Genomic DNA, 57,671 nt, shown 5'->3' on the forward strand with positions numbered 1-57,671 from the left:
AGCAGATACCGCCGTCGTAGGCCGCGCCGCGATAAGCGTTAACGTTCTGGCCAAGCAGGTTGACTTCACGCACGCCCTGTTCCGCCAGTTGGGCGATTTCAAACAGAATATCGTCACATGGGCGGCTGACTTCTTCCCCACGGGTGTAAGGCACCACGCAGTAGGTGCAGTACTTGTTGCAGCCTTCCATGATTGAGACATAGGCGGTCGGACCGTCGGCTTTTGGTTCTGGCAGGCGGTCAAATTTTTCAATTTCCGGGAAACTGACGTCAACGACCGGGCTACGAGTGCCGCGAACCTGATTGATCATCTCCGGCAGGCGGTGCAGGGTTTGCGGACCAAACACGATGTCCACATAGTGCGCGCGCTGGCGAATTTTTTTCCCTTCCTGAGAAGCAACGCAGCCGCCAACGCCGATGATAACGTCCGGTCTTTTAGCCTTGATATGCTTCCATCGCCCCAGCAGGTGAAACACCTTTTCCTGTGCTTTTTCGCGAATTGAGCAGGTGTTCAGCAGCAGAACATCCGCTTCATTCGCGTTATCGGTCAGCGTGAAGCCGTGGGTGCTGTCCAGCAGATCGGCCATCTTTGATGAATCGTATTCGTTCATCTGACAGCCCCAGGTTTTTATATGGAGTTTTTTTGTCATCGACTTGCCATTGCTCAAGGTGAAGTCAGGAATTAAGCCGGATAGTGTAATGCTTTGCTATGGATGTGACCAGCCTGGGAAAAGCCAGTAGAATTGGCACAGATGAATGAAGGAATGAGACTCATGGCAAATCAACCAATTGAAGTCGCCGTTGTCGGCGGTGGGATGGTCGGCGCGGCGGCAGCGCTGGGCCTGGCACAGCAGGGGATTCGGGTAGCCGTTATTGAGCATCAGGCGCCAGAGGTTTTTGTTCCGGAAAGCCAGCCGGATGTCCGAATTTCTGCAATCAGCAGCGCATCGGTTGGGCTGCTCAAGTCTCTTGGCGTGTGGGACAAAGTTTTAGCGATGCGGGCTCATGCCTATCGCCGCCTGGAAACCTGGGAGTGGGAGAGCGCGCACGTCAGTTTTGATGCTGCCGAGCTGGGCCTGCCTGAGCTTGGTTTTATGGTGGAGAATAACGTGCTGCAGCGCGTACTTTGGGAAGCGCTGGAAGCTCATCCGCAGGTCACTTTGCATTGCCCGGCCAGGCTGAAGCAAATCCATCGCCAGCAGGCGGGGTGGTCGCTTGAGTTTGAAGCAGGAAATTCACTTCATACTGAGATGGTGATTGGCGCGGATGGCGCGAATTCCCGGATCAGAAAATGGGCGGGGATAGGCGTGCATGCCTGGCAGTATCGCCAGTCCTGCATGCTGATTACCGTTAAATGCGAGACCGATCCCGGGGACAGCACCTGGCAGCACTTCACGCCGACCGGGCCGCATGCCTTCTTGCCGCTGTTCGACAACTGGGCCTCGCTCGTCTGGTACGATACGCCAGCACGCATCCGCCAGCTGCAGGGAATGACCCTGCCGCAGCTGCAAAAAGCGATTGCAGCCACTTTCCCTGAGCGGCTGGGGGCGGTCACGCCGATGGCCTGCGGCGCGTTTCCTCTGACTCGTCGGCATGCTTTGCAGTATGTACAGCAGGGGTTAGCACTGGTAGGTGATGCGGCGCATACGATTCATCCTTTGGCCGGGCAGGGTGTGAACCTGGGCTATCGCGATGTGGATGCTTTGCTTGATGTGATAATTAATGCCCGTAGCCACGCCGAGGACTGGAAGAGTGAGGCGATCCTGAAACGCTACCAGGCACGGCGTCAGGCGGACAACTTCCTGATGCAGAGCGGAATGGATCTGTTCTATGCCGGATTCAGTAACAACCTTGGGCCGCTGCGCGTGGTGCGTAATATTGGGCTGATGGCTGCGGAAAGAGCAGGCGGCCTGAAGCGTAAAGCGCTGAAATACGCCCTGGGACTCTAATTTTTATGCCCTCTCCGCCCGGGAGAGGGTAAGAGCATCAGGCTCGTTGTGCCTGAAATACAAAAGCAAAAAGCCCGCTTGCGCGGGCTTTTCATTGTGTGGCTGGGGTACGAGGATTCGAACCTCGGAATGCTGGTATCAGAAACCAGAGCCTTACCGCTTGGCGATACCCCAACAGGGTGCGCTCACAGAGTGAACGACTTTTTAAATTGGCTGGGGTACGAGGATTCGAACCTCGGAATGCTGGTATCAGAAACCAGAGCCTTACCGCTTGGCGATACCCCAACAATTTTTTAGGATTTATCGACGTTAATCAATAATTCCGTTGTATGGTGGCTACGACGGGATTCGAACCTGTGACCCCATCATTATGAGTGATGTGCTCTAACCAGCTGAGCTACGTAGCCGAACTTTATCATATTTTTCGATGGCTGGGGTACCTGGATTCGAACCAGGGAATGCCGGTATCAAAAACCGGTGCCTTACCGCTTGGCGATACCCCAATGACCGTCGCGGTGAACCGCATGTCTCGAAAAATAATGGCTGGGGTACCTGGATTCGAACCAGGGAATGCCGGTATCAAAAACCGGTGCCTTACCGCTTGGCGATACCCCATCCGTGCAACGCGAGAGATAAATGGTGCGGGAGGCGAGACTTGAACTCGCACACCTTGCGGCGCCAGAACCTAAATCTGGTGCGTCTACCAATTTCGCCACTCCCGCATAAAAAAGATGGTGGCTACGACGGGATTCGAACCTGTGACCCCATCATTATGAGTGATGTGCTCTAACCAGCTGAGCTACGTAGCCATCTTTTTACGCGCTACCTTATCGGCGTTGCGGGGCGCATTATGCTAACTTGACTCTACAGCGTCAACTAGTTTTTTCCCGAAAACCCGCTCGGAATGCTCGTTTGAATGACTTGCGAACAGCTTGCTTGAAATATCGACAATAACGAACGTTTTTGTTTTTAATTCCGGTTAAAAACAGGGATAAAGCTTCAGCGATAATACATAAAAACAAACGGACCCGAAGGTCCGTTTTGTCATAACTGAATCGAGATTAATAAGCGGCCTGGTGCACGCCAACCGCTCGTCCTGATGGATCGTTCATGGTTTTGAACGATTCATCCCACTCAATTGCCTTCGCGGAAGAACATGCGACAGACGGGCCGCCCGGCACGCATTCTGCTGCGCTCTGTAGCGGGAACAGCTCTTCGAAAATTTCACGGTACAAATAGGCCTCTTTGGAGCCCGGCGTGTTGTACGGGAAACGGTAGGCGGCGGTCGCCAGTTGCTGGTCGCTAATCTGCTCAGCCGCAACTTCTTTCAGGGTATCAATCCAGCTATAGCCTACGCCGTCAGAGAACTGTTCTTTCTGGCGCCATGCCACGCTTGCCGGCAGGTAGGACTCAAAGCACTCACGCAGCACATGCTTCTCCATTTTGCCGTTACCGCACATTTTATCCTGTGGGTTGATGCGCATTGCCACATCGAGGAATTTTTTATCCAGGAATGGCACGCGGGCTTCAACGCCCCAGGCAGACATCGCCTTGTTAGCGCGGGCACAGTCAAACATATGCAGCGCCTGAAGTTTACGTACGGTTTCTTCATGCAGCTCTTTGGCATTTGGCGCTTTATGGAAATAAAGGTAGCCGCCGAACACTTCATCAGAGCCTTCACCGGACAGCACCATTTTGATGCCCATCGCTTTGATTTTACGTGACATCAGGTACATCGGCGTAGAAGCGCGGATGGTGGTCACATCGTAAGTTTCAATGTGATAGATAACATCGCGGATCGCATCCAGGCCTTCCTGTACGGTGAAGTGGATTTCATGGTGGACCGTGCCCAGGTGATGGGCAACTTCCTGCGCGGCTTTCAGGTCCGGAGAGCCTTCCAGACCGACGGCGAAGGAGTGCAGCTGTGGCCACCAGGCTTCGCTGCGCTCTTCATCTTCTACGCGACGTGCCGCAAACTTTTTGGTAATGGCAGAGATAACCGAAGAGTCCAGCCCACCGGACAGCAGCACGCCGTAAGGCACGTCGGACATCAGGTGGCTTTTTACGGAATCTTCCAGCGCCTGACGCAGCGCGTTTTTGTCCGTTACGTTGTCTTTTACTTCTTCATAGCTGAACCAGTCGCGCTGATAGTAGCTGCGGATTTCGCCATCTTTGCTCCACAGGTAGCTTCCTGCCGGGAATTCTTTGATGCTGCGGCAAACGGGCACCAGCGCTTTCATTTCAGAAGCGACATAAAGGTTGCCGTGTTCATCGTGGCCCATATAAAGCGGGATGATACCGATGTGGTCACGGCCAATCAGGTAAGCGTCTTGTTCGCTGTCGTAAAGTGCGAAGGCAAACATACCCTGCAGATCGTCAAGGAATTCCGGGCCTTTTTCCTGATACAGCGCCAGGATGACTTCACAGTCTGAGCCAGTCTGGAAGGTGTAACGGTCGCCGTATTCGGCGCGCAGTGCCTGATGGTTGTAGATTTCACCGTTAACCGCCAGGGCGTGAGTTTTTTCGGTGTTGTACAGCGGCTGAGCGCCCGCGTTGACGTCAACGATGGACAGACGTTCGTGCACAAGAATCGCTTTATCGCTGGCGTAAACCCCTGACCAGTCCGGGCCACGGTGGCGCATCAGGCGTGATAATTCCAGCGCTTTTTTGCGTAATTCAACTGCATCGGTTTTGATATCCAGAACGCCAAAGATAGAACACATATAACTTCTCCGTACACTTGCCTGAGCGATTTGAGTTGTGGTGCTGCGTTGCCGATTTTTTACTTTTGCTGCGGCTTTGCTGCGTTGCTTAGTAATGAAAATGCTCAATCGCTGAAGGGAATGCAAGGGTTTTAGCTTTCAGCTAATAAATAGTGCAGTGGGGATTGCCGATTTCTGAAAAATGATGATGTTTTGGCCGTGAAAATTAGCGGATCGTCAATTTTTAACAATTATGGCTGAGGTTTGCTTTGCGGAAGTGCTACTTCTTTGCGGATACATAAAAAATGCCGGCTTAGCGCCGGCATTCTGAATTAGAAGATATCGATTTCCGCGACTGAGGGATAAATCCAGCTCGGCCGGAACGGCATATCATCGACGTTGTTGAGGCTGGAGACGCCGGAGAGAACAAGTATAGTTTCGAGACCAGCCTGGAAGCCTGCGAGAATATCCGTCCGCAGGTTGTCGCCAACGATGACTGTTTGCTCGGAATGCGCCTGCATTTTGTTGAGCGCCGCGCGGATAATCCACGGGCTCGGCTTGCCAACATAGAAGGGTTCGCGGCCGGAGATTTTCTCTATGCCGGCGCAGAGTGCACCGCAGGCCGGGCTAAAACCGTGTCCGTGGCTGTCAGGGTTGGTGGCAATAAAGCGTGCACCGTTTGCGACGAAGTAAGCGGCTTTATGCATCATTTCCCAGTTAAAGGAGCGGGTTTCACCGACGATGACAAAATCCGGATTAATGTCTGTAATGGTAAACCCTGCTTTGTAGAGCTCGTGAATCAGCGCGCCTTCACCGACGACGTAGGCTTTCTTACCTTCCTGGCGGCGCAGGAAATCCGCGGTGGCCATGGCGGAGGTGTAAAACACGCTCTCCGGCACGTCGATGCCCGCAGAGGCAAAGCGGTTGGCAAGGTCCTGGCTGGTCTGGGAAGGGTAGTTGGTCAGCAGCACCAGCGGCATTTCTTTTTCAAGAATACGTGCCAGAAATTCATTAGCGCCCGGCACGGCGACGTTGTCGTGCATCAGCACGCCGTCGATATCACAAATTACGTTCTGGATGGTGGTCATTAACAACTCTGGCTCACGGAATGAAGTCGGTAACTATAGCGTAAAATGCTGCCTGGGCAGCATTAACTTTCCAGCAGATGCTGAAGCAATATGCCGTTCAGCATTGAACGCTTAACCAGCGCAAACGCCCCAATGGCCGAACGGTCATCGAGCTTCGAACAGACGATAGGCAAGTTTTTACGGAAGGCATTCAATACCTGCGTATTAATGCAGCCTTCGATGGCCGGCAGCAGCACTTTTTCGGCTTCTATTATCTCACCGGCAAGCACGACTTTTTGCGGATTAAACAGGTTAATGGCGATGGCGATGGCTTTCCCCAAGTGGCGGCCCACGTGCTCCAGCACTTCACAGGCCAGCGCATCACCTTTATTGGCGGCTTTGCAGATAGCCTGAATGCCGCAGTCTTCAAGCGTCAGACGACTGTTGTAGCCTTGCTCCAGCAGATGACGAACACGTTTTTCGATCGCGGCATTTGCGGCGATGGTTTCCAGGCAGCCAAAGTTGCCGCAGTGGCAGCGCTCGCCCAATGGGTCTACCTGGATGTGGCCAATCTCACCGACGTTGCCGTTTCGGCCGATAAAAATCCGGCCGTTGGACAGGATGCCGGCCCCGGTGCCGCGGTGAACACGCACTAAAATGGAGTCTTCGCAGTCGTGAGTTGCACCGAAGTAGTGCTCGGCGAGCGCCAGGCTGCGAATATCGTGCCCGACAAAGCAGGTCACCTTAAAGCGTTTTTCGAGGCGATCAACCAGCGCCCAGTTGTTGACGGTGATGTGTGGCATGTAGCGAATCACGCCGCTTTCTGGGTCGACAAGGCCGGGCAGGATGACTGAAATAGCGATCAGCTCACGCGTCTTACGCTGCCAGGTCTCGATAAAGTGGCTAATGGCGTTGAGCAGCGCATGCTCGAGGGTTTCCTGCGTGCGTTCAGGCAGCGGATAGTGCTCTTCGGCAATTGATTTAGCGCTCAGGTCAAATAGCGTGATGGTGGCGTCATGGCGCCCAAGGCGCACGCCAATTGCGTGGAAGTTACGCGTTTCGGTGATAATTGAGATAGCGCGGCGGCCGCCGGTGGAGGCCTGCTGATCGACTTCTTTAATCAGGCCGCGCTCAATAAGCTGGCGAGTAATTTTTGTGACGCTGGCAGGTGCAAGCTGGCTTTGTTCGGCAATCTGGATGCGCGAGATGGGACCATGTTGGTCAATCAGGCGGTAGACCGCCGCGCTATTCAGCTGTTTTACCAGGTCAACGTTACCAATTTGGGCTTGTCCGCCAGTCGTCATGCTATTTACTCAGTTACGACCTCGTTACCATTAACGATGGTCTTGATAATTTTATAGTCGCGGGTAAACACGGTTAAGTTAGCCACTTTGCCGGTTTCGATTGCGCCCAGCTGTTTATCCACGCCCATTGCGCGAGCAGGGTAGAGCGTTGCCATACGCAGGACTTCATCCAGTGCAATGGCCGCGTGTTCTACCAGATTACGCACGCCCTGAATCATTGTCAGCGCAGAACCGCTGAGGGTTCCGTTCTCATCAACGCACAGACCGTCACGGTAGTATATTGTTTTACCAGCAAAAATGAACTGATCGATATCCGCGCCAGCCGGTGCGGTTGCGTCGGTTACCAGGCATAGTTTATCGCCTTTCACGCGTTTTGCGGTGCGGATGTTCGCATAATCGACATGCAGGCCATCGGCAATGATGCCACAGTAAACGTCAGCTTCATCAAAAATGGCGCCCGCAAGGCCCGGTTCACGGCCGGTAATATAAGGCATGGCGTTGAAAAGGTGTGTCGCGAAGGTGATCCCGGCGCGGAAGCCAATTTTGGCTTCTTTAAGGGTCGCATTGGAGTGACCTGCGGAAACGATAATGCCCGCCGCAACCAGTTTCTGAATCACTTCCGGCTCAACCATTTCTGGGGCGAGGGTGATTTTGGTGATGACGTCGGCATTCTGGCACAGGAAATCAACCAGCTTCGCGTCCGGTTTACGGACGAAGCCAGGATTGTGCGTGCCTTTTTTTACGATGTTGAGCCATGGACCTTCAAGATGTAAGCCCAGCGCCTGGTGGCGGTGTTTTGCCAGGTATTCACGCATGACTTTCACGCCCTGCATCATCAGCTCGTCGCTGGTAGTGATAAGCGTAGGCAGGTAGCTGGTGCAGCCGGAGCGTTCGTTCGCTTTCTGCATGATTTCCAGCGTTTCAACCGAAACGGCTTCTGCGGTGTCGTTAAACTGCACGCCGCCGCAGCCGTTCAGCTGAACATCAATAAAGCCGGGGGCAATGACGGCACCGCCCACATCGCGCGTTTCAACCCCTGCTGGCAGTGCATCAACAGGGCAAACGCGCTCAATCAGGCCATCGGTAATGACTACCGCGTGGTCATCCAGAATTTCATGGCCGGTATAAATCCGACCGTGGATTAATGCATACATATCCTACCCCCGGTAATAACGTCGTGCTTTAAGACTTTAAGATCGCTAATAAAGAGGGAAGATGGACATCCTTCCTCTTTATGACTGTCTGCTAAAAACCAGAAGCCTGGTTTCCTTCATTTATCTTTTGACGCCCTCGGGCGTTTTATCGTTGCCTGAGGCGCGCCAATGATCAACCGGGCCTTAAAGACCTTTGATATTCTCTGCTTCCAGCTCGTTGAAGTACTTCAACGTTTTCACTTTCAGCTCCATCGTGGATGGCTCATCACAAACAATGACCGCCTTCGGATGCAGCTGCAGGCAGGTGATGGTCCACATATGGTTAACGTTGCCTTCAACGGCCGCCTGAAGCGCCAGGGCTTTCACGCCGCCCAGTACCAGAATCATCACTTCTTCTGCGTCCAGCAGCGTACCCACGCCCACGGTCAGCGCATATTTTGGCACCTGAGTTACGTCGCCGCCGAAGAAGCGGGAGTTTGCCACGCGGGTGTCATGGGTCAGGGTTTTGATACGAGTACGGGAAGCCAGGGAAGAGGCTGGTTCGTTAAACGCGATGTGGCCATCGTTGCCCACGCCGCCCATGAACAGGTGGATTTTGCCGTAGGAGCGAATTTTTTCTTCGTAGCGGCGGCATTCTGCATCAACATCTTCCGCGTTGCCGTTCAGCAGGTTGATGTTTTCCGCAGGGATATCAACGTGATCAAAGAAGTTGCGGTGCATGAAAGTATAATAACTTTCCGGATGTTCCTTCGGCAGGCCGACGTATTCATCCATGTTGAACGTAACGACGTTCTTAAAGCTAACCTGGCCTGCTTTATGCATCTCAACCAGAGCTTTGTAAGCTTCCAGCGGCGTACCGCCGGTTGGCAGACCCAGAACGAAAGGACGATCTGCGGTCGGTTTGAATGCATTAATGCGGTTTACAATATGGCGAGCTGCCCATTTGCCGACTTGTGCCGGGGTAGCCAGGGGAATCAGTCTCATCATTCACCTCGTAGTTAAGAGTAAAAATAGGGTTAGCTGAATCGATCTCGATAAGCATAAGGGTAAACCACTTTTATACTGAACCGACAGGGATCAATCCGCCTTGATTTTTTGAATCATAAAATAAGTTTTCGGAGATAGCCAGTAAGAGGGGAGGGTTGAAGCGATATTTGGTGATAAATGTCACAAAAAAGGTGCGTTTAATTTGCGGTACGAATTAATTTTTTTCACACTTCAGCGTGTGATGTGAATCGTCGCCGTGTATTCAATGTAAGTAAGACAATAAAAACACTGCTTGAGCGAGCCTTAACGGGGTCTCATAGGGGGAATAAAGTGAGTATTCTAGGTTATCTACAACGCGTGGGCCGGGCACTTATGGTGCCGGTGGCTACACTGCCAGCAGCAGCAATACTAATGGGGGTTGGTTACTGGATTGACCCAGTCAGTTGGGGTGGAGACAACGCACTAGCGGCGCTCTTCATTAAATCCGGTTCCGCAATCATCGATCACATGTCCGTGCTTTTCGCCATCGGCGTCGCTTACGGTATGTCTAAAGACAAAGACGGCGCAGCAGCGCTGACCGGCTTTGTTGGCTTCCTGGTTCTGACCACCCTCTGCTCACCGGCAGCGGTTGCGATGATCCAGAAAATTCCGGTGGATCAGGTTCCGGCGGCATTTGGTAAAATTGAAAACCAGTTTGTGGGTATTCTGGTCGGTATTATCTCTGCGGAATTGTACAATCGCTTCAGCGGCGTTGAGCTGCCGAAAGCGCTGTCGTTCTTCAGCGGTCGCCGTCTGGTCCCTATCCTCACCTCCTTCCTGATGATCGTTGTTGCCTTCATCATGATGTACATCTGGCCGATGATCTTTGACGGTCTGGTGAACTTCGGTGAGCACATCCAGAAACTCGGTTCTGCAGGCGCAGGTATCTATGCGTTCTTCAACCGTCTGCTGATCCCGGTTGGTCTGCACCACGCCCTGAACTCCGTGTTCTGGTTTGACGTTGCCGGCATTAACGACATCCCTAACTTCCTGGGTGGCGCTCAGTCCATCGAAGCAGGTAAAGCGGTTGTCGGTATCACCGGCCGTTACCAGGCGGGCTTCTTCCCGATCATGATGTTCGGCCTGCCGGGTGCAGCGCTGGCTATTTACCACTGTGCACGTCCTGAAAACAAAGCAAAAGTTGCCGGTATTATGATGGCGGCCGCCTTCGCTGCGTTCTTCACCGGTATCACCGAACCGCTGGAATTCTCCTTCATGTTCGTTGCTCCGGTACTGTACCTGATCCACGCAGTGCTGACCGGTATCTCCGTGTTCATCGCGGCAAGCATGCACTGGATTGCTGGCTTCGGCTTCTCCGCGGGTCTGGTGGATATGGTGCTTTCGTCCCGTAACCCGCTGGCAACCCACTGGTGGATGCTGATTCCTCAGGGTCTGGTGTTCTTCGTTCTCTACTACGTGGTATTCCGTTTCACCATCACTAAATTCAACCTGCTGACCCCTGGCCGTGAACTGGCGGTAGCCGGTGATGAAGCTGATGGTCAGGACGTGAATGTGAGCGGCGATGCGAATCAGGACGTTTCCGGCCTGGCTCGTCAGTACATCTCTGCGGTCGGTGGCTCTGCTAACCTGACCGGTATTGATGCCTGTATCACTCGTCTGCGTCTGAACGTGAAAGACTCTTCCGTAGTAAACGAAGCGCTGGCTAAGCGTCTGGGTGCAACGGGCGTTATCCGCCTGAACAAAACCAGCGTGCAAATCATCGTTGGCTTTGCTGCAGAAAAAATTGCTAACGCAATGAAAACTGCAGGCACCGTAGAAGCAGCCGCGCCTGTTGCTGGCACAGCGCCAGCGCCTGCTGCTAAACCACAGGCGGTTCCAAACGCCACCAGTACGACCGTTGCGGCTCTGGTTTCTCCGGTCACTGGCGAAGTGGTTGAGCTTGATCAGGTTCCTGACGAAGCGTTTGCCAGCAAAGCAGTAGGGGATGGTGTGGCCGTTAAGCCAACCGACAAAACCGTGGTTTCTCCTGCTGCGGGTACGATTGTGAAAATCTTCAACACCAACCACGCTTTCTGCCTCGAAACAGAAAAAGGCGCTGAAATTGTGGTTCACATGGGCATCGATACCGTTGCTCTGGGTGGTAAAGGGTTCACTCGTCTGGTGGAAGAGGGTGCGGAAGTGGTTGCCGGCCAGCCGGTTCTGGAAATGGATCTTGATTTCCTGAACGCCAACGCTCGTTCCATGATTAGCCCGGTTGTTTGCAGCAACATCGACGACTTCAGCGGTCTGGTTATCCAGGCGAAAGGTCAGGTGGTTGCCGGTCAAACGCCACTGTATGAGATTAAAGGCAAGTAATCGCTCCTGAGTAAGCATTTGTGCCTTAAGCGGCTGGCGTAAATCGTCAGCCGCTTTTTTATTGCCTGCCGTTAACCGGGCATGAACAACCCTAATTTATGCAACTAAAGGTTGTTTCCCGGGGCCGCTTATTAGATCATGCACCGTTAACTAAGGTACACGCTTTGAGGAACCCGCGATGAGTGAGGCTGAAGCCCGCCCAACTAACTTTATTCGTCAGATTATTGATGAAGACCTGGCGAACGGTAAGCACACCAGTATTTGCACCCGTTTTCCGCCTGAGCCAAATGGCTATCTGCATATTGGTCACGCCAAGTCTATTTGCCTGAACTTTGGCATTGCCCAGGACTACCAGGGGCAGTGCAACCTGCGCTTCGATGACACAAACCCGGTAAAAGAAGACATCGAATACGTAGAGTCCATCAAGCATGACGTTGAATGGCTGGGCTTCCATTGGTCCGGTAACGTTCGTTATTCGTCTGACTATTTTGACCAGCTGTTTAACTATGCCGTTGAGCTTATTAATAAAGGTCTGGCCTATGTTGATGAGCTGAGCCCGGAACAAATTCGTGAATACCGTGGTTCCCTGACCGCGCCTGGCAAAAACAGCCCATTCCGCGATCGTAGGGTTGAGGAAAACCTCGCGCTGTTCGAGAAAATGCGCAACGGTGAGTTCGCCGAAGGTACCGCCTGCCTGCGTGCTAAAATCGATATGGCTTCGCCATTCATCGTGATGCGCGATCCGGTGCTGTACCGCATTAAGTTTGCCGACCACCACCAGACCGGCAGCAAGTGGTGCATCTACCCGATGTACGACTTCACCCACTGCATTTCTGATGCGCTGGAAGGGATCACCCACTCGCTGTGTACCCTGGAATTCCAGGATAACCGTCGTCTGTATGACTGGGTGCTGGATAACATCACTATTCCTGCTCACCCGCGCCAGTACGAGTTTTCTCGCCTTAACCTCGAATACGCCATCATGTCCAAGCGTAAGCTTAACCTGCTGGTGACCGAGAAGATTGTTGAAGGCTGGGATGACCCGCGCATGCCGACTATTTCGGGCCTACGCCGCCGTGGTTACACCGCAGCTTCTATTCGCGAATTCTGTAAGCGCATTGGTGTGACCAAGCAAGACAACACCGTGGAAATGGCTTCTCTGGAATCCTGCATCCGTGACGATCTGAACGAGAACGCGCCGCGTGCGATGGCCGTGCTGGATCCGGTGAAAGTTATCATCACTAACTATCCTCAGGGTGAAGAAGAGACGGTGACCATGCCTAATCATCCGAACAAACCTGAGATGGGCAGCCGTGAAGTGCCGTTCAGCGGTGAGGTTTATATCGACCGGGCTGACTTCCGTGAAGAAGCGAACAAGCAGTACAAGCGCCTGGTGCTGGGTAAAGAAGTTCGCCTGCGTAATGCGTATGTGATCAAAGCCGAGCGTGTTGAAAAAGATGCGGAAGGCAATATCACCGAGCTTTACTGCACCTACGACCCGGAAACCCTGAGCAAGGACCCGGCAGACGGTCGCAAAGTTAAAGGCGTAATTCACTGGGTGAGCGCCGCACATGCGTTGCCGGTTGAAATCCGCCTGTATGACCGCCTGTTCAGCGTTGCAAACCCAGGCGCTGCGGAGGACTTCCTGTCGACCATTAACGCTGACTCACTGGTTATTCGTCAGGGCTTCGTTGAGCCAAGCCTGCAGAACGCAGAAAAAGGTAAGGCTTATCAGTTCGAGCGTGAAGGTTACTTCTGCCTCGACAGCCGTTACACGACGGCCGAAAAATTGGTATTTAACCGCACCGTTGGCCTGCGCGATACCTGGGCTAAAATCGGCGAATAATTGCCGTTAATCGTCTGATAAAAACGCCGCTCAATGCGGCGTTTTTTCTTTCTGGTTACCTGACATTAACGAGCAGTACACATTCGCGATGCGAATTAATTCTCATTTACACTCTTCGGATCATTCCCTCGCACTCAGTCATGTCTTCTCCGTAATATCCTGATGCTTATAATGAAAGCGCTCTCAAAAGAATTTTATGTTGTTAATTGATAGGATTTCGGGCTAAGCGTCTGCTGCGCGATTTTGTTACAAATGCACATAGATTATGTGCTCTCTGTCATACTCCAGGAAATCTCTGATACAAAGTCATTGATAATTCGCGTCGCGAAAAATAGTCTATGAGCAGCGGTAATGCGGGTGTGTCAGGTAGAAACCGCTTTTAGCCTTTGGGCAATTTTACTTTTTTCGTCAATGGCGCTTTTCACGTCAGACGATGATTTTTACGTCAAAGAGGAATTTAACTATGCGTACGTTTAGTGGCAAACGTAGTGCGCTTGCTCTTGCTATTGCAAGCGTTACCGCTCTTTCAGGTTTTGTAGTGGCTCCGCAGGTTAGCGCTGCGGGCTTTGTTGATGACTCAACGCTGACCGGTGGCGTCTATTACTGGCAGCGCGAACGTGACCGTAAAGATGTGACCGACGGTAAGTACAAAACTAACCTGTCACACTCAACCTGGAACGCTAACCTGGACTTCCAGTCCGGCTACGCAGCCGACATGTTTGGCCTGGATATCGCCGCTTTCACCGCCATTGAGATGGCCGAAGACAGCGCCAGCGGCCACCCAAACGAAATCGCATTCTCCTCTAAAAACAAAGGCTACAGCGAAGACTACTCCGGCGATAAAGGCGGCATCAGCCTTTATAAAGCGGCCGCTAAATTTAAGTACGGCCCGGTCTGGGCTCGTGCGGGTTATATCCAGCCAACCGGCCAAACGCTGTTAGCGCCACACTGGAGCTTCATGCCTGGTACCTATCAGGGGGCTGAAGCTGGGGCGGCATTCGACTATGGCGATGCAGGTGCGCTGAGCTTCTCCTACATGTGGACCAACGAGTACAAGGCTCCATGGCATCTGGAAACGGACAAGTTCTACCAGAACGACAAAAAGACCAAAGTTGATTATCTGCACTCCATCGGCGCGAAATATGACTTCAAAAATGACCTGATTCTGGAAGGGGCATTTGGTCAGGCTGAAGGTTTTGTTGACCAGTACTTCGCGAAAGCGAGCTACAAATTTGACGTTGCAGGCAGCCCGCTGAGCACCAGCTACCAGTTCTACGGCACCCGTGATAAAGCCTCTAACAACACCATCAACGATATTTATGACGGTACCGCGTGGCTGCAGGCGCTGACCTTAGGCTACAAAATTGGCCAGGTTGACCTGCGTCTGGAAGGGACCATGGTGAAGGCAGAAGGCCAGCAGGGTTACTTCCTGCAGCGTATGACGCCAACCTATGCCTCTTCAAACGGCCGTCTCGATGTCTGGTGGGATAACCGCTCTGACTTCAACGCCAACGGCGAAAAAGCCGTGTTCTTCGGCGCGATGTATGACCTGAGCAACTGGAATCTGCCGGGTTGGGCTGTTGGGGGCTCCTATGTTTATGCATGGGATGCAAAACCAGCCACATGGGCGCTTGATGCTTCCGGTAACCGTCAGGATATCGCATCCAACAAGATCAAAGAGTCTTCATACAGCCTCGACGCAATGTACACCGTGCAGGAAGGCCGTGCGAAAGGTACGCTGTTCAAACTGCACTTCACTCAGTACGACAACCACTCCGATATCCCAAGCTGGGGCGGTGGTTACGGCAACATGTTCCAGGATGAGCGTGACGTGAAATTTATCGTTATTGCTCCGTTCACCATCTTCTAATGCTAAATCGGGCGCGCAAGCGCCCGTTTTTTATAAGGAACTGAACATGAAAAAAATCCTGCTGGTTACCGCCGTGGCTTTCACGCTCTCCGCCTGCGTTCAGCCCCCGGCTCCGCCGGAAGATTCACATCTGAAGCAGGCTTACAGCGCTTGTATCAATACCGCAGAAGGCAACCCGGATAAAATCGAAGCCTGCCAGAGCGTGCTGAACGTACTGCGTCAGGAAAAACAGCACAAAGCGTTTGTTGAAAAAGAGACCGTGAGCGTGCTGGATTATCAGAAATGCATTCAGGCAAGAAAGAGCGGGAATGATGAAGCCGCGAAGGTTCGCTGCGATAAAATCTGGCAAGAAATTCGCGCGAATAACAGCTGATTACGTTTTTTCAGTCAATAAAAAAACCGGCAAGGGAAACCTGCCGGTTTTTGCTTTTAAACGCCACCTGTTCGGCAGCGTTCGTTAATGCGGATTACTTATTTAGGATCGTGCGCGGTGTCGTCTTCGCGGCAGTCGCCTTCGGCACAGTGTCCGTACAGATAGAGACTGTGGTTAGTCAGGCGGATACCGTGGCGTGTGGCAATTTCACGCTGGCGCGATTCAATAGAATCATCGCTGAACTCGATTACTTTGCCGCAATCGAGGCAGATAAGGTGATCGTGGTGATGCTGCTGGGTCAGCTCGAAAACGGACTTGCCGCCTTCAAAATTATGGCGGGTCACGATCCCGGCATCGTCAAATTGGTTCAGCACGCGGTAGACCGTCGCCAGGCCTATTTCTTCGCCCATGTCGATCAGACGTTTATATAAGTCTTCCGCGCTGACGTGATGATTTACCGGCTCTTGCAGCACTTCGAGGATTTTCAATCGCGGAAGCGTGACTTTCAAGCCGGCCTTCTTTAATGCGGTATTGTTGTCAGTCATGCGGAAAGTGTCCTGTTGCTTAACGATTCGCTCAAACTGCAGTGAGCGTAAAGAGTAATGCGTCTCATTATAGAACTGCTGCTTCTAAATGGGAACCGCAAGTATGGTGCAAAATGAGGCTGAAAAATCGTGGCGGCGTCGCCATTTACAGTAATTATCAGCCAAGCTGTCAGGAAGACATTGTACAGGGATGTACGAGAAAGTTACAAACTTGTAGCAATTATTTTCATTGCTACAAGCTATCAAGATGGCGCAAACGCTGCATTTGCGCCAGACAAATCAGGCGTTAATAATATCGGCCAGATTCAGTTCTTCAGAAATCTGTTTGACCCACTTCTCAACGCGCTCGGCGGTCAGTTCCGGCTGGCGGTCTTCGTCGATGGCCAGACCGACAAAGTTGTCGTCGTCTGCCAGGCCTTTTGACGCTTCAAAGTGGTAGCCCGCGGTCGGCCAGTGGCCTACGATAGCGGCGCCGCGCGGTTCGATGATATCGCGAATGGTACCCAGCGCATCACAGAAGTATTCCGCGTAGTCTTCCTGGTCACCACAGCCGAACAGCGCAACCAGCTTACCGTTGAAATCGACTTCTTCGAGAGTAGGGAAGAAATCATCCCAGTCGCACTGCGCTTCGCCGTAGTACCAGGTTGGGATGCCGAGCAACAGAATGTCGAAACCTTCGAGATCTTCTTTGCTGCTTTTAGCAATGTCATGCACCTCAGCAACGTCTTTACCGAGCTGTTTTTGAATCATTTTTGCGATATTTTCGGTGTTACCGGTGTCGCTGCCGAAAAAAATGCCTACGATTGCCATGAGTAAAATAACCTCTTGAAACTTAATAGTATGCTGGCCGTTCAATGCCCACGTATAGGGCAATCATAGCAGAACAGCTCCACCAGCGGAAACAGCTATCACGCCGGGGTGCACAGTCTGCAACATGGTTTTGCTCACCCTTTTGAGATTTCAGATGACGGGCAGGGCAACAGAAAGCGCTATCCCAGCTTTTTAAGCTGCTCGAGCAACATCTCTTCGATCAGTTCGCTACGACTGATGCTGCGGGCGTCGGCAAGCTGGTTGAGGGCGTCGACCGCATCATTGTTCAGTTTTAGCTCAACTCGCTTCAAACCACGCACTTTGTCGCGCTTAAGCTGATTGCGTTTATTAATACGCAGCTGCTCATCGCGCGAGAGCGGATTGGTTTTAGGCCGCCCGGGGCGACGCTCGTCCGCGAACAGATCTAATGTAGTACGGTCCGTTTGTTCTTTTGCCATGATTAGGATACTGACAGGAAATTCTGGCTGCAGGGGCAGGGTGCCGGTGCAATTAAGCGCGCCATCATACATCAGCGCGCCATTCCCGCCAACGCGTTAGCGACTTCTGCTGGCCGGTCGTTCTGTTTTTAATCAGTTTTTCGCTTCCGCGTCGATAAATCGGTGAATTGCGCGTAAAACTGCGTCCGGTTTTTCAGCGTGAACCCAGTGGCCCGCGCCAGCGATGACGTGTGCGCGAGCCTGCGGGAACTGACTTAAAAGCGCCTCGCGGTGGCTTTCATCAACATACGGCGAGTTCCCGCCGCGGATGAATAAGGCGGGATGCTGCCAGGCGGGAACGGGTTGCCAGCCAACGATACTTTCGTATTGCTGCCAAAGCACCGGCACGTTGAACTTCCACTCGCCGTCGGCAAAAGACTTCAGCAGAAACTGAATGACGCCTTCTTCTTCTACGTGTTCGCGCATGATCTGCGCCGCCTGCTGGCGAGTCTCAACGCCTGCTTCAGTAACCGCACGAATCGCCGCAAAAATCTCGTCGTGACGGCGAACCTGATAGTTAACCGGAGCGATATCAATCATCACCAGTTTATCGATGCGCTGGGGGGCAAGAGCCGCCAGCGCCATCACCACTTTGCCGCCCATAGAGTGACCGATAAACGTGGCTTTCTCGATACCATAATCATCAAGCGTGTCCAGAACGTCGCCGGCCATTGCGGCATAGCTCATATCGTCGCTGCGCGGAGACAGCCCGTGGTTACGCAGATCTATTTGCAGCAAAGTATGATCTTTACCCAGATCCCGCGCCAGCACGCCGAGATTATCCAGGCTGCCAAACAGGCCGTGGATCAGTACGATAGGGGAATTGCTATTCGATTGTTGCGCAGTTTGCAGGCGAGCATTTAATTTCATGGCAAAGTTCTTTATTTTGGTTCGTTTGGTTAGGGTATCATGTTGGCATTCCTGCGGGCGTGCGGCAAATATTCAGTTTACTCTGACTTTGAGTCGCCCCTCCTGTTCGCTGTTGGGATTTGACCCTATACTCCCAACGACTTGTATTCAGAAAAGATATCGTACTGGATTAAGATGAAAACAATCGAAGTTGATGACGAGCTTTACCGCTACATTGCCAGTCAGACTAAGCACATTGGCGAGAGCGCGTCAGACATTTTACGGCGCATGCTTAAATTTACCGCCGGGCAAACACCAGCAGCCACTCCTACGCCAGCCGCGCCTGAGCGCGCTGCGGCTCCCGTTGTTGAAGAGAAGCCTGCGAACACCGCCCGCAACCGCGTGCGCGCCGTTCGTGAGCTGCTGCTTTCGGATGAATATGCCGCTCAGAATAAGGCCGTAAACCGCTTTATGATGGTGCTGTCCACGCTGTATCAGCTGGACGCGAAGACCTTCGGCGAAGCGACAGAATCCCTGCATGGCCGCACTCGCGTCTATTTTGCCGGTGATGAGCAAACGCTGCTGGCAAACGGCAATCAAACCAAGCCTAAACATGTTCCGGGCACCCCATACTGGGTGATCACCAATACGAATACTGGTCGTAAATGCAGCATGGTTGAACACATCATGCAGTCAATGCAGTTCCCTGCGGAGCTGATTGAAAAGGTTTGCGGCACTATTTAAAAACCTGGCGTCAGTAAGGAAGAGCCAATGGCTAACCACGATCGTGCGGGCCAGCCTGCACAACAGAGCGATTTGATTAACGTAGCCCAGCTTACGGCGCAGTATTACGTGCTGAAGTCTGTGGTGGGTAATAGTGAACACGCGGTGAAATTCGGGACTTCCGGCCACCGCGGCAGTGCGGCGCGTCATAGCTTTAACGAACCTCATATTCTGGCGATTGCGCAAGCTATTGCTGAAGAGCGTGCGAAGAATGGGATCACCGGTCCGTGCTATGTGGGCAAAGATACCCACGCACTGTCCGAACCTGCGTTTATCTCCGTGCTGGAAGTGCTGGCTGCCAACGGCGTGGACGTTATTGTGCAGCAGGATAACGGCTACACCCCAACGCCGGCGGTTTCTAACGCCATTCTGGTGCATAACCAAAAGGGCGGCGCTCAGGCGGACGGGATTGTTATCACGCCATCCCACAACCCACCGGACGACGGCGGTATTAAGTACAACCCGCCAAACGGTGGCCCGGCTGATACCAACGTCACCAAAGTCGTTGAAGATCGCGCTAACGCGCTGCTGGCCGACGGCCTGAAAGGCGTGAAGCGTATCTCTCTGGATAAAGCCTGGGAAAGTGGCCACGTTCAGGAGCAGGATCTGGTTCAGCCGTTCATCGAAGGCCTGGTGGATATCGTCGACATGGCCGCGATTCAAAAAGCAGGCCTGAAGCTGGGCGTTGACCCACTCGGCGGCTCCGGGATCGAATACTGGCACCGTATCGCGAAGCACTACAACCTGGATTTGACCATCGTTAACGATCAGGTCGATCAGACTTTCCGCTTTATGCATCTCGATAAAGACGGCGCAATCCGCATGGACTGCTCCTCCGAATGTGCGATGGCGGGCCTGCTGGCGCTGCGCGACAAATTCGATCTGGCGTTTGCTAATGACCCGGATTATGACCGCCACGGTATCGTTACGCCTGCTGGCCTGATGAACCCTAACCATTATCTGGCCGTGGCTATTAACTACCTGTTCCAGCATCGTCCGCAGTGGGGCAAAGATGTAGCGGTAGGCAAAACCCTGGTTTCTTCCGCGATGATCGACCGCGTGGTGGAAGACCTGGGCCGCAAGCTGGTGGAAGTCCCGGTTGGCTTTAAGTGGTTCGTCGACGGCCTGTTCGACGGCAGCTTCGGCTTCGGTGGTGAAGAAAGCGCCGGGGCATCGTTCCTGCGTTTTAACGGCACGCCATGGTCGACCGACAAAGACGGCATCATCATGTGCCTGTTGGCGGCAGAAATCACCGCCGTAACGGGCAAAAACCCGCAGCAGCATTACGACGAGCTGGCGGCACGCTTTGGCGCACCAAGCTACAACCGTATTCAGGCTCCGGCGACCTCCGCACAGAAAGCCGCGCTGTCTAAGCTGTCGCCAGAAATGGTCAGTGCAGACACGCTGGCAGGTGACCCGATCACCGCCCGCCTTACGGCAGCACCGGGCAACGGCGCTTCCATCGGTGGTCTGAAGGTGATGACCGGGAACGGCTGGTTCGCCGCTCGTCCGTCCGGCACCGAAGACGCCTACAAAATTTACTGTGAAAGCTTCCTGGGCGCAGAGCACCGCGAGCAGATTGAGAAAGAAGCGGTAGAGATTGTCAGCGAAGTGCTGAAGAACGCGAAGTAAAAGTACTGTGAAGAAAGGGAGCGAATTACCGCTCCCTTTTTTATCAGATGTGCCTGTCGGTTAATTCAAAACGCGGTGACACCAGGCCATACAACGTCCAGCCTAAAAACGTCACCATCGCACCATAGAGCATTGCCTCCTCCCCGGAAGAGTACAGCGCGTAGAAGCTGTAAATCGCGCCAATAAGGGCAATTATGTTCGCCATCCTCGCTTTACCTGCCTCTACCTTCGCCAGTTTCTGAATAATTACCAGCGCCGCCATCGACAGAATATAAGGGATGATGTTGGTGACCACCGCCAGGTTAACCAGCACGTTGAACTGTTTGTTCAGCGAAGGGCTGATGGTCATCAGCGACAGCAAACTCTGGAACATAACAATGATCAGCATGCCTTTGACCGGGGCGTCAGCCTTTGACAAGCGGGAGAAGATTTTCGGAAAGTAGCCTTCATCGGCGGATGATTTAAACACCTGCGCGATGGTGAACTGCCAGCCGAGCAGCGAGCCGCAGCACGACATCACCATCAGACCCATGATCACCTTGCCGACCGTCGGATTAAACATCTGGGCAAAAGCCACGCCAAACGGTGCCGTAGAGTTGGCGATATCGACGTTAGGTACAATCCCGGCTATTACGTTGGTTGAGATAATATAAATCACCGCCGCGCCCAGCGTGCCGCCCATCACGGCAATTGGCACGTTGCGCTCCGGGTTTTCCACTACATCGGTATTGGCGCAGGCGGACTCCAGCCCAAGGAAGGCCCACAGCGTCATCGCGATAGAAGAACCAACGGCCTCAAAGAACGGAACATGGTGCGGGTTCCACGATTCGGCATACAGGGAAGGGCTGAACCAGAACCAGCCGATTATCGACAGCCCAAGCACAGGGATTATCACGCCCCAGACGGTAATGCTGCTCAACTGCCCGGTTATGCGCGCTCCGCCGAAGTTGGCGACGGTACAAATCCACAGTACGCAGATAGTGGCGATAGCAATTTGCACCGGCGACAGTATCGCGCCGAACAGTTCGCTGCCGTAGCCCACAGCCGAAATAGCAATCGCAACGTTCGCAATCAGCAGCGATACCCCGTAGGTGTAGTTGGCCATAAAGTTGCCGGATTTGCCGAAAGCGTATTCGGCATACCCTCCCATACCGCCGGATTTGCGGCTGAACATCCCGCATTTGGCAAAGGCGTAGGCCAGCGCCATCGAGCCGACGGCGGTAACCAGCCAGGAGATAATCGAGATAGTCCCGACTTCTGCCAGCTTGGTGGGCAGCATAATAATGCCCGAGCCCATCATGTTCACCGTGGTGAGGATAGTCAGCTGCACCACGCCCATCTTGTTGCTTTTTTGCGTTGCCATAATCAAAGTCTCAACGTGAAAGTGGTGGGAAATTAGCGTTTCAGCACATAGCTCCAGACGCGTTTACGTCCGTCGCACTCTTCGATGTACACGCCCTGCAATTCCGGCGCGAAGCCGGGAAGCTGGTTAATGCCGTCCTCCAGCGCCTGGAAATAGTGCTGTACGGAACCCCCCCAAATTTCTCCCGGCACTACGCACAGCACTCCCGGTGGGTAAGGCAAGGCGCCTTCTGCAGCAATACGGCCTTCCACCTCGCTGAGCGGCACCAGCTCAACTTCGCCGCGAACAAACGCAAGGTTTGCCTGCTGAGGATTCATCGCAACGCGTGGGAAATGGTCGTGGCGGAACATCTCTTTTTGCAGCTGTTTCACGTCGAGGCTGGCGTAAAGATCGTGCATTTCCTGGCATAGCTGGCGCAGGGTGTAGCCTTCGTAGCGTTCCTGATACTGGTGGTATAAAGAAGGGAGAACTTCGGCGAGCGGGGCATCGGTTTCCAGCAAATGCTCAAAGCGTACCAGGTGGGCGACCAGATGCTGCATTTTTGCCATGTCTTCAGCCGGGGTGAGCAGGAACAGAATAGAGTTCAGGTCGCATTTCTCAGGCACGATGCTGTTTTCACGCAGGTAATTAGCGAGGATGGTAGCGGGCACGCCAAAGGCTTCGTATTTGCCGGTGGTTGCATTAATGCCCGGCGTCGTGAGAAGCAGCTTGCAGGGGTCGACAAAATATTGATGTTCGGCGTAGCCTTCGAAGGCATGCCAGCGCTCGCCGGGTACGAAGTGGAAGAAACGCAGATCGTTGGCAATTTCCTCGGTTTCGAACGATTCCCACGGTTTACCGTCTACCAGCACCGGTACAAACGGGCGCAGGTGTTTACAGCTTTTCAGCAGCAGTTTGCGTGTATCGATTCCGGTTTCCACGCAGTTCATCCACATACGTTTGCCACTTTCGCCTTCGTGCATTCTGGCGTTGACGTCCAGCGCGGCAAACAGAGGATAAAACGGGCTGGTTGAAGCGTGCATCATAAAGGCGTTATTCATGCGTTTATGGTTAACGTAGCGCGCCTGTCCTTTGATATGGCTATCTTTTTTGTGGATCTGGGAGGTTTGTGAGAAACCAGCCTGCTGCTTATGCACCGACTGCGTAACCAAAATTCCCGGATCGTTTTCATCCAGCTCGAGCAGCAGCGGCGAACAGGCTTCCATCATCGGAATAAACTGTTCATAGCCCACCCAGGCCGAGTCAAACAGGATGTAGTCGCAAAGATGCCCGATTTTATCAACCACCTGGCGCGCGTTATACACCGTGCCGTCATAGGTGCCGAGCTGGATAACCGCCAGGCGGAAGGGGCGTTGTTCGCGGGCGCGGTTTGGCGCTACCGCTTCGATTTGCTCACGCAGGTAACGCTCTTCAAAGCAGTGCGCGTCAATGCCGCCGATAAAGCCATACGGGTTGCGGGCAGTTTCCAGATAAACCGGCGTCGCTCCGGCCTGAATTAATGCGCCATGGTGATTCGATTTATGGTTATTACGATCGAATAAAACTAAATCTCCCGGCGTTAACAACGCATTTAATACGACTTTATTGGATGATGAGGTTCCGTTAAGTACGAAATAAGTTTTGTCGGCATTAAAAACTTTAGCTGCGTGCTGTTGCGCAGTACTTGGTGCACCTTCGTGAATAAGGAGGTCGCCCATTGAAACATCGGCATTACATAAGTCAGAACGGAACAGCGTTTCGCCAAAGAAATTAACGAACTGATTACCGGTAGGGTGACGGCGGAAAAATTGGCCGCCCTGGTGTCCCGGGCAATCAAAAGCACTGTTTCCTTGTTCGACATAATTAACCATGGCGTCGAAAAATGGCGGGCGTAAACCGTTTTCATATTTTTCTGCCGCGGCTTCCAGCTGGCGGCCATAATATTCAGACTTGGTTTCACTGGGTTCGAAAATGCCGGTGATGCGGGAGTAATATTCCTCCGGGATCATTTCACTCTCGTTAATCGCCACAAACACCGGCAGGCCAAAGCCGGTCTGCTCTATCTGCTCCATGATGCCGCTGTACAAGTCGGGCACCGACAGCACGGCGGCGGCCACGTCGATGAAATCAGTGGACAATAAATTGACGATTTCTCTTTCGGTAGTAAAGCAGTCAGGGCAATTACGATTAAGCGCGATTTTTAAAGATTGCATAATATAACCTTTATTTCAGATAAAGTTGTCCTGCAATTGCTAATAGCTCAGCAATTGTGGGTGGCTGGAAAATGACAATAGCGTGCCGCTGACTCAATAATAATAGTCAGTGTGCCAGGTCATTTTTTTGAATAATAAAATCCCGACGGCCCAGCAGCCGCGAATAAAAAGATTTTATTTTGTTGCCGACGAAATTAGACGCAGGTTATGGGCCACCCAAAATGAATCAGGTAACGGAGATAACAAGGCTAATTCAGTGTCTGCTGTCTGAAAGGTTAGAGAGCGTCAAAGAAGTGGAAGTCAAAACAGCTGCGGTGGGAAACCATCATAATATGCGTTGTGCGCCTGATATGAGGCATAACCCGATTGTTGTTTTCCATTTGATTATCCTTTTATGTAAAGGTAGTGCCATTTTATCTGGCGAAAAGCCTTTTACTGTGAGCTTTATCAACAAATAAAAGGTGAAACAGAAATAAAAATTCATGGGTTATGCATAAAGTAGTGAATAGGTTTGCATAAAGATCTAATGGTAGTGGAATTGTTTATTATGTGTTGTTGTTTGTAGTTAAATGATCTGATTTCAATAGGTTAGGTGGGAGGCGCCCTGAGGCGCCCGAAGGAAGAGTTTAGCCCAGAGCAACCATCAAACCGCCGCAGGCGATCAGCGCCACGCCGATACCGGCAATCAGCGAAACTTTCTCGCCGAAAAAAATCACCGCCAGGATCACGGCAAACACCACGCTTAGCTTGTCTATCGGCGCAACCTTAGAGACTTCGCCGTTTTTAATCGCCATAAAGTAAAACAGCCACGAAAGGGCTCCGGCCACGCCGCTCAGCAGAATAAACAGCAGCGCTTTTTTGTCGGCAAACACCGTACTGACCAGGTTCATCTTACCCTGAACCACCACCACACCGACCAGGAATAGCGCCATGACTACGGCGCGAACGGCCGTAGCGGTATTGGCATCCAGATGCTGCAAACCAACCTTACCAAAAATAGCTACCAGCGCCGCCGTGGCGGCAGATAGCAGGGCATACATTAACCATGCGCTCATAAAAGGCTCCTCTTGAACGGACAAGAGGTTACTCTTTCACAGCATAAAGCGGTAGCCGATGCCGGTTTCGGTTAGCAGGTGGCGAGGGCGGGCAGGGTCGCTTTCCAGCTTCTGGCGCAGATGGCCCATATAAATGCGCAGATAGTGGCTGTGCTCCACGGCATTGGGGCCCCAAACCTGGTTGAGGAGCTGGCGCTGTGTCAGCACTTTTCCGTGGTTATTCAGTAGGGTTGCGAGCAGGCGGAATTCTATCGGGGTAAGGTGAATTTCCTCTTCGCCGCGGGTGATGCGGCGCGAAGAGAGATCGACCGTAATGGCAGAGAATTGATAAACAGGATCGGGCTGAACCATGCTGGCGTGGCGGCGCAGGGCAACCCGTAGCCTGGCCTGCAGTTCGCCAATGCCAAAGGGCTTGCTGAGAAAATCGTCCGCACCGGCATCCAGCGCGGCAATTTTTGCCTGTTCGTCGCTTCGGGCTGACAGCACGATGATTGGCGTCTGGCTCCACTGGCGGAAGTCACGAATAAAATCGATACCGTCGCCGTCCGGCAGGCCGAGATCCAGAATCACCAGATCCGGCTTGCGGGTGGCGGCTTCAATCAGGCCGCGCTGCAGCGTTTCGGCATCAAACACGCGCAACGATTCATCTTCCAGCGCGGTGCGCAGAAAGCGGCGGATCTCTTTTTCATCCTCAATTATCAGAACCGTTGTCACAGCGCCTCAATCATTTCAGGGAGTTCGGGGGGAGGCGATAAAGGTAGCACAACGTGGAAGCTGGCACCGCCTTCCGGGCGGTTGAGCGCATAAATTGTGCCGCCGTGAACTTCAACAATCGCCCGGCAGATAGCCAGCCCAAGCCCAACGCCTGGAATCGCTGACTCTTTGTTACCGCGGGCAAATTTATCAAAGATCAGCAGCTCTTTACCAGCCGGAACCCCCGGGCCGCTGTCCCAGACTTCCAGATCCAGCCTGTCCGCCGTGGCGCTGGCTTTAATGCCAATGTCGGCTTTATAGCCGGCATATTTCACCGCGTTTTCCAGCAGGTTGATCAGCACGCGCTCAAACAGCGGGCCGTCGACTTCAATGAGCATCAGCGGGTCGGGCAGAGTGAGGGCGATATGGCGACCGCCGAGGCCCGGCTCAAGCATTTTCAGCGCGCTGCCAACCACTTCTTCCAGCGTCAGCCACTCTTTGCGAAGGTTAAAGCCGCCGGACTGAATGCGGGCCATATCCAGCAGGTTATTCACCAGCCGGGTAGTATTTAGCACGTGCTGGCGGATCTCGTTGGCCTGCGGGGCATGTTTTGAGCCTTCGCTGGCGAGATCCAGCGTCAGGATTTCTGCCTGGCCGAACAGGACGGTGAGCGGCGTACGCAGGTCGTGCGAAAGTGCCGCCAGCAGCGAGTTACGAATTTGCTCGCGCTCGCTGGAAAGTCTCGCCTGTTCTTCGCTGGCCGTGAGCAGCAGCCTGTCCAGCGCGGTGGCTACCAGCAGGGTAAAGGTTTCCAGCAGGCGCTGCTGCTCGGGGATCATCAGCTGGCGCAGGTTTTCCGGCTCGACGACCAGCAGGCCCAGCGTTCTTTCCGTGGTGCTGAGCGGCAGAATTCTGTAGGGCACGCCCGGTAGCGTATCGGTTCCAGCCCCGGCAGGTTGCCCCTTATCAAAGCTCCAGCGGGCAATAGCCTCATCCAACTGAGCGGGTTCACCTTCGGCAGCGATGCGGCTGAGCTTCCCGTGTTCATCCGGCAGCAGCAGCAGGCTGCGGGCCTGGAAAGTATTATTGATGAACTGCACGCTGGTGGCGGCGACGTCCTGCGGCGTTCGGTCATCGGCCAGCGCTTTAGACATCTCATACAGGTGGCGTGTGCGCTGCTCACGATAGCGGGCGATCCGCGCCTGGTAGCGCACGCCAGCGGTCAGATTGCCGATCACCAGCCCCACGGTGAGCATCACGCCGAAGGTTAGCAGGTACTGCACATCCGAGACGGCGAGCGTGCCTCGCGGAGCAATAAAGAACAGGTCAAAGCTGATAACGTTGACTATTGTCGCCAGCACCGACGGCCAGCGGCCATAAAACAGCGCCACGATAACCACGCCCAGCAGGTAGATCATCACCAGGTTGGCGGCATCAAAGGCAACCAGCCACTGATTGGCGATAAACGTGATGAACGCGCAAAGCACCACCGCCACGGCGCAGCCGCGCAGCTGAATACGCCACTTCTCGCTTAAGGCCCTGGTGTCCGGCGCTCTGGTCGGGGAGGGGAGAGGTTTTTCATCCAGCGCGACAATCACCAGATCGAGGTCCGGGGCGCGTCTGGCTAAGCGATCGGCAAAAGAGGTGCGGTGCCACCAGCGGCGCGTTGTGTGGCGGCCAATAATGATTTTGCCGAGGTTGTGCTCGCGGGCATAGCGCAGTACCGCTTTCTCTTCATTTGGATCGGCTAGCGTGGCGGTTTCTGCGCCCAGCTCCTGAGCCAGCCGCAACGCGCTGAGAATGGTGCGGCGCTGGTGTTCGGGCAGGCGATGAAGCTGCGGCGTTTCAACGTAAACGGCATGCCAGACGCTGCCGAGCTTGGCGGCCAGGCGTGCGGCGGTGCGAACCAGCTTTTCATTGCCGTTGCTGTGGCCGATGCACAGCAGGATGGCGTCACGCGTGTGCCAGACTTTTTCCTGCCCCTGATTATCCCGCCAGGCACGCATCTGATCGTCTACGCGGTCCGCCGTACGTCGCAGTGCCAGCTCGCGCAGGGCGATCAGGTTGCCTTTACGGAAGAAATGTTCGATGGCGCGTTCGGCCTGACCGGAGATATAAACTTTGCCTTCGTGCAGGCGCTGGCGCAAATCGTCCGGTGGCAGGTCAACCAGCACAACTTCGTCGGCCGCGTCAAAAATAGGATCGGGGACGGTTTCGCGTACCTGAATCCCGGTTACGCCGCCCACCACGTCATTCAGGCTTTCGAGGTGCTGAACGTTGACTGAGGTCAGAACGTCGATGCCGGCTTCGAGCAGCTCTTCAACATCCTGCCAGCGTTTGGGATGGCGCGACCCTGGCGCGTTGCTGTGCGCCAGTTCGTCCATCAGAATCAGAGCCGGATTGCGGGCGAGGGCGGCGTCCAGGTCAAACTCCTGAACCAGGCGCCCCCGGTGATGAATACGACGAGGGGGCTGAATCGTCAGCCCCTTTAATAGTTCGGCGGTTTCCTGGCGGCCGTGGGTTTCCACCACGCCCACCAGCACATCGAGGCCCTGCGCTCGCAGGCGCTGCGCCTCCTGAAGCATTGCGTAGGTTTTCCCGACGCCTGCGCAGGCGCCGAAGAAGATTTTCAGTTTCCCACGCGGCTGGCGGTTTACTTTCTCCAGCAGCTTATCGGGGTTGGGGCGCAGCGGCTCCTCGGTCATAACGCGTCCTTTTTACTTCGCCTGGAGATGGTCCAGCGCCAGGTTCAGCTTAACGATGTTCACTACCGGCATGCCGATAAAATTCACCAGCGGCGTCGTGGTGTTTTCAGCCACCAGGCGAGCGACCTGCTCAACCGGAAGATTTCTGGCTTTAGCCACCCGTGGAATTTGCCACGCGGTAGCCTCGGGAGAAAGCTGCCCGTCCAGGCCGCTGGCCGACGTGGTTACCAGGTCAACCGGGACCGCCGGATTAGCGTCCGGGTTAGCCGCACGCAGCGCGCTAATGCGAGCCTTAACCTCTTTGTCCAGCTCCGGGTTGCTGGCCGCAAGGTTGCTGCCGCCGGATGCCATTGGATTATAGGGGCTATCCGAGGTGGCAGAAGGGCGCCCCTGGAAATATTTTGCGTTAGTAAAGTCCTGGCCAATCAGCTCTGAACCACGAACTTTACCGTCTTCAACGATCAATGAGCCGTTGGCCTGGGCCGGGAACCACCACTGCCCCAGCAGCGTGGCGACGAGGGGGTAAACCCCGCCGGTAATCAGCGTCAGGATAATCAGCAGTAATAAAGCGGGGCGTAACGTAGCCATGTTCTTTTCCTCTTAGACCAGACCGAGCACGGTCAGGATCACGTCAATCACTTTGATACCAATAAACGGCACGACGATACCGCCCAGACCATAAATCCACAGGTTGCGGCGCAGCATTGCCGCGGCGCTCAGCGGCTTGTAGCTGATGCCTTTCAGGGCCAGCGGGATCAGGCAGATGATGATCAGCGCGTTAAAAATGACCGCACTCAGAATGGCCGAAGCAGGGGAGTGCAGGTGCATCACGTTCAGCGCGTTAAGCTGCGGATAGGTCACCGCAAACGCCGCCGGGATAATGGCGAAGTATTTCGCCACGTCGTTGGCGATACTGAAGGTGGTCAGCGACCCGCGCGTCATCAGCATTTGCTTCCCGATGTGCACCACTTCAATCAGCTTGGTCGGGTTAGAGTCCAGGTCCACCATGTTGCCGGCCTCTTTCGCCGCCTGAGTCCCGGAGTTCATCGCTACCGCAACGTCTGCCTGTGCCAGCGCAGGGGCATCGTTGGTACCGTCGCCGGTCATGGCGACCAGTCGGCCTTCGGCCTGATACTGACGAATCAGCGCCAGTTTGGCTTCCGGCGTGGCTTCTGAGAGGAAGTCATCTACCCCGGCTTCGGCGGCAATGGCAGCGGCGGTCAGGCGGTTATCCCCGGTGATCATTACCGTTTTGATGCCCATCTGGCGCAGCTGCGCGAAACGCTCTTTAATGCCGCCTTTAACGATGTCTTTCAGTGCAATCACGCCCAGCACGTTGGCCCCTTCGGCAACCACCAGCGGCGTGCCGCCCTGACGAGCTACGCCTTCAACCAGCGTGTCGACCTGCGCCGGGAAGTGGCCGTTGTTCACCTCCACATGGCGACGGATGGCGTCCACGGAACCTTTACGGATCATGCGGTCCTGAATGTTGATGCCGCTCATGCGGGTTTGGGCGGTAAACGGCACGAACGTCGCCTGCAGGCTTTGCACGTCGCGTTCGCGCAGGTTAAAGCGCTGTTTTGCCAGTACCACGATGCTGCGGCCTTCCGGGGTTTCATCCGCCAGCGAGGCCAGTTGAGCCGCGTCGGCCAGCTCTTTTTCATCCACGCCAGGCGCAGGCAGGAAGGCAGAAGCCTGACGGTTCCCAAGCGTAATGGTACCGGTTTTGTCCAGCAGCAGGACGTCGATATCCCCGGCAGCTTCTACCGCACGGCCGCTGGTGGCGATAACGTTCGCGCCCAGCATGCGGCTCATCCCGGCAACGCCGATGGCGGAAAGCAGGCCGCCGATGGTGGTTGGGATCAGGCAGACCAGCAGGGCAACCAGCACGGTCACGCTTGCCGCCTGGCCGCCGTAAGCTGAGAACGGCCACAGGGTAGCGGTCGCCAGCAGCAGCACGATGGTCAGCGCTACCAGCAGAATAGTCAGGGCGATTTCGTTCGGCGTTTTACGACGCTGGGCGCTTTCAACCATGGCAATCATGCGGTCGAGGAAGGTTTCCCCTGGGTTGACGCTGCACTGAATAACCAGCCAGTCGGACAGAATGCGCGTCCCGCCGGTCACCGAGGCAAAGTCGCCGCCGGACTCACGAATAACCGGTGCCGATTCCCCGGTGATGGCGCTTTCATCTACCGATGCGCCACCTTCAAGGACCTCGCCATCGCAGGGGATGATATCCCCGGCTTCCACCAGCACGACGTCACCTTTACGCAGGTCGGCTGCCGGAACATGGTCAACCTGGGCATCGTGCTGCGGGCTGCGCAGTTTGCGCGCCCAACTGGTTTTTTTCACCCCTTTCAGGCTGTTGGCCTGGGCTTTGCTGCGGCCTTCCGCCAGCGCTTCCGCGAAGTTGGCGAACAGCACGGTAAACCACAGCCACAGGCTGATGGCGAGCGTAAAGAGGGCGTCACCCTGCTGCAGGCCGGTGATCATCGCTATCCCGAGCAGGGTAGTGATGATGCTCCCTACCCAGACGATAAACATCACCGGGTTGCGCCACTGCACCTGGGGTGCGAGCTTTTTAAAAGAATCAATTAGCGCCTGACGGATCAGACCAGGTTCAAACAGCGCCTGTTGCTTGCGACTCATGGAAGCCTCGTAATCAGAAATTAACCAGAGAAAGGTGTTCCGCAACCGGGCCTAAAGCGAGGGCGGGGATAAAGGTCAGGGCGCCAACCAGCAGCACTGTCCCAATCAGTAAACCGATAAACAGCGGGCCGTGAGTAGGCAGCGTACCGATGCTGACGGCCTGGGATTTTTTCGCGGCCAGTGAACCGGCAATCGCCATCACCGGGATAATCACCCCGAAGCGACCAAACCACATGCACACGGCCAGCAGCACGTTCCAGAACGGCGTGTTGGTGCTCAAGCCTGCGAAGGCGCTGCCGTTGTTGTTGGCGGCAGAAGAAACGGCGTACAGCACTTCGCTGAACCCGTGAATACCTGGGTTAGCTATCCCGCTGCGGCCTGCGTCGGTCATCAACGCCAGCGCGGTGCCGATCAGTACCAGGGCAGGCGTGATAAGGATGGCCAGCGAAGTCATCTTCATTTCCGGCACGTCGATTTTCTTACCCAGATATTCTGGCGTACGGCCAATCATCAGCCCGGCGATGAACACCGCCAGCAGCACGAACAGCAGCATGCCGTACAGGCCCGCGCCCACGCCGCCGAACACCACTTCACCAATCTGCATCAGCCACATTGGCACCATGCCGCCCAATGCGGTAAAGGAGTCATGCATCGCGTTAACTGCCCCGCAGGATGCGGCGGTGGTAATCACCGCGAACAGGCTGCTGTTCAGAATGCCGAAGCGGCTCTCTTTCCCTTCCATATTGATGCTGCTGTTTGCGCCCAACTGGGTGAAGTGCGGGTTACCCTGCAGCTCGGCCCACATCACTACCACCACGCAGACCACGAAGATAATGGTCATTGCCCAGAGCAGAGCACGTCCCTGACGGCGGTCGCCTACGGCTTCACCAAAGGCGAAGCAAAGGGCTGCCGGGATCAGGAAGATGGAGAGCATTTGCACGAAGTTGGTCAGCGCAGTGGGGTTCTCAAAGGGGTGAGACGAGTTGGCGTTAAAGAAGCCACCGCCGTTGGTACCCAGCATTTTAATGGCTTCCTGAGAGGCGACAGGCCCCATCGGCAGCACGTGCTGAACGCCTTCAATCGTGGTGTAAGGCTGGTAGTCGGCAAAGTTTTGCAGCGAGCCCTGGCTAATAAAGAACAGCGCCATCAGCAGGGCGACAGGCAGCAGGATATAGAACGTAACGCGGGTTAAATCGACCCACGCGTTGCCCAGCGTGCTGGCGGAATGGCGAGAGAAGCCGCGGATCAGCGCAAACACCACCGCAATACCGGTCGCCGCTGAAACGAAGTTCTGCACCGTCAGGCCAACCATCTGGCTGAAGTAGCTCAGCGTGGTCTCACCGCCGTAGGACTGCCAGTCGGTGTTGGACACGAAGCTTACTGCCGTATTCAGCGCCAGATGCCACGAAAGCCCCGGCAGCTGCTGAGGGTTGAGCGGCAGGCTGCCCTGGAACATCAGGATCGCGAAAAGAAACAGCAGCCCGAAAACGTTAAATGCCAGAATCGCCATCAGGTAGCGCTTCCAGCCCATCTCTTCGCCTTTACTGCCAATCAGCGACCACAGAAGAGGTTCTATGCGGCCGACCACAGGCAGAGGTTCACCTTCGATCAGGCGGGCAAGCACCGCTCCCAGCGGTTTCGCAAGGGCGAAGAGCACCAGCAGGAAGCTGGCGATCAGTAAAAATCCGGACGCAGCCATTAAAAAGCCTCCGCTTTAATCAGGGCATAAACCAGGTAACCCAACAGCAAGAAGACCAGCACGATGCCGGTTATGACGCCTGCACTCACAATCCACCTCCAACGGTGCGTTAAGCATTTCGCGGCAGAATAGGATTTCGGGTGAAAAGATGTCGTAAAAGTCCGGGGGCGGGGTGTAAAAAAAGTATAAAAATGGAAAAGCCATTGGTTAACTAATGGTTAGTATTTATTTAACCATTTTGTAACTTAATTACGCGTGCAGTGATAAATAGCGCACAAAAAAGCACAATTATCTGGTCGGATGAGTAGTAAACTTTCACGTAATGAGATAGTATTTTGACCAGATAACAAGTTTCGATTTTCCGACATGCGGTGTCGGTCACACATTATGAGGAGAAGCCTATGTCTTTATATAAAGAATACCCTGCGCATCAGGTCATCCTGCGTCGCGCATTTGCAGTCGCGGCGGGCGTGCTGGCGCTGCCGGTGATGCTGTTCTGGAAAGATCGCGCACGCTTTTACAGCTATCTGCATCGCGTGTGGTCCAAAACCAGCGACAAGCCGGTGTGGATGGCGCAATCAGAAGCCGGCGCCTTCGATTTTTACTAAAAGCTGAATCGATTTGACGAAAGCTACCTCCGGGTAGCTTTTTTGTTGCCCGCGTCTTGCTACACTTAGTTAACAACTGAGGAGCAGACAATGAACGACACTATTCCGATTGGTATCAGCGCCTGCCTGCTGGGGGAGAATGTCCGCTTTGACGGCGGCCACAAGAAGCTGGCCTTTGCCGTTAACGAGCTGGCACCCTGGGTGCGGTTTGAACCGGTTTGCCCCGAAATGGCCATTGGTCTGCCGACGCCTCGCCCCGCGCTCAGGCTGGTGAAGCTGAACGATGGCGAGCTTGCCCTGCGTTTAAGTAACCAAAGCGAAGGCGACTTTACCGCCACGATGCAGGCGTTTTCCTCACGCCATGTCAGCGGGCTTGAGCACCTCTGCGGCTACATTGTTTGTGCGAAATCGCCGAGCTGCGGGATGGAACGAGTCCGGGTCTATGACGAAGAGAGTAAAAATAACCGTAAAAGCGGCACCGGCGTGTTTACCGCCGAGCTTCAGCGTCAGCTTCCGTGGCTGCCTGTTGAAGAAGATGGGCGCCTATGCGATCCGGCTATCCGCGAGAATTTCGTCGAGCGCATTTACACGCTGTTTGAGCTGAACCAGCTGCGCAAAAGTGGATTAACGCGGGGCAAACTCATCGCCTTCCACAGCCGCTATAAACTTCTGCTGCTGGCTCATTCTCAGCCTGAATACCGCGAGCTGGGGCGCTTTGTGGCGTCCATTGAGGATTGGACTTCGCTGGAGGCGTTCTTCGTTGAATATCGCCAGCGGCTGATGGCCTTAATGCAGCATCAGGCCACGCGCCGCAACCACACCAACGTTTTGATGCACGTGCAGGGTTATTTCCGTCGACAGCTGAATCCGCGCCAGCGGCAGGAACTGTCTGAGCTCATTGCCCGCTACCGCCAGGGCACGCAGCCTTTACTCGCGCCGATCACCCTGCTGAAACACTATATGGCAGAATACCCGGACCGTTATCTCGATCAACAACGCTACTTTGAACCGTATCCCGAAGCGCTACGCCTGCGGTACGGCAACTAAATCAGGAGAGTTATGACCACCCATCTGGTCTGGTTTCGCAACGATCTTCGTGTTCACGATAACTACGCCTTACACGCCGCCTGCCGCAACCCCGATGCAAAAGTCATCGGGGTATTTGTTGTTACGCCCGAGCAGTGGCGTCAGCATGTTATGGCCCCGAAGCAGGCTGAATTCATCTTTCAGCATGTGCAGGCGTTGGGCCATGCGCTTGCCGGGCGTGGGATTGAACTTCATATCAGGCAGGTCGCGGATTTCGCCGCATCGGTTGCGTGCGTAAAAGCGTTTTGCGCTGAGCAAAACGTTGATGCTCTTTTTTACAACTACCAGTATGAAGTCAACGAGCGTGCCCGTGACGCCGCCTTAGAAAAAGCGCTTGATGTCGACGTGACCGTGCAAGGTTTTGATGACAGCCTGCTGCTGGCGCCGGGCAGCGTTACGACCGGTAACCACGAGATGTATAAAGTGTTTACTCCTTTCAGCAAGGCGTTTATTCGGCGTTTGCAGGAAGGACTACCGGAGTGCGTGCCGGCGCCGAAAACTCGGGGAGAGGTTCCATTCAACGAACAGTTTGCGTTCGATGTGCCGCTTGAAAAATTTGACCACGAGATTTTCCCTGTAGGTGAGCAGGAGGCGATCGGTATGCTACGTAAGTTTTGTCGGCAGCCGGCTGCTGACTACCCGGAGCAGCGAGATTTTCCTGCTATAGAAGGGACCAGCCGCCTGTCGCCTTATCTGGCAACCGGCGTTTTGTCTCCACGCCAGTGCCTGCATCGCCTGTTAAAAGAGCAGCCTAAAGCGCTGGAGGGTGAAGCCGGAGCGACCTGGCTCAACGAACTTATCTGGCGCGAATTTTACCGCCATCTGATGGTCGCTTACCCGAAGCTTTGCCGTCATCGCCCGTTTATCGCCTGGACCGATAAGGTTCGCTGGCGCGGGGATGATGCGCTGCTTGAAGCCTGGCAGCAGGGTAAAACCGGCTACCCGATTGTCGATGCGGCGATGCGCCAGCTCAACCAAACGGGCTGGATGCATAACCGCTTACGCATGGTTGTGGCGAGTTTCCTGGTAAAGGATTTGCTGATCGACTGGCGGCAGGGCGAGCGCTACTTTATGTCTCAGCTGATTGACGGCGACCTGGCGGCTAACAACGGCGGCTGGCAGTGGGCTGCTTCCACCGGTACCGACGCCGCGCCCTATTTTCGTATTTTTAACCCCACAACCCAGGGCGAACGCTTCGACGCGGACGGCGACTTTATCCGCCAGTGGCTGCCGGAGCTGAAAGCGGTTCCCGGCAAGCAAATCCATTCCCCATGGGCCTGGGCTGATAAACAAAAGCAAACGCTGGACTACCCGCGCCCGATTGTTGACCATAAGCAGGCCCGACTGAATACGCTTGCGGCCTACGAGGCAGCAAGAAAATAACTGAAGAGAATAATGATGAAAAACAGTGAACTGGAACGCCTGATTAATGAAAAGCTGAACAGCGCGGCGATGAGCGATTACGCCCCCAATGGCCTGCAGGTTGAAGGCCGGGCAGAGATCCGCAAGATTGTTACCGGCGTGACCGCCAGCCAGGCGCTGCTGGATGAAGCCGTGCGTCAGCAGGCCGACGCGGTGATTGTGCACCATGGCTATTTCTGGAAAAACGAATCACCGGTCATTCGCGGCATGAAGCGTAATCGCCTTAAAACGCTGCTGGCGAACGATATCAATCTTTACGGCTGGCATTTACCGCTCGATGCCCATCCGCAGTTGGGCAATAACGCCCAGCTGGGTGCGCTGCTGGGCATTGAAACAAAAGGGGAAGTTGAGCCGCTGGTGCCGTGGGGGGAATTCCCGACGCCGCTTTCCGGCGTTGAGCTTGCCTCCTGGATTGAAATGCGATTAGGCCGCACGCCGCTGTGGTGTGGCGATACCGGCCCGGATCAGATTCGCCGCGTGGCGTGGTGTACCGGCGGCGGACAGGGCTTTATCGATAGCGCCGCACGTTTTGGCGTGGATGCGTTTATTACCGGCGAGGTTTCCGAGCAGACGATTCATTCGGCCCGCGAGCAGGGGCTGCACTTCTACGCTGCTGGCCATCATGCCACTGAACGCGGCGGTATCCAGGCGCTGAGCGACTGGCTAAACAGCGAAACCGATCTCGACGTTATTTTTATCGATATCCCAAACCCAGCCTGATTCTGGAGGGCCTGTGCAACGAGCTCGCTGTTATTTACTCGGTGAAAAAGCGGTGGTTCTGGAACTGGAGCCTCCCGTCATGCTCGCCAGCCAGCAGCGTATTTGGGGGCTGTTGGATCGCCTGAATGCCTCTGATGAGGTGAGCGAGGCCATTCCGGGCATGAATAACATCACCGTTGTGCTGAAAGATCCTCAGCGGCTGGCGCTGGACGGTATCGAGTGGCTGCAGCGCTGGTGGGAAGAAAGTGAGGCGGTAATACCCACGCCTCGCCGGATTGAGATCCCGGTAGTTTATGGCGGTGTAGCCGGGCCCGATCTTGACGCAGTAGCTCGCCAGAACGATCTCACTCCCGCCCAGGTGGTTGCCCTGCATTCCAGTGCTGAATACATCGTCTATTTCCTTGGCTTCCAGCCAGGATTTGCCTATCTGGGCGGGTTACCTGACATCCTCGCGACGCCCCGGCGCGCCGAGCCACGGCTTGAGGTCGCTGCGGGTTCGGTAGGCATCGGCGGTAGCCAAACCGGCATTTATCCGCTGGCGACGCCGGGCGGCTGGCAAATTATCGGCCGCACTCCGCTCAGCTTGTTTAATCCTGACAACGCATCACCCACTTTATTGTTGCCCGGAGACAGCGTGCGTTTTGTGCCGCAGAAGGAAGGCATATGCTGAAAATTATTCGCGCCGGTCTACAGACCAGCGTGCAGGATACCGGCCGTGAAGGGTTTCGCCAGCTTGGCGTCAGCCGCTGCGGTGCGCTGGATATTCCGGCGATTACTGTCGCCAATTTATTAGTCGGGAATACGCCCGACACACCGGCGCTGGAGCTTACTCTTGGGCAATGCGTGATTGAGTTTGGGCGTGATGGCTGGTTTGCGCTGACTGGCGCAGGTTGCCATGCGGATCTGGATGGCAAAGCCGTGTGGACAGGCTGGCGGCTGGCGGTAAAAAAAGGGCAAAGGTTAACGTTAAAAAAACCTTCGCACGGCATGCGTAGCTACCTTGCCGTTGACGGGGGCTTAGATGTCCCCGAGGTAATGGGCTCTTACAGCACCGACCTTAAAGCCGGTATTGGCGGCCATGACGGACGCCTGTTGCGTGATGGCGACCAGATTCCTTTACGGAAATCTCAGCACAAATTTCAGCGTTCACGGGGCGTAAAACAGCTGCTGTGGGGCAACCGTATTCGCGCCCTGGCCGGACCGGAATATCAGGAATTCAGCAAGTCTGCGCAGGAGAGCCTCTGGCGGCTGGCCTGGAAAATCAGCCCGCAGAGTAACCGGATGGGCTATCGGCTACAGGGGCCGGAGCTGGAGCGAACTACCCAGCGAGAAATGCTGTCCCACGGTCTGTTGCCCGGCGTCATTCAGGTGCCGCATAACGGCCAGCCAATAGTCCTGATGAACGATGCGCAGACAACCGGCGGCTACCCTCGCATTGCCTGCGTTATCGAGGCCGATCTTTATCATCTGGCCCAGGTCAGGCTAGGGGAGCCTATTCATTTTGTGCCGTGTTCGCTGGAAGAGGCGCTAAAGGCGCGCCGTGAGCAGGCCATTTATCTCGAGCAGATTGCCTGGCAACTGACGCAGGAAGAATAACGTTTCAGGGAGTTGAGTATGCCGGAAGGACCGGAAATCCGCCGCGCGGCGGACAAACTTGAAGCCGCCGTGGGCGGCGAGCCGTTAACCGAAGCCTGGTTTGCTTTTGAAGAGCTAAAGCCGTTCGAGGCTATGCTCAAGGGCAAGACTATCGAGCGGATTGAAACCCGCGGCAAGGCAATGCTGACCCATTTTTCTAATGGCTTAACGTTGTACAGTCATAACCAACTATACGGCGTCTGGCGGGTGGTTGAGGCTGATAAACAGCCAGAAACGAAGCGAGTTTTAAGGGTTAAGCTACAAACGGCCGAAAAAGCCATTTTGCTGTACAGTGCCTCAGACATTGAAATGCTGGAGCAGAAACAGCTTGAGCAGCATCCTTTCCTGCAGCGTGTAGGGCCAGATGTGCTGGACGAGACGCTGACGGTGGGGCAGGTCAAAGAGCGTTTGTTATCGCCGAAGTTTCGCCGCAGGCAGTTCAGCGGCCTGCTGTTAGATCAGGCGTTTTTGGCCGGGCTGGGCAACTATCTTCGGGTGGAGATCCTTTGGGAGGCAGAGCTTGCGCCTCAGCACCGCGCTGAGGATTTAAGCGAAGAGCAGGTTGAGCGTTTCGCCGGGGCTTTGCTGGCTGTGCCTCGTCTTTCTTATCAGACGCGAGGGCAGGTGGATGAAAATAAACATCACGGCGCAATCTTTAGTTTCAGGGTGTTTCATCGGGCCGGTGAACCGTGCGAGCGCTGCGGAGAGATAATTGAAAAAACGATGCTCTCTTCGAGGCCGTTTTACTGGTGCCCCGTCTGTCAGAAATAAAAAAACGCGCCATAAGGCGCGTTTTTTACTCAGAAAGCGGAAAAATTACTTTTTGAGATCTGATTTGAAATCACGTTTGTCGTAGCCGGTATACAGCTGACGTGGACGGGCAATTTTGATGCCGTCGTCGTGCATTTCGTTCCAGTGTGCAATCCAGCCCACGGTACGCGCCATCGCGAAGATAACGGTAAACATGGAGGATGGAATGCCCATCGCCTTCAGGATGATGCCGGAGTAGAAGTCTACGTTCGGGTAGAGTTTCTTCTCGATGAAGTACGGGTCGTTCAGCGCGATGTGTTCCAGCTCCATCGCCACTTCCAGCAGGTTGTTGTCCTTCAGGTTCAGCTCTTTCAGCACTTCGTGACAGGTTTCACGCATCACGGTGGCACGCGGGTCGTAGTTTTTGTACACGCGGTGGCCGAAGCCCATCAGGCGGAACGAGTCATTTTTGTCTTTGGCGCGACGGATAAATTCCGGAATGTGCTCCACGGTGCTGATCTCTTCCAGCATTTTCAGCGCAGCTTCGTTGGCGCCGCCGTGAGCCGGTCCCCACAGGGAAGCGATGCCCGCAGCGATACACGCAAACGGGTTGGCGCCGGAGGAGCCTGCGGTACGCACGGTGGAGGTAGAAGCATTCTGTTCGTGGTCAGCGTGCAGGATCAGGATCCTGTCCATTGCGCGTTCCAGAATCGGGTTAACTTTGTACTCTTCGCACGGCGTGGAGAACATCATGTTCAGGAAGTTGGCCGAGTAGGAGAGGTCGTTGCGCGGGTAAACGAAAGGCTGACCAATCGAATACTTGTAACACATAGCTGCTACGGTCGGCATTTTAGAGAGCAGGCGGAATGCCGCGATTTCACGGTGGCGTGGGTTATTCACGTCGAGTGAGTCGTGGTAGAAGGCCGCCAGAGCACCGGTTACACCGCACAGCACGGCCATCGGATGCGAGTCGCGACGGAAGCCGTGGAACAGACGGGTAATCTGCTCATGAATCATGGTGTGGCGGGTCACGGTGGTTTTGAATTCTTCGAACTGTTCCTGCGTCGGCTTTTCGCCGTTCAGCAGGATGTAGCACACTTCCAGATAGCTGGATTCGGTAGCCAGTTGGTCAATCGGGAAGCCGCGGTGCAAAAGAATGCCTTCGTCACCGTCGATATAAGTGATTTTGGACTCGCAGGATGCGGTAGAGGTGAAACCTGGGTCAAAAGTAAATACACCTTTAGAACCAAGACTACGGATATCAATTACATCCTGACCTAGCGTGCCCTTTAGCACATCAAGTTCGAGAGCATCGTCACCATTTAGGGTGAGGTTTGCTTTAGTATCAGCCATTTACGGTCTCCTTAGCGCCTTATTTCATAAGACTGCCAGGCGTCCAATTTGCATTCGAACCCACAATGGTTGGTTACCAGTTTTTTAATTGGCTCGCGGCTCTGTTTAGAGGAGTACAACCAGGGTACAGAGCGATGGGCGCTTGCAGGTAACACTCGCTTTGAGGGCGAAACTACAGCAAATCAGCGTCTTAGCAATCAGTATCATTCAAACCTGTATATCACTAATAACTGTCCTGATCTCTCGGGTCAATACCCATCCACTGTTACATAACTATTACTCAGGTGAAAGGCTGACCCTATAACTTTTGCGAATTATACGGCTTTTCGGGCCCTGTTTGTAACAAGAATGTTTAACTTTTGTCAAATCAGATGATTAAAATTTAAAATAATGTTGTTATCGTGATCCTGCTCACTGTTCCGAGCAAAACCCTTCAAACATTATGTGGGTTAATTGTAATGATTTTGTGAAGAGCCTATACTGCCGCCAGGTCTCCGGAACACCCTGCTACCGGGAGCCACCCAGCGTTGTAGCCAGATCTCTGGCCTCTGGATGTAGCTGTTTTTTGCATGACGCACAGTTATAGAAAGTTAGCGCTGTCTGACCCCGAATGCAGATCCGGAGGAAGGAAACAATAAGAAGAGCATGTGGGCGCTATTCATGATAAGAAACGTGAAAAAACAACGACCTGTCAATCTGGACCTGAAAACGATCCGGTTCCCCGTCACTGCAATCGCTTCCATCCTCCACCGCGTTTCCGGCGTGATCACATTTGTGGCGGTCGGCATTCTGCTTTGGTTGCTGGGATTGTCACTCTCATCTCCGGAAGGTTTTATCACCGCTTCCGCCGTGATGAGCAGCTTTATCGTTAAATTTATAATGTGGGGCATTCTGACGGCTCTGGCCTATCACGTCGTGGTGGGTGTCCGCCATCTGCTGATGGACTTTGGCTATCTGGAAGAGACCCTTGTAGCGGGCAAACGATCCGCACATATCTCCTTTGTTATTACCGTCGTGCTTTCAATTCTTGCAGGAGTCCTCGTATGGTAAGCAATGCCTCCGCATTGGGTCGCAATGGCGTGCACGATTATGTGCTGGTTCGCGCTACCGCCATCGTATTAACCCTGTACATCATCTACATGATTGGCTTCTTCGCTTTCACCAGCGAGCTGACCTATGACGTCTGGCACGGCTTCTTTGCCTCTGCCTTCACCAAAGTTTTCACCCTGCTGGCACTGTTCTCTATTTTGATCCATGCCTGGATTGGCATGTGGCAGGTGTTGACCGACTACGTTAAACCGCTGGCGATTCGCCTTCCTTTACAGCTGCTGATTGTTGTCGCGCTGTTGGTTTACGTCATTTATGGATTCGTTGTGGTGTGGGGTGTGTAATGAAACTGCCAGTCAGAGAATTTGATGCTGTAGTGATTGGTGCTGGTGGCGCAGGTATGCGCGCAGCGCTACAGATTTCCCAGAGCGGCCAGACCTGTGCGCTGCTTTCTAAAGTGTTCCCAACCCGTTCCCATACCGTATCCGCGCAGGGTGGCATCACCGTTGCGCTCGGTAATACCCATGAAGATAACTGGGAATGGCACATGTACGACACGGTAAAAGGTTCCGACTATATCGGTGACCAGGACGCCATCGAATATATGTGTAAAACCGGCCCGGAAGCGATTCTGGAACTGGACCACATGGGCCTGCCTTTCTCCCGTCTGGAAAACGGCACCATCTATCAACGTCCGTTCGGCGGCCAGTCAAAAGACTTCGGCGGCGAGCAGGCGGCACGTACTGCCGCAGCGGCTGACCGTACCGGCCACGCGCTGCTGCACACCTTGTATCAGCAGAACCTGAAAAACCACACCACCATCTTCTCCGAGTGGTATGCGCTGGATCTGGTTAAAAACGCCGACGGCGCCGTTGTGGGCTGTACCGCGCTGTGCATCGAAACCGGGGAAGTGGTTTACTTCAAAGCCCGCGCGACCGTGCTGGCAACCGGCGGTGCAGGCCGTATTTATCAGTCCACCACCAACGCCCACATTAATACCGGTGACGGCGTAGGCATGGCTATCCGCGCTGGCGTGCCGGTGCAGGATATGGAGATGTGGCAGTTCCACCCAACCGGTATCGCCGGGGCGGGGGTTCTGGTCACAGAAGGCTGCCGTGGTGAAGGCGGTTACCTGCTGAACAAACACGGCGAACGCTTCATGGAGCGTTATGCCCCGAATGCTAAAGACCTGGCGGGTCGTGACGTGGTGGCGCGTTCCATCATGATCGAAATCCGCGAAGGCCGCGGCTGTGATGGCCCGTGGGGGCCACACGCCAAGCTGAAACTGGATCACCTGGGTAAAGAAGTGCTGGAGTCCCGCCTGCCGGGTATCCTGGAACTGTCCCGTACCTTCGCCCACGTAGATCCGGTGAAAGAGCCGATTCCTGTTATCCCAACCTGCCACTACATGATGGGCGGCATTCCGACCAAAGTGACCGGTCAGGCGCTGACCGTGAACGAGCAGGGTGAAGATGTGGTTATCCCTGGCCTGTTCGCCGTGGGTGAAATTGCGTGTGTTTCCGTGCACGGTGCAAACCGTCTGGGCGGCAACTCCCTGCTTGACCTGGTGGTGTTCGGTCGTGCTGTCGGCCTGCATCTGCAGGAATCCATTGCCGAGCAGGGCGACCTGCTTGACGCAACCGAAGCCGAAATCGACGCGTCCCTTGAGCGCCTAAACCGCTGGAACGGCAACCGTAATGGTGAAGATCCGGTGGAAATCCGTAAAGCGCTTCAGGAATGTATGCAGCACAACTTCTCGGTATTCCGTGAAGGTGACGCCATGGCCAAAGGTCTTGAGCAGCTGAAAGCGATCCGCGAGCGTCTGAAAAATGCCCGTCTGGACGACACTTCCAGCGAGTTCAACACCCAGCGCGTTGAGTGTCTGGAGCTGGATAACCTGATGGAAACCGCCTACGCCACCGCGGTGTCGGCAAACTTCCGTACCGAGAGCCGTGGCGCGCATAGCCGCTTCGACTTCCCGGATCGTGATGACGAAAACTGGCTGTGCCATTCCCTGTATCTGCCAGAGTCGGAGTCCATGACGCGTCGTAGCGTCAACATGGAACCGAAACTGCGTCCGGCGTTCCCGCCGAAGATTCGTACTTATTAATGCGGAGACAGGACAATGAAACTCGAATTCTCAGTTTATCGTTATAACCCGGACGTAGACGACGCGCCGCGTATGCAGGATTACACCCTGGAAGCGGAAGAAGGTCGTGACATGATGCTGCTGGATGCACTGATGCAGCTGAAGGAAAAGGATCCAAGCCTGTCGTTCCGTCGTTCCTGCCGCGAGGGCGTTTGTGGCTCTGACGGCCTGAACATGAACGGCAAAAACGGCCTGGCCTGTATCACGCCAATCTCGGCGCTCGGCAACGGCAAACAGAAGATAGTCATCCGTCCTCTGCCCGGCCTGCCGGTGATCCGCGATTTGGTGGTGGACATGGGGCAATTCTATACTCAATATGAGAAGATTAAGCCTTACTTGTTGAATAATGGGCAAAATCCACCCGCTCGCGAGCATTTACAGTCGCCGGAGCAGCGTGAAAAACTGGATGGTCTGTACGAGTGTATTCTTTGCGCCTGCTGCTCGACCTCCTGCCCATCGTTCTGGTGGAACCCGGACAAGTTTATCGGCCCAGCCGGCCTGCTGGCGGCGTATCGTTTCCTGATCGACAGCCGCGACACCGAAACGGACGCGCGTCTGGACGGCCTGAGCGATGCTTTCAGCGTATTCCGCTGTCACAGCATTATGAACTGCGTCAGTGTTTGTCCTAAGGGGCTGAACCCGACGAAAGCTATCGGCCATATCAAGTCGATGCTGTTGCAGAAAAGCGCTTAAGTAATAAGAGGGGAGTGCTGTTCCCCTCGCCCTGACCCTCTCCCCACAGGGGAGAGGGAACGGATTGCAGGAAATCTTTAAAAACTGCCCTACAAATCTTGTATAGAGACAGTTTTTAAAGGTTCCTTCGCGGGCCGCCCTCCACGGCAACAGGCTCGAAGAAAGTGAACCCTGGAACGTATACCTGTATACCCTACGGTGTGCGTTATAGTTATCCACGGCGAAATAAGCAAAAATTTGCTTAAGGGATCACGATGCAGAACGGCGCGATGAAGCCCTGGCTGGACTCTTCCTGGCTGGCGGGCGCAAACCAGTCCTACATAGAGCAGCTCTATGAAGACTTCTTAACCGATCCTGACTCTGTTGATGCGCACTGGCGCAGCATGTTCCAGCAGTTAGCTGGCACCGGAGCGAGACCGGATCAATTCCATTCAAAAACGCGTGATTATTTCCGTCGTCTGGCGAAGGATGCCTCACGTTACTCCACCGCAATCACCGATCCTGACACTGACGTTAAGCAAGTTAAGGTTCTGCAGCTGATCAACGCCTGGCGTTTCCGCGGGCATCAGGCAGCAAACCTCGATCCGCTTGGCCTGTGGAAGCAAGAATCCGTTCCCGATCTGGATCCGGCTTTCCACAACCTGACGGATGAGGATCTGCAGCAGAGCTTTAACGTGGGGTCTTTTGCCGGCGGCAAAGAAACCATGAAGCTTGCGGATCTGATTGACGCTCTGCAACAAACCTACGGCGGCTCTATTGGCGCCGAGTACATGCACATTACCAACACAGAAGAAAAACGCTGGATCCAGCAGCGCATTGAATCTGTGGTGGGCCAGTCAACCTTTACGCCGGAAGAGAAAAAACGCTTCCTGAGCGAGTTGACTGCAGCAGAAGGTCTGGAACGTTACCTGGGTGCCAAATTCCCCGGGGCGAAGCGCTTCTCGCTGGAAGGCGGCGACGCGCTGGTTCCGATGCTCAAAGAGATGATTCGCCATGCTGGTAAGAGCGGCACGCGCGAAGTGGTGCTGGGTATGGCGCACCGCGGTCGTCTTAACGTGCTGATCAACGTTCTGGGTAAAAAACCGCAGGATCTGTTCGACGAATTTGCCGGTAAACATAAAGAGCACCTCGGCACCGGTGACGTGAAGTACCACATGGGCTTCTCTTCCGACGTGGAAACCGAAGGCGGCCTGGTTCACCTGGCGCTGGCGTTTAACCCGTCTCACCTTGAAATCGTTAGCCCGGTGGTTATCGGTTCCGTGCGTGCGCGCCTGGATCGTCTGGATAAGCCAGGCAGCAATCAGGTTCTGCCGATCACCATCCACGGTGATGCCGCCGTAGCCGGGCAGGGCGTGGTTCAGGAAACCCTGAACATGTCTAAAGCGCGTGGCTACGAAGTGGGCGGTACCGTACGTATCGTTATCAACAACCAGATTGGTTTCACCACCTCTAACCCGCTGGATGCTCGCTCCACGCCGTACTGTACCGATATCGGTAAGATGGTGATGGCGCCAATTTTCCACGTGAATGCGGACGACCCGGAAGCGGTTGCCTTCGTGACTCGTCTGGCGCTGGATTTCCGTAATACCTTCAAACGCGACGTGTTTATCGACCTGGTTTGCTACCGTCGCCACGGTCATAACGAAGCTGATGAGCCAAGCGCAACTCAGCCTGTGATGTACCAGAAAATCAAAAAACATCCGACCCCACGTAAGATTTACGCCGACAAGCTGGAGCAGGACAAGCTGGCCACGCTGGAAGATGCTACCGAAATGGTGAATCTGTACCGCGATGCGCTGGATGCCGGTGAATGCGTCGTCAACGAATGGCGTCCGATGAACATGCACTCCTTTACCTGGTCGCCGTACCTCAACCACGAGTGGGACGAAAGCTACCCGAACAAGGTTGAGATGAAGCGCGTGCAGGAACTGGCTAAGCGCATCAGCACCGTGCCGGAAGCCGTAGAGATGCAGTCTCGCGTGGCTAAAATTTACGGCGATCGTCAGGAAATGGCGAACGGTAACAAGCTGTTCGACTGGGGCGCAGCGGAGAACCTGGCTTACGCCACGCTGGTAGACGAGGGCGTGTCCGTCCGTCTGTCCGGTGAAGATGCGGGGCGCGGTACCTTCTTCCACCGTCATGCGGTTATCCATAACCAGAGCAACGGTTCTACCTATACGCCGCTGGCGCACGTGCATAACAGCCAGGGCATCTTCAAAGTCTGGGATTCCGTACTGTCTGAAGAAGCGGTGTTGGCCTTTGAATACGGTTACGCCACGGCAGAACCACGTACGCTGACCATTTGGGAAGCCCAGTTCGGCGACTTCGCTAACGGTGCTCAGGTCGTGATTGACCAGTTCATCAGCTCCGGCGAGCAGAAATGGGGCCGTATGTGTGGCCTGGTGATGCTGCTGCCGCACGGCTATGAAGGTCAGGGTCCGGAGCACTCCTCCGCGCGTCTGGAGCGTTACCTCCAGCTGTGCGCCGAGCAGAACATGCAGGTTTGTGTCCCGTCTACGCCGGCTCAGGTTTATCACATGCTGCGTCGTCAGGCGCTGCGCGGGATGCGCCGTCCGCTGGTAGTGATGTCACCGAAATCTCTGCTGCGCCATCCGCTGGCGGTTTCCAGCCTCGACGAACTGGCCAACGGCACTTTCCAGCCGGCAATTGGTGAGATTGACGAACTGGATCCTAAAGGCGTGAAGCGTGTAGTACTGTGTTCCGGTAAGGTTTACTACGACCTGCTTGAGCAGCGTCGTAAAAACGACCAGAAGGATGTGGCGATTGTGCGTATCGAGCAGCTCTATCCGTTCCCGCATCAGGCGGTACAGGAAGCGCTGAAACCGTTCGCTCACGTGCATGATTTTGTCTGGTGCCAGGAAGAGCCGCTGAACCAGGGCGCCTGGTACTGCAGCCAACACCACCTCCGCGAAGTGATTCCGTTTGGGTCTGCCCTGCGTTATGCAGGTCGCCCGGCCTCCGCCTCTCCGGCGGTAGGGTATATGTCCGTTCACCAGAAGCAGCAGCAAGATCTGGTTAATGACGCGCTGAACGTCGAATAAATTAAAGGATAAATAATGAGTAGCGTAGATATTCTAGTTCCTGACCTGCCTGAGTCCGTAGCCGACGCGACAGTGGCAACCTGGCATAAAAAACCGGGCGACAGCGTCAAACGTGACGAAGTGCTGGTTGAAATCGAAACTGACAAAGTGGTGCTGGAAGTCCCGGCCTCTGCGGACGGCATTCTTGATGCGGTACTGGAAGACGAAGGCACGACCGTGACTTCTCGTCAGATTCTGGGTCGCCTGCGTGAAGGCAACAGCGGCGGGAAAGAAACCTCCGTCAAGTCTGACAGCAAAGAGTCTACCCCGGCTCAGCGTCAGCAGGCTTCCCTGGAAGAGCAGAATAACGATGCCCTCAGCCCGGCTATCCGCCGTCTAATCGCAGAAAATGACCTCGACGCCAGCGCTATCAAAGGCAGCGGCGTGGGTGGCCGTATCACTCGCGAAGACGTTGAAAAACACCTGAGCGAAGCAAAAACGAAACAGCCTGCACAGGCGAAAGCCGCAGAGGCTTCTCAGGCGCCGGTTGCTCCACTGGCTGGCCGCAGCGAAAAACGCGTGCCGATGACCCGCCTGCGTAAGCGCGTGGCCGAGCGTCTGCTGGAAGCGAAAAACTCCACCGCCATGCTCACAACCTTCAACGAAGTGAACATGAAGCCAATCATGGAACTGCGTAAGCAGTACGGTGAAGCGTTTGAAAAACGTCACGGCGTGCGTCTGGGCTTCATGTCCTTCTATATTAAAGCCGTGGTTGAAGCGCTGAAACGCTATCCGGAAGTGAACGCTTCCATCGACGGTGAAGACGTGGTTTACCACAACTACTTCGACGTTAGCATCGCGGTTTCTACCCCGCGTGGTCTGGTGACTCCAGTGCTGAAAGATGTTGATACCCTGGGTATGGCTGACATCGAAAAACGCATCAAAGAACTGGCGGTGAAAGGCCGTGACGGCAAGCTGACCGTAGAAGAGCTGACCGGCGGTAACTTCACCATCACCAACGGCGGCGTCTTCGGTTCCCTGATGTCTACGCCAATCATCAACCCACCGCAGAGCGCGATTCTGGGCATGCACGCCATCAAAGACCGCCCAATGGCGGTTGACGGTAAAGTAGAGATCCTGCCGATGATGTATCTGGCGCTCTCTTACGATCACCGTCTGATCGATGGCCGCGAGTCCGTGGGTTACCTGGTCGCTATTAAAGAGCTGCTGGAAGATCCAACTCGTCTGCTACTGGACGTGTAGTCAAATAAGACTCTGGCGGGTGCTTTGACACCCGCCCCTACAACCAAATCTAACCTTACCCCGAGCGTTAATGCTCTTTATCTGGATGGATAGAACTCATGAACTTACACGAATATCAGGCGAAACAGTTGTTTGCTCGGTATGGTTTACCGGCACCCGTCGGTTACGCCTGCACCACACCGCGTGAAGCGGAAGAAGCCGCCTCTAAAATTGGCGCGGGTCCTTGGGTGGTGAAATGTCAGGTTCATGCCGGTGGCCGCGGTAAAGCGGGCGGTGTGAAAGTGGTTAACAGCAAAGAAGATATTCGCGCTTTCGCTGAGCACTGGCTGGGCAAACGCCTGGTAACTTATCAAACGGATGCAAACGGCCAGCCGGTTCACCAGATTCTGGTTGAAGCTGCGACCGACATCGACAAAGAGCTCTACCTGGGCGCGGTTGTTGACCGTAGCTCTCGCCGCGTAGTCTTCATGGCTTCCACCGAAGGCGGCGTGGAAATCGAAAAAGTGGCGGAAGAAACCCCGCATCTGATCCACAAAGTAGCGCTGGACCCGCTGGCTGGACCAATGCCTTACCAGGGTCGTGAGCTGGCGTTCAAACTGGGTCTGGAAGGTAAACAGGTTCAGCAGTTCACTAAGATCTTTATGGGGCTGGCGGCGATTTTCCTCGAGCGCGATCTGGCGCTGATCGAAATCAACCCGCTGGTTATCACTAAGCAGGGCGACCTGATCTGCCTCGACGGCAAACTGGGCGCTGACGGCAACGCGCTGTTCCGCCAGCCGGATCTGCGTGAAATGCGCGACCAGTCTCAGGAAGACCCGCGTGAAGCTCAGGCTGCACAGTGGGAACTGAACTACGTTGCGCTGGACGGCAACATCGGCTGTATGGTTAACGGTGCGGGCCTGGCAATGGGCACCATGGACATCGTTAAGCTGCACGGCGGTGAGCCGGCTAACTTCCTTGACGTGGGCGGCGGTGCGACCAAAGAGCGCGTGACCGAAGCCTTCAAAATCATCCTGTCAGACGACAAAGTGAAAGCCGTTCTGGTGAACATCTTCGGCGGTATCGTACGCTGCGACCTGATTGCCGACGGCATCATCGGCGCGGTAGCCGAAGTGGGCGTTAACGTGCCGGTTGTGGTACGTCTGGAAGGTAACAACGCCGAACTGGGCGCGAAAAAGCTGGCGGATAGCGGCCTGAACATCATTGCAGCGAAAAGTCTGACGGACGCAGCACAGCAGGTTGTTGCTGCCGTGGAGGGGAAATAATGTCCATTTTGATCGATAAAAACACCAAGGTAATTTGCCAGGGCTTTACCGGCAGCCAGGGGACTTTCCACTCCGAACAGGCGATTGCCTACGGGACGCAAATGGTTGGCGGCGTGACGCCAGGCAAAGGCGGCACTGAGCACCTGGGCCTGCCGGTATTCAATACCGTGCGTGAAGCCGTAGACGCGACCGGCGCGACCGCTTCCGTTATCTATGTTCCAGCCCCGTTCTGCAAAGACTCCATCCTGGAAGCGATTGATGCAGGCATCAAGCTGATTATCACCATCACCGAAGGTATCCCTACGCTGGATATGCTGACCGTGAAGGTTGCGCTGGATGAAGCAGGCGTGCGCATGATCGGGCCTAACTGCCCGGGCGTTATCACCCCAGGCGAATGTAAAATCGGCATCATGCCGGGCCACATTCACCTGCCGGGCAAAGTGGGCATCGTTTCCCGTTCCGGGACGCTGACCTATGAAGCCGTTAAGCAGACTACCGACATCGGCCTCGGCCAGTCGACCTGCGTCGGCATCGGCGGTGACCCGATTCCTGGCTCCAACTTCATTGATATCCTGAAGATGTTCGAGGAAGATCCGAAAACCGAAGCCATCGTGATGATCGGTGAAATCGGCGGGAGCGCAGAAGAAGAAGCGGCGGCTTATATTAAAGAGCACGTGACCAAACCTGTTGTGGGCTACATTGCCGGCGTAACCGCGCCAAAAGGCAAGCGTATGGGCCATGCTGGCGCCATCATCGCGGGCGGGAAGGGGACTGCGGATGAGAAATTCGCTGCTCTGGAAGCCGCTGGGGTGAAAACCGTTCGCAGCCTCGCCGACATTGGCGACGCGCTGAAAGCTATTCTGCCGCAGTAAGCAGATGCCCCCGTGTAAGCGGGGGAAACAGTAATAATAAGTGTTCGACATGGTTGGCCACCCTGGGTGGCCTTTTTTTATGTTTGCTTCTTCAGGCCTTTGGTTCGTCCCCCGCTGAGCTGTGCTTTTCCTCTCTTGTATTTTTTTCCTGAATAATTTCATTAAGCGATATTTTCACGCTGTAACCTTATAAAAAATAATGATTTGTTAATTTGATTCATATTAAAGGTGAATTATTTGTGAATAATAAAAGGAAGGCATCAAAATCATGAAAGAACAGGCGTCATTATTATTGTAAAGATGATGCGGCAGACGGGGGGACAATTTAAGGAAAGCCTTTAGATATCCGCTTAATGTTGAGAATACGGCGCATGTAATTAACCTAAAGCGAAGCGCTAAAACATATCGTTAACAACAATTTCACGATTAATTCTCCATTGAAAAATAATTAACATTACCGGTGTAAATTGTTTTGGATCAATGTTTAAAGCTGGCATTACGGGATATAAAGGGGCAAAATTGCTGTAGATCAAACTGGCCGAGTCACGGTGTTTTAGCTATAAATTGATCGCCGTCGTAAAACGTAAAAAACATTAAGCAAAGACCTGTTTATTGTAAGGGAATTGCAGGGTAATATAATTACGGGTTATTTTTGATTTTATTAACGTGTTTGTAACCTTTCACCTTTTGATTTCACATTTGAATAAAGTGGGCGATAAAAAGGGGTCTGGAAGCGAATGTATTTGTATTAGGGCATGCTTGTGGCAAACCTCCCGGTGAACCACAGTCGAAGTCTTCATGCGAAGAGCAAGGAGTCAAGATGTTTGATATTGTCGAACTGTCGCGCTTACAGTTTGCCTTGACCGCGATGTACCACTTCCTGTTTGTGCCATTAACGCTCGGTATGGCGTTTTTGCTGGCCATCATGGAAACGGTCTACGTTCTGTCAGGTAAGCAGATTTATAAAGATATGACCAAATTCTGGGGCAAGTTGTTTGCAATCAACTTTGCGCTGGGGGTGGCAACCGGTTTAACCATGGAGTTCCAGTTCGGGACTAACTGGTCTTACTATTCTCACTACGTCGGGGATATCTTCGGTGCGCCGCTGGCTATCGAAGGCCTGATGGCATTCTTCCTCGAATCCACCTTCGTTGGTCTGTTCTTCTTTGGCTGGGATCGTCTCGGCAAAGTTCAGCACATGGCCGTCACCTGGCTGGTGGCGCTGGGCTCTAACCTCTCCGCACTGTGGATTCTGGTCGCCAACGGCTGGATGCAAAACCCTATCGCTTCCGACTTCAACTTCGAAACGATGCGTATGGAAATGGTCAGCTTCTCCGAGCTGGTCCTGAACCCGGTTGCGCAGGTTAAATTTGTTCATACCGTGGCATCCGGCTACGTGTGTGGCGCGATGTTTGTGCTCGGTATCAGCTCTTACTACATGCTGAAAGGCCGTGACTTCGCGTTTGCGAAGCGCTCCTTCGCCATCGCGGCGAGCTTCGGTATGGCCGCCATTCTCTCCGTTATCGTGCTGGGTGATGAGTCCGGTTATGAAATGGGTGACGTGCAGAAAACCAAACTGGCCGCAATTGAAGCCGAATGGGAAACCCAGCCCGCGCCGGCTGCCTTTACCCTGTTTGGTATTCCTGACCAGGATAAACAAGAAAACCGCTTTGCTATCCAGATCCCTTACGCGCTGGGGCTTATCGCTACCCGCTCCGTTGATAAGCAGGTTACCGGCCTGAAAGAGCTGATGGTGCAGCACGAAGAACGTATCCGTAACGGGATGAAGGCGTACAGCCTGCTCGAGCAGCTGCGTAAAGGCTCTGCCGATCAAAGCGTGCGTGATGACTTCAACCATGTGAAGAAAGACCTTGGCTATGGCCTGCTGCTGAAGCGCTACACGGAAAACGTCACCGACGCGACCGAAGAGCAGATTCAGAAAGCGACCAAGGACTCTATTCCTCGCGTGGCACCGCTGTACTTCGCGTTCCGTATCATGGTGGGCTGTGGCTTCCTGATGCTGTTCATTATTGCTGCCTCCTTCTGGACCGTAACCCGCAACGCCATCGGTTCGAAAAAATGGCTGCTGCGCGCCGCGCTGTACGGTATTCCGCTGCCGTGGATCGCTATCGAGTCCGGCTGGTTTGTGGCTGAATACGGCCGTCAGCCGTGGGCGGTAGGTGAGGTTCTGCCGACGGCAGTGGCCAACTCTTCGCTAAGCGTGGGTGACCTGCTGTTCTCCATGATACTGATTTGCGGCCTTTACACGCTGTTTATGGTGGCGGAGCTGTTCCTGATGTTCAAATTTGCTCGCCTTGGGCCGAGCAGTCTGAAAACAGGACGCTATCACTTTGAGCAGTCCAACGTGGCTTCTCAGCCGGCACGCTAAGACAGGAGTCGTCAAATGATTGATTATGAAGTATTGCGTTTTATCTGGTGGCTGCTGGTCGGCGTCCTGCTGATTGGCTTCGCCGTCACCGACGGCTTCGACATGGGCGTGGGCATGCTGTCACGCGTGATTGGTCGTACCGACGTTGAGCGCCGCATTATGGTGAACTCCATTGCGCCACACTGGGACGGTAACCAGGTCTGGTTGATCACCGCCGGTGGTGCGTTATTTGCCGCCTGGCCAATGGTCTATGCCGCAGCCTTCTCCGGCTTTTACGTGGCGATGATTCTGGTGCTGGCTTCTTTGTTCTTCCGCCCGGTAGGTTTCGACTACCGTTCGAAGATTGAAGATACCCGCTGGCGTAACATGTGGGACTGGGGCATTTTCATCGGGAGCTTTGTGCCGCCGCTGGTCATTGGCGTGGCGTTCGGCAACCTCTTGCAGGGCGTGCCGTTCCACGTAGATGAATATCTGCGTCTCTACTACACCGGTAACTTCTTCCAGTTGCTGAATCCGTTTGGCCTGCTGGCCGGCGTTGTCAGCGTGTCGATGATTGTTGCTCAGGGTGCAACCTACCTGCAGATGCGTACCGTCGGTGAGTTACATCTGCGTGCTAAAGCGGCGGCTCAGATTGCCGCGCTGGTAATGATGGTTTGCTTCGCACTGGCAGGCGTTTGGGTGGTTTACGGCATCGATGGATACGTTGTGACCTCCGTATTGGATCATCATGCTGCCTCTAACCCGCTGACTAAAGAAGTCGCGCGTCAGGCCGGTGCCTGGATGGTTAACTTCAACAATATGCCAGGCCTGTGGGCAATTCCTGCGCTGGGCGTTGTGTTGCCGCTGCTGACCATTCTGATGTCTCGTCTGGAGAAGGGCGCTCTGGCGTTCATCTTCTCCTCACTGACGCTGGCCTGTGTGATCCTGACCGCCGGTATTGCTATGTTCCCGTTCGTGATGCCTTCCAGCACCATGATGAACGCTAGCCTGACCATGTGGGATGCGACATCCAGCCAGCTGACGCTGAATGTGATGACCTATGTTGCTATCGTGTTCGTACCCATCATTCTTCTCTACACCACCTGGTGTTACTGGAAAATGTTCGGTCGTATCACCAAAGAGCACATCGAAAGCAACTCCACCTCTCTGTACTAATAAGGAGCTGATTATGTGGTATTTTGCATGGATTCTGGGCACGCTTCTCGCGTGTGCATTCGGGATTATTACCGCGCTGGCTCTCGAGCACGTTGAGGCGAGCAAAGCCGGAAAAGAAGAGCACTGATGGAATACGTTATCGCGAAACTATACGCGGTAATGGACAAGAGCCCCTTGCGGGCTCTTTCCTTAGTGATGGCGCTGGTGCTGGCAGGGTGCATTTTTTGGGACCCGTCTCGTTTCGCCGCGAAAACGAGTGAGCTGGAGATTTGGCACGGCTTCCTGCTGATGTGGGGCGTTTGTGCCGGGATCGTTCACGGCGTGGGCTTCCGCCCAACCAAAGTACTTTGGCAGGGTATTTTCTGCCCGCTGATTGCCGATTTAGTGCTCATCGCTGGACTGCTATTTTTCTTCTTCTGAATGCCGTCGCGCATTCCCCCGCACGATGCAGAAATTATGGGCTTTAACAAGCCCATAAAAATTTACTTAACGTTTAAAACAATCCATTCCAAACCCTCATTCTCTTGCGTATAGTAAGCAGCGTTAAATTGTATTACCGGGATGTAAAGTGAGTACAACGCTGTTTCGATGGCCGGTTCGTGTTTACTACGAAGACACAGACGCCGGGGGTATGGTTTACCATGCCAGTTATGTTGCTTTTTACGAAAGAGCACGCACAGAGATGCTGCGCCAGCACAACTTTAACCAGCATTCCTTGTTGGCGGAGCGTGTCGCCTTTGTCGTACGCAGGATGACCGTTGATTATCTTGCGCCTGCCCGACTCGACGATTTACTCGAAATCCAAAGTGAAATTACATCGATGCGCGGCACTTCTATGGTGTTTACGCAGCGAATAGTCAACGCTGAAAATCAGTTACTGAACCAAGCTGAAGTGCTGATTGTTTGTGTTGATCCACACCTTATGAAGCCTCGTGCGCTTCCCAAGTCTATTGTCGCGGAGTTCAAGCAGTGACTGACATGAATATCCTTGATTTGTTCCTGAAGGCTAGCCTTCTGGTCAAATTTATCATGTTGATTTTGATTGGTTTTTCCATCGCATCATGGGCAATCATCATTCAGCGAACGCGTATCCTTAATGCTGCCAGCCGTGAAGCTGAGGCGTTTGAAGACAAGTTCTGGTCCGGGATCGAACTGTCTCGCCTGTATCAGGAAAGCCAGGGCCGTCGCGAAAGCCTGAGCGGTTCTGAGCAAATTTTCTATTCCGGTTTTAAAGAGTTCGCGCGTCTGCATCGCGCAAACACCCACGCGCCAGAAGCCGTGGTTGAGGGGGCATCCCGTGCGATGCGTATCTCGATGAGCCGCGAGCTGGAAACGCTGGAAACCCATATTCCTTTCCTTGGCACCGTTGGTTCCATCAGCCCGTACATCGGTCTGTTTGGTACGGTGTGGGGGATCATGCATGCGTTTATCGCCCTCGGTGCGGTGAAGCAGGCAACGCTGCAAATGGTTGCGCCGGGTATTGCTGAAGCGCTGATTGCGACTGCGATTGGTCTGTTTGCCGCTATTCCGGCCGTTATGGCGTACAACCGCCTCAACCAACGCGTGAACAAACTGGAATTGAATTACGACAACTTCATGGAAGAGTTCACGGCTATCCTGCACCGTCAGGCTTTTACCAGCAGCGAAAAGCAGTAACAAGGGGTAAGTCATGGCCAGACGCGGACGTGGTCGTCGTGAGCTGAAGTCAGAAATTAACATCGTTCCATTGCTGGACGTGCTGTTGGTGCTGCTGCTGATCTTTATGGCAACGGCGCCGATCATCACCCAGAGCGTCGAGGTGGATCTGCCGGATGCGACAGATTCCCAGACCGTCAGCAGTAACGATGAGCCGCCGGTCATTATCGAAGTGTCCGGGGTAGGGCAGTACAGCGTAGTGGTTGAAAAAGATCGTATGGATCAGCTGCCGTCAGAGCAGGTTGTTGCGGAAGCGCAGCGCCGCCTGCAGGCAAATCCTAAAACGGTCTTTTTGATCGGCGGTGCAAAAGATGTTCCGTATGATGAGATCATCAAGGCGCTGAATCTGTTGCATCAGGCGGGCGTGAAGTCCGTCGGTTTGATGACACAGCCAATCTGATCCATTTCGCTTAAAACGTTTGGGAACCGAGAGTGTCAAAGGCAACCGAAGAGAACGCTAAATTAAAACGAGCGATCGTCGTTTCAGTGGTGCTGCACATCATTTTGATTGGCATCCTGATCTGGAGCTCGTTTGATGAGCACATTGATGCATCCGCGGGCGGTGGCGGTGGTTCTTCTATTGACGCGGTGATGGTTGACCCGGGTGCGGTAGTGGATAACTACAATCGCCAACAGCAGCAGCAGGCAAGCAGCAAACGTGCCGCCGAGCAGCGTGAAAAACAGGCGCAGCAGCAGGCAGAAGAGCTTCAGCAAAAACAGGCGGCAGAGCAACAGCGCCTGAAAGAGCTGGAGAAAGAGCGTTTAGCGGCTCAGGAGCAGGCAAAAGCGCAGGCCGAGCAGCAGAAGCAGGCTGAAGCGGCCGCGAAGCAGGCTCAGGAACAGCAGAAACAGGCTGAGACCGCTGCCGCTGCTGCGAAAGCAAAAGCCGATGCGCAGGCGAAAGCTCAGGCTGATGCCCAGGCGAAGGCTGCGGAAGAAGCGGCGAAGAAAGCCGCGGCGGACGCTCAGAAGAAAGCGACTGAAGAAGCGGCTAAGAAAGCGGCTGACGCAGAGAAAAAAGCGGCCGCAGACGCTGCCGCAGCAGCGAAGAAAGCTCAGCAGGATGCTGAGAAAAAAGCTGCAGATGCTGCCGCTAAGAAAGCTGCGCAGGATGCCGAGAAGAAAGCTGCCGCAGAGGCCGCGAAAGAGGCTGCTGCCGAAAAAGCGGAAGCGGCTAAACAGGCTGCTGCCGAAAAAGCAGCGGCTGAAAAGGCTGCCGAGAAGGCCGCCGCTGATAAAGCTGCCGCCGCGAAAGCCGCAGCAGACAAGAAAGCGGCTGCTGACGCGAAGAAAAAGGCGGCTGCTGAGAAAGCCGCTTCTGACAAAGCCGCAGCGCAGGGCGTTGACGACTTATTCGGTGATTTAAGCTCAGGTAAGAATGCACCGAAAACGGGCGGTGGGGCGAAAGGTAATGCCGCAGCCGCCGCCGGAAAAGGGAATAATAAAAACA

General features: G+C 54.4%; 51 protein-coding genes and 7 tRNA genes (2 of these 58 cut by a window edge). 30 read left to right on the forward strand and 28 right to left on the reverse strand.

Features of this window, described 5'->3' with window-relative positions; all coding sequences use genetic code 11:
- A protein-coding gene (gene miaB, locus HX778_RS16970) for a tRNA (N6-isopentenyl adenosine(37)-C2)-methylthiotransferase MiaB (RefSeq protein WP_038474677.1) crosses the window boundary here: on the reverse strand, window positions 1–649 show its beginning. The gene continues 776 nt to the left of window position 1, outside the view; only the first 649 of its 1,425 coding nucleotides appear in the window; it begins with the start codon at window positions 647–649; its stop codon lies beyond the left edge, outside the window.
- A gap of 123 nt (window positions 650–772) precedes the next feature.
- Here miaB and ubiF point away from each other — a divergent pair, with 123 nt between their 5' ends.
- Window positions 773–1,948 carry a 3-demethoxyubiquinol 3-hydroxylase gene (ubiF, locus tag HX778_RS16975; RefSeq protein WP_176982607.1) on the forward strand — a complete coding sequence of 392 codons (1,176 nt, stop codon included), beginning with the start codon at window positions 773–775 and terminating at the stop codon, window positions 1,946–1,948.
- Between the two features lie 99 nt (window positions 1,949–2,047).
- On the opposite strand, the gene HX778_RS16980 is transcribed toward ubiF, so the two are convergent.
- From HX778_RS16980 to nagB, 12 genes are all read right to left on the reverse strand, one after another.
- A tRNA-Gln gene (locus tag HX778_RS16980) sits at window positions 2,048–2,122 on the reverse strand.
- 36 nt (window positions 2,123–2,158) lie between these two features.
- Window positions 2,159–2,233, reverse strand: a tRNA-Gln gene (locus tag HX778_RS16985).
- Window positions 2,234–2,278: 45 nt separating this feature from the next.
- Window positions 2,279–2,355 (reverse strand) — tRNA-Met (locus HX778_RS16990).
- 21 nt (window positions 2,356–2,376) lie between these two features.
- A tRNA-Gln gene (locus tag HX778_RS16995) sits at window positions 2,377–2,451 on the reverse strand.
- Window positions 2,452–2,488: 37 nt separating this feature from the next.
- A tRNA-Gln gene (locus tag HX778_RS17000) sits at window positions 2,489–2,563 on the reverse strand.
- A 22-nt stretch (window positions 2,564–2,585) separates the two neighbouring features.
- Window positions 2,586–2,670, reverse strand: a tRNA-Leu gene (locus HX778_RS17005).
- A 10-nt stretch (window positions 2,671–2,680) separates the two neighbouring features.
- Window positions 2,681–2,757, reverse strand: a tRNA-Met gene (locus tag HX778_RS17010).
- Window positions 2,758–3,009: 252 nt separating this feature from the next.
- Complete coding sequence (gene asnB, locus HX778_RS17015; protein ID WP_038474671.1) at window positions 3,010–4,671, reverse strand: asparagine synthase B; 1,662 nt, start codon at window positions 4,669–4,671, stop codon at window positions 3,010–3,012.
- A 311-nt stretch (window positions 4,672–4,982) separates the two neighbouring features.
- Window positions 4,983–5,738 (reverse strand): HAD-IIA family hydrolase, encoded by a 756-nt coding sequence (locus tag HX778_RS17020; RefSeq protein ID WP_008456091.1) that lies wholly within the window; start codon window positions 5,736–5,738, stop codon window positions 4,983–4,985.
- A 62-nt stretch (window positions 5,739–5,800) separates the two neighbouring features.
- On the reverse strand, window positions 5,801–7,021 hold the full coding sequence (locus tag HX778_RS17025; RefSeq protein ID WP_038474668.1) for an N-acetylglucosamine repressor: 1,221 nt from the start codon (window positions 7,019–7,021) through the stop codon (window positions 5,801–5,803).
- A 5-nt stretch (window positions 7,022–7,026) separates the two neighbouring features.
- A complete protein-coding gene (gene nagA / locus HX778_RS17030) occupies window positions 7,027–8,175 on the reverse strand; it encodes an N-acetylglucosamine-6-phosphate deacetylase (protein WP_038474665.1) in 1,149 nt (382 codons plus the stop codon).
- Between the two features lie 183 nt (window positions 8,176–8,358).
- Entirely contained in the window at window positions 8,359–9,159 is an 801-nt protein-coding gene (gene nagB, locus HX778_RS17035; protein ID WP_008456097.1) for a glucosamine-6-phosphate deaminase, read from the reverse strand.
- A 333-nt stretch (window positions 9,160–9,492) separates the two neighbouring features.
- On the opposite strand from nagB, the gene nagE reads away from it, so the two are divergent.
- The 4 genes from nagE (at window position 9,493) to chiQ (ending at window position 15,606) form a co-directional block, all read left to right on the forward strand.
- A complete protein-coding gene (gene nagE, locus HX778_RS17040; RefSeq protein WP_038474662.1) occupies window positions 9,493–11,517 on the forward strand; it encodes an N-acetylglucosamine-specific PTS transporter subunit IIBC in 2,025 nt (674 codons plus the stop codon).
- A gap of 178 nt (window positions 11,518–11,695) precedes the next feature.
- Entirely contained in the window at window positions 11,696–13,363 is a 1,668-nt protein-coding gene (glnS, locus tag HX778_RS17045) for a glutamine--tRNA ligase (protein ID WP_176982608.1), read from the forward strand.
- A gap of 463 nt (window positions 13,364–13,826) precedes the next feature.
- Window positions 13,827–15,233 carry a chitoporin gene (gene chiP, locus HX778_RS17050; RefSeq protein ID WP_038474657.1) on the forward strand — a complete coding sequence of 469 codons (1,407 nt, stop codon included), beginning with the start codon at window positions 13,827–13,829 and terminating at the stop codon, window positions 15,231–15,233.
- A gap of 46 nt (window positions 15,234–15,279) precedes the next feature.
- Window positions 15,280–15,606, forward strand: a complete 327-nt coding sequence (chiQ, locus tag HX778_RS17055) for a ChiQ/YbfN family lipoprotein (protein WP_154185177.1) — start codon at window positions 15,280–15,282, stop codon at window positions 15,604–15,606.
- A gap of 98 nt (window positions 15,607–15,704) precedes the next feature.
- Here the strand turns inward: chiQ and fur are convergent, their stop codons facing one another.
- The 4 genes from fur to ybfF form a co-directional block, all read right to left on the reverse strand.
- Window positions 15,705–16,151, reverse strand: coding sequence for a ferric iron uptake transcriptional regulator (gene fur, locus HX778_RS17060; protein ID WP_008456106.1), 447 nt, complete (start codon window positions 16,149–16,151; stop codon window positions 15,705–15,707).
- A 279-nt stretch (window positions 16,152–16,430) separates the two neighbouring features.
- Window positions 16,431–16,961 (reverse strand): flavodoxin FldA, encoded by a 531-nt coding sequence (gene fldA, locus HX778_RS17065; protein ID WP_081948222.1) that lies wholly within the window; start codon window positions 16,959–16,961, stop codon window positions 16,431–16,433.
- 179 nt (window positions 16,962–17,140) lie between these two features.
- Window positions 17,141–17,419, reverse strand: a complete 279-nt coding sequence (gene ybfE, locus HX778_RS17070) for a LexA regulated protein (protein WP_052049066.1) — start codon at window positions 17,417–17,419, stop codon at window positions 17,141–17,143.
- A gap of 132 nt (window positions 17,420–17,551) precedes the next feature.
- Complete coding sequence (ybfF, locus tag HX778_RS17075) at window positions 17,552–18,328, reverse strand: esterase (protein ID WP_176982609.1); 777 nt, start codon at window positions 18,326–18,328, stop codon at window positions 17,552–17,554.
- 174 nt (window positions 18,329–18,502) lie between these two features.
- Between ybfF and seqA the strand changes: the two genes are divergently transcribed.
- Both seqA and pgm read left to right on the forward strand, forming a co-directional pair.
- Window positions 18,503–19,051, forward strand: coding sequence for a replication initiation negative regulator SeqA (gene seqA / locus HX778_RS17080; RefSeq protein WP_038474645.1), 549 nt, complete (start codon window positions 18,503–18,505; stop codon window positions 19,049–19,051).
- A 27-nt stretch (window positions 19,052–19,078) separates the two neighbouring features.
- On the forward strand, window positions 19,079–20,722 hold the full coding sequence (gene pgm, locus HX778_RS17085) for a phosphoglucomutase (alpha-D-glucose-1,6-bisphosphate-dependent) (RefSeq protein ID WP_176982610.1): 1,644 nt from the start codon (window positions 19,079–19,081) through the stop codon (window positions 20,720–20,722).
- 43 nt (window positions 20,723–20,765) lie between these two features.
- Here the strand turns inward: pgm and potE are convergent, their stop codons facing one another.
- The 10 genes from potE to kdpF all read right to left on the reverse strand — a co-directional run bounded on the left by potE (window position 20,766) and on the right by kdpF (window position 33,167).
- Window positions 20,766–22,085 carry a putrescine-ornithine antiporter gene (potE, locus tag HX778_RS17090; protein ID WP_176982611.1) on the reverse strand — a complete coding sequence of 440 codons (1,320 nt, stop codon included), beginning with the start codon at window positions 22,083–22,085 and terminating at the stop codon, window positions 20,766–20,768.
- A 32-nt stretch (window positions 22,086–22,117) separates the two neighbouring features.
- Window positions 22,118–24,277: an ornithine decarboxylase SpeF gene (speF, locus tag HX778_RS17095; protein WP_038474637.1), complete on the reverse strand. Its 2,160-nt coding sequence runs from the start codon at window positions 24,275–24,277 to the stop codon at window positions 22,118–22,120.
- Window positions 24,278–24,552: 275 nt separating this feature from the next.
- Window positions 24,553–24,657 carry a leader peptide SpeFL gene (speFL, locus tag HX778_RS17100; protein ID WP_144244031.1) on the reverse strand — a complete coding sequence of 35 codons (105 nt, stop codon included), beginning with the start codon at window positions 24,655–24,657 and terminating at the stop codon, window positions 24,553–24,555.
- A gap of 246 nt (window positions 24,658–24,903) precedes the next feature.
- Complete coding sequence (locus tag HX778_RS17105) at window positions 24,904–25,332, reverse strand: EamA family transporter (protein WP_038474634.1); 429 nt, start codon at window positions 25,330–25,332, stop codon at window positions 24,904–24,906.
- A 36-nt stretch (window positions 25,333–25,368) separates the two neighbouring features.
- On the reverse strand, window positions 25,369–26,046 hold the full coding sequence (gene kdpE / locus HX778_RS17110; RefSeq protein ID WP_038474631.1) for a two-component system response regulator KdpE: 678 nt from the start codon (window positions 26,044–26,046) through the stop codon (window positions 25,369–25,371).
- A complete protein-coding gene (gene kdpD, locus HX778_RS17115; protein WP_176982612.1) occupies window positions 26,043–28,730 on the reverse strand; it encodes a two-component system sensor histidine kinase KdpD in 2,688 nt (895 codons plus the stop codon). Before kdpD ends, kdpE begins: the two co-directional genes overlap by 4 nt.
- Before the next feature lie 12 nt (window positions 28,731–28,742).
- Window positions 28,743–29,318, reverse strand: a complete 576-nt coding sequence (gene kdpC / locus HX778_RS17120) for a potassium-transporting ATPase subunit KdpC (protein WP_176982613.1) — start codon at window positions 29,316–29,318, stop codon at window positions 28,743–28,745.
- Window positions 29,319–29,330: 12 nt separating this feature from the next.
- Window positions 29,331–31,379: a potassium-transporting ATPase subunit KdpB gene (gene kdpB / locus HX778_RS17125; RefSeq protein WP_176982614.1), complete on the reverse strand. Its 2,049-nt coding sequence runs from the start codon at window positions 31,377–31,379 to the stop codon at window positions 29,331–29,333.
- 13 nt (window positions 31,380–31,392) lie between these two features.
- Window positions 31,393–33,078 (reverse strand): potassium-transporting ATPase subunit KdpA, encoded by a 1,686-nt coding sequence (gene kdpA, locus HX778_RS17130; protein WP_176982615.1) that lies wholly within the window; start codon window positions 33,076–33,078, stop codon window positions 31,393–31,395.
- A complete protein-coding gene (gene kdpF / locus HX778_RS17135) occupies window positions 33,078–33,167 on the reverse strand; it encodes a K(+)-transporting ATPase subunit F (protein WP_008456132.1) in 90 nt (29 codons plus the stop codon). Before kdpF ends, kdpA begins: the two co-directional genes overlap by 1 nt.
- Window positions 33,168–33,479: 312 nt before the next feature.
- On the opposite strand from kdpF, the gene HX778_RS17140 reads away from it, so the two are divergent.
- The 7 genes from HX778_RS17140 to nei all read left to right on the forward strand — a co-directional run bounded on the left by HX778_RS17140 (window position 33,480) and on the right by nei (window position 39,320).
- The gene (locus tag HX778_RS17140; protein ID WP_038474616.1) at window positions 33,480–33,686 is read left to right on the forward strand and encodes a YbfA family protein; all 207 of its coding nucleotides are present in this window, start codon (window positions 33,480–33,482) and stop codon (window positions 33,684–33,686) included.
- 90 nt (window positions 33,687–33,776) lie between these two features.
- On the forward strand, window positions 33,777–34,733 hold the full coding sequence (locus HX778_RS17145; protein WP_176982616.1) for a DUF523 and DUF1722 domain-containing protein: 957 nt from the start codon (window positions 33,777–33,779) through the stop codon (window positions 34,731–34,733).
- Window positions 34,734–34,745: 12 nt separating this feature from the next.
- Window positions 34,746–36,155: a deoxyribodipyrimidine photo-lyase gene (gene phrB, locus HX778_RS17150; protein WP_176982617.1), complete on the forward strand. Its 1,410-nt coding sequence runs from the start codon at window positions 34,746–34,748 to the stop codon at window positions 36,153–36,155.
- A gap of 15 nt (window positions 36,156–36,170) precedes the next feature.
- Entirely contained in the window at window positions 36,171–36,914 is a 744-nt protein-coding gene (locus HX778_RS17155; protein ID WP_176982623.1) for a type 2 GTP cyclohydrolase I, read from the forward strand.
- Window positions 36,915–36,927: 13 nt separating this feature from the next.
- The gene (gene pxpB, locus HX778_RS17160; RefSeq protein WP_038474607.1) at window positions 36,928–37,584 is read left to right on the forward strand and encodes a 5-oxoprolinase subunit PxpB; all 657 of its coding nucleotides are present in this window, start codon (window positions 36,928–36,930) and stop codon (window positions 37,582–37,584) included.
- Window positions 37,578–38,510 carry a 5-oxoprolinase subunit PxpC gene (pxpC, locus tag HX778_RS17165; protein ID WP_176982618.1) on the forward strand — a complete coding sequence of 311 codons (933 nt, stop codon included), beginning with the start codon at window positions 37,578–37,580 and terminating at the stop codon, window positions 38,508–38,510. The genes pxpB and pxpC overlap by 7 nt, the downstream gene beginning before the upstream one ends.
- Window positions 38,511–38,528: 18 nt before the next feature.
- Window positions 38,529–39,320: an endonuclease VIII gene (gene nei / locus HX778_RS17170; protein WP_038474601.1), complete on the forward strand. Its 792-nt coding sequence runs from the start codon at window positions 38,529–38,531 to the stop codon at window positions 39,318–39,320.
- Window positions 39,321–39,365: 45 nt separating this feature from the next.
- Here the strand turns inward: nei and HX778_RS17175 are convergent, their stop codons facing one another.
- Window positions 39,366–40,652: a citrate synthase gene (locus HX778_RS17175; protein WP_038474598.1), complete on the reverse strand. Its 1,287-nt coding sequence runs from the start codon at window positions 40,650–40,652 to the stop codon at window positions 39,366–39,368.
- 645 nt (window positions 40,653–41,297) lie between these two features.
- On the opposite strand from HX778_RS17175, the gene sdhC reads away from it, so the two are divergent.
- The 16 genes from sdhC to tolA all read left to right on the forward strand — a co-directional run.
- A complete protein-coding gene (gene sdhC / locus HX778_RS17180; protein WP_038474595.1) occupies window positions 41,298–41,702 on the forward strand; it encodes a succinate dehydrogenase cytochrome b556 subunit in 405 nt (134 codons plus the stop codon).
- Window positions 41,696–42,043, forward strand: coding sequence for a succinate dehydrogenase membrane anchor subunit (gene sdhD, locus HX778_RS17185; RefSeq protein ID WP_038474592.1), 348 nt, complete (start codon window positions 41,696–41,698; stop codon window positions 42,041–42,043). Before sdhC ends, sdhD begins: the two co-directional genes overlap by 7 nt.
- Complete coding sequence (sdhA, locus tag HX778_RS17190) at window positions 42,043–43,809, forward strand: succinate dehydrogenase flavoprotein subunit (RefSeq protein WP_038474589.1); 1,767 nt, start codon at window positions 42,043–42,045, stop codon at window positions 43,807–43,809. The genes sdhD and sdhA overlap by 1 nt, the downstream gene beginning before the upstream one ends.
- 15 nt (window positions 43,810–43,824) lie before the next feature.
- A complete protein-coding gene (locus HX778_RS17195) occupies window positions 43,825–44,541 on the forward strand; it encodes a succinate dehydrogenase iron-sulfur subunit (protein WP_176982619.1) in 717 nt (238 codons plus the stop codon).
- A gap of 254 nt (window positions 44,542–44,795) precedes the next feature.
- Window positions 44,796–47,603 carry a 2-oxoglutarate dehydrogenase E1 component gene (sucA, locus tag HX778_RS17200; protein WP_038474583.1) on the forward strand — a complete coding sequence of 936 codons (2,808 nt, stop codon included), beginning with the start codon at window positions 44,796–44,798 and terminating at the stop codon, window positions 47,601–47,603.
- Between the two features lie 15 nt (window positions 47,604–47,618).
- Window positions 47,619–48,845, forward strand: coding sequence for a 2-oxoglutarate dehydrogenase complex dihydrolipoyllysine-residue succinyltransferase (odhB, locus tag HX778_RS17205; RefSeq protein WP_176982620.1), 1,227 nt, complete (start codon window positions 47,619–47,621; stop codon window positions 48,843–48,845).
- Between the two features lie 98 nt (window positions 48,846–48,943).
- Window positions 48,944–50,110 carry an ADP-forming succinate--CoA ligase subunit beta gene (sucC, locus tag HX778_RS17210; RefSeq protein ID WP_038474577.1) on the forward strand — a complete coding sequence of 389 codons (1,167 nt, stop codon included), beginning with the start codon at window positions 48,944–48,946 and terminating at the stop codon, window positions 50,108–50,110.
- Entirely contained in the window at window positions 50,110–50,982 is an 873-nt protein-coding gene (sucD, locus tag HX778_RS17215; protein ID WP_038474574.1) for a succinate--CoA ligase subunit alpha, read from the forward strand. Before sucC ends, sucD begins: the two co-directional genes overlap by 1 nt.
- Window positions 50,983–51,802: 820 nt before the next feature.
- Window positions 51,803–53,371: a cytochrome ubiquinol oxidase subunit I gene (cydA, locus tag HX778_RS17220; RefSeq protein ID WP_038474571.1), complete on the forward strand. Its 1,569-nt coding sequence runs from the start codon at window positions 51,803–51,805 to the stop codon at window positions 53,369–53,371.
- A gap of 15 nt (window positions 53,372–53,386) precedes the next feature.
- Window positions 53,387–54,526, forward strand: a complete 1,140-nt coding sequence (cydB, locus tag HX778_RS17225) for a cytochrome d ubiquinol oxidase subunit II (RefSeq protein ID WP_038474568.1) — start codon at window positions 53,387–53,389, stop codon at window positions 54,524–54,526.
- A gap of 13 nt (window positions 54,527–54,539) precedes the next feature.
- Window positions 54,540–54,653, forward strand: a complete 114-nt coding sequence (gene cydX / locus HX778_RS17230) for a cytochrome bd-I oxidase subunit CydX (protein ID WP_008456153.1) — start codon at window positions 54,540–54,542, stop codon at window positions 54,651–54,653.
- Window positions 54,653–54,946: a cyd operon protein YbgE gene (gene ybgE, locus HX778_RS17235; RefSeq protein ID WP_038474565.1), complete on the forward strand. Its 294-nt coding sequence runs from the start codon at window positions 54,653–54,655 to the stop codon at window positions 54,944–54,946. Before cydX ends, ybgE begins: the two co-directional genes overlap by 1 nt.
- A gap of 148 nt (window positions 54,947–55,094) precedes the next feature.
- Window positions 55,095–55,499 carry a tol-pal system-associated acyl-CoA thioesterase gene (gene ybgC / locus HX778_RS17240; RefSeq protein ID WP_008456156.1) on the forward strand — a complete coding sequence of 135 codons (405 nt, stop codon included), beginning with the start codon at window positions 55,095–55,097 and terminating at the stop codon, window positions 55,497–55,499.
- Window positions 55,496–56,182, forward strand: a complete 687-nt coding sequence (gene tolQ, locus HX778_RS17245) for a Tol-Pal system protein TolQ (protein ID WP_038474561.1) — start codon at window positions 55,496–55,498, stop codon at window positions 56,180–56,182. The genes ybgC and tolQ overlap by 4 nt, the downstream gene beginning before the upstream one ends.
- 13 nt (window positions 56,183–56,195) lie before the next feature.
- Complete coding sequence (gene tolR, locus HX778_RS17250) at window positions 56,196–56,621, forward strand: colicin uptake protein TolR (RefSeq protein ID WP_008456166.1); 426 nt, start codon at window positions 56,196–56,198, stop codon at window positions 56,619–56,621.
- Window positions 56,622–56,653: 32 nt separating this feature from the next.
- Window positions 56,654–57,671 carry the 5' portion of a cell envelope integrity protein TolA gene (gene tolA, locus HX778_RS17255; protein WP_176982621.1) on the forward strand. 278 nt of this gene lie beyond the right edge of the window, so the window shows 1,018 of its 1,296 coding nt (coding positions 1–1,018); it begins with the start codon at window positions 56,654–56,656; its stop codon lies off the right edge, out of view.

It is taken from the genome of Cedecea sp. P7760 (genome assembly GCF_013386425.1).
Classification (GTDB): domain Bacteria; phylum Pseudomonadota; class Gammaproteobacteria; order Enterobacterales; family Enterobacteriaceae; genus Cedecea; species Cedecea selenatireducens.

Coding starts and splice junctions, on each gene's coding strand:
- kdpB (WP_176982614.1), bottom strand. CDS start 31,379: ATGAGTCGCAAGCAACAGGCGCTGTTTGAACCTGGTCTGATCCGTCAG.
- sdhA (WP_038474589.1), top strand. CDS start 42,043: ATGAAACTGCCAGTCAGAGAATTTGATGCTGTAGTGATTGGTGCTGGT.
- pgm (WP_176982610.1), top strand. CDS start 19,079: ATGGCTAACCACGATCGTGCGGGCCAGCCTGCACAACAGAGCGATTTG.
- ybgE (WP_038474565.1), top strand. CDS start 54,653: ATGGAATACGTTATCGCGAAACTATACGCGGTAATGGACAAGAGCCCC.
- nagA (WP_038474665.1), bottom strand. CDS start 8,175: ATGTATGCATTAATCCACGGTCGGATTTATACCGGCCATGAAATTCTG.
- speFL (WP_144244031.1), bottom strand. CDS start 24,657: ATGGAAAACAACAATCGGGTTATGCCTCATATCAGGCGCACAACGCAT.
- HX778_RS17025 (WP_038474668.1), bottom strand. CDS start 7,021: ATGACGACTGGCGGACAAGCCCAAATTGGTAACGTTGACCTGGTAAAA.
- sucA (WP_038474583.1), top strand. CDS start 44,796: ATGCAGAACGGCGCGATGAAGCCCTGGCTGGACTCTTCCTGGCTGGCG.
- glnS (WP_176982608.1), top strand. CDS start 11,696: ATGAGTGAGGCTGAAGCCCGCCCAACTAACTTTATTCGTCAGATTATT.
- sdhD (WP_038474592.1), top strand. CDS start 41,696: ATGGTAAGCAATGCCTCCGCATTGGGTCGCAATGGCGTGCACGATTAT.
- kdpD (WP_176982612.1), bottom strand. CDS start 28,730: ATGACCGAGGAGCCGCTGCGCCCCAACCCCGATAAGCTGCTGGAGAAA.
- cydB (WP_038474568.1), top strand. CDS start 53,387: ATGATTGATTATGAAGTATTGCGTTTTATCTGGTGGCTGCTGGTCGGC.
- chiQ (WP_154185177.1), top strand. CDS start 15,280: ATGAAAAAAATCCTGCTGGTTACCGCCGTGGCTTTCACGCTCTCCGCC.
- nagB (WP_008456097.1), bottom strand. CDS start 9,159: ATGAGACTGATTCCCCTGGCTACCCCGGCACAAGTCGGCAAATGGGCA.
- sdhC (WP_038474595.1), top strand. CDS start 41,298: ATGTGGGCGCTATTCATGATAAGAAACGTGAAAAAACAACGACCTGTC.
- HX778_RS17145 (WP_176982616.1), top strand. CDS start 33,777: ATGAACGACACTATTCCGATTGGTATCAGCGCCTGCCTGCTGGGGGAG.
- kdpC (WP_176982613.1), bottom strand. CDS start 29,318: ATGGCTACGTTACGCCCCGCTTTATTACTGCTGATTATCCTGACGCTG.
- HX778_RS17140 (WP_038474616.1), top strand. CDS start 33,480: ATGTCTTTATATAAAGAATACCCTGCGCATCAGGTCATCCTGCGTCGC.
- pxpC (WP_176982618.1), top strand. CDS start 37,578: ATGCTGAAAATTATTCGCGCCGGTCTACAGACCAGCGTGCAGGATACC.
- speF (WP_038474637.1), bottom strand. CDS start 24,277: ATGCAATCTTTAAAAATCGCGCTTAATCGTAATTGCCCTGACTGCTTT.
- ybfF (WP_176982609.1), bottom strand. CDS start 18,328: ATGAAATTAAATGCTCGCCTGCAAACTGCGCAACAATCGAATAGCAAT.
- HX778_RS17175 (WP_038474598.1), bottom strand. CDS start 40,652: ATGGCTGATACTAAAGCAAACCTCACCCTAAATGGTGACGATGCTCTC.
- fur (WP_008456106.1), bottom strand. CDS start 16,151: ATGACTGACAACAATACCGCATTAAAGAAGGCCGGCTTGAAAGTCACG.
- HX778_RS17195 (WP_176982619.1), top strand. CDS start 43,825: ATGAAACTCGAATTCTCAGTTTATCGTTATAACCCGGACGTAGACGAC.
- nei (WP_038474601.1), top strand. CDS start 38,529: ATGCCGGAAGGACCGGAAATCCGCCGCGCGGCGGACAAACTTGAAGCC.
- odhB (WP_176982620.1), top strand. CDS start 47,619: ATGAGTAGCGTAGATATTCTAGTTCCTGACCTGCCTGAGTCCGTAGCC.
- cydA (WP_038474571.1), top strand. CDS start 51,803: ATGTTTGATATTGTCGAACTGTCGCGCTTACAGTTTGCCTTGACCGCG.
- sucD (WP_038474574.1), top strand. CDS start 50,110: ATGTCCATTTTGATCGATAAAAACACCAAGGTAATTTGCCAGGGCTTT.
- fldA (WP_081948222.1), bottom strand. CDS start 16,961: ATGGCAATCGTAGGCATTTTTTTCGGCAGCGACACCGGTAACACCGAA.
- potE (WP_176982611.1), bottom strand. CDS start 22,085: ATGGCAACGCAAAAAAGCAACAAGATGGGCGTGGTGCAGCTGACTATC.
- HX778_RS17020 (WP_008456091.1), bottom strand. CDS start 5,738: ATGACCACCATCCAGAACGTAATTTGTGATATCGACGGCGTGCTGATG.
- phrB (WP_176982617.1), top strand. CDS start 34,746: ATGACCACCCATCTGGTCTGGTTTCGCAACGATCTTCGTGTTCACGAT.
- HX778_RS17155 (WP_176982623.1), top strand. CDS start 36,171: ATGAAAAACAGTGAACTGGAACGCCTGATTAATGAAAAGCTGAACAGC.
- HX778_RS17105 (WP_038474634.1), bottom strand. CDS start 25,332: ATGAGCGCATGGTTAATGTATGCCCTGCTATCTGCCGCCACGGCGGCG.
- ubiF (WP_176982607.1), top strand. CDS start 773: ATGGCAAATCAACCAATTGAAGTCGCCGTTGTCGGCGGTGGGATGGTC.
- tolR (WP_008456166.1), top strand. CDS start 56,196: ATGGCCAGACGCGGACGTGGTCGTCGTGAGCTGAAGTCAGAAATTAAC.
- sucC (WP_038474577.1), top strand. CDS start 48,944: ATGAACTTACACGAATATCAGGCGAAACAGTTGTTTGCTCGGTATGGT.
- chiP (WP_038474657.1), top strand. CDS start 13,827: ATGCGTACGTTTAGTGGCAAACGTAGTGCGCTTGCTCTTGCTATTGCA.
- cydX (WP_008456153.1), top strand. CDS start 54,540: ATGTGGTATTTTGCATGGATTCTGGGCACGCTTCTCGCGTGTGCATTC.
- kdpA (WP_176982615.1), bottom strand. CDS start 33,078: ATGGCTGCGTCCGGATTTTTACTGATCGCCAGCTTCCTGCTGGTGCTC.
- seqA (WP_038474645.1), top strand. CDS start 18,503: ATGAAAACAATCGAAGTTGATGACGAGCTTTACCGCTACATTGCCAGT.
- ybfE (WP_052049066.1), bottom strand. CDS start 17,419: ATGGCAAAAGAACAAACGGACCGTACTACATTAGATCTGTTCGCGGAC.
- asnB (WP_038474671.1), bottom strand. CDS start 4,671: ATGTGTTCTATCTTTGGCGTTCTGGATATCAAAACCGATGCAGTTGAA.